The sequence below is a fragment of the Mesorhizobium sp. M1338 genome, assembly GCF_040318045.1.
In the GTDB taxonomy this organism is placed as follows: domain Bacteria; phylum Pseudomonadota; class Alphaproteobacteria; order Rhizobiales; family Rhizobiaceae; genus Mesorhizobium.
Genome location: NZ_JAMYLL010000007.1, coordinates 111,771 through 166,762, shown reverse-complemented (window position 1 = coordinate 166,762; position 54,992 = coordinate 111,771). Strand labels below are relative to the sequence as shown.

Genomic DNA, 54,992 nt, shown 5'->3' with positions numbered 1-54,992 from the left:
GCAACGCGGCAGGCGATGCCGGCAAGCCGCCGGCACTGTGCCGGGCGCGCGAGTGGCGGGGGGCACCACCGCGAAGGCGGTGCCGTTCACCGCGATGTCGCATGACGGTCTTGTGCCGGCCGCCCCATTGGCCGTAAACGGCATGGGCTGAGAAACGGGACGAAGACAAACCGATGCCGAAGACCGAAGCCGACCTGATGGCCTTTCTTGCCGAACTCGGGATTGCCGCCTCGACGAAGCGTCATCCGCCGCTCTATACGGTCGCCGATTCGCAGGCGCTGCGCGGCGAAATCGCCGGCGGGCACACGAAAAACCTGTTCCTGAAGGACAAGAAGGACAATTTCTTCCTGGTCACCGTCGGCGAGGACGCGGTTGTCGATCTGAAGCAGATCCATCAGGTGATCGGCGCCGCCAGCCGCGTTTCTTTCGGAAAGCCGGAGATGCTGATGGAGCTGCTCGGCGTCACGCCGGGCGCCGTCACGGTCTTTGGCGTCATCAACGATACGGCAAACAGGGTCAAGCTCGTGCTCGACAAGGATTTGATGGAGCATGCGGTGATCAACGGGCATCCGCTGACCAATGAGGCGACGACATCGATCGCAGCGAGCGACCTGATCAAATTCGTCGAGGCAACCGGGCACGATGCTGCTATCTTGAAAGTCTCCGCGTGATCGCCACATGGTGGCTTGAACCGATGGTCTGAAGCGTGTGGCGTCTAGCTGCCGGCCGGCCGCGCCATGGAAGGGTAAAGAGATGAGCGACAACAATCCGTTTGGCGGCCCCTTCGGGGGCAATGGCGGCCAGTACACCACATCGGTGCAGTATGGTGGGACCGCCCCCGCGCCGGCGAAAGTCGCGCTTGGCGATGCGCCCGCTGCTCCCGGCGCCCCGGGTGCCAATGTCATCAAGGACACGACGACCGCCGCCTTTGCCGCCGACGTCATCCAGGAATCGCGCCGCCAGCCGGTGCTGGTCGATTTCTGGGCGCCCTGGTGCGGGCCCTGTAAGCAACTTACGCCGCAGCTGGAAAAGGCGGTCAAGGCCGCCGGCGGCAGGGTCAAGCTGGTCAAAATGAACATCGACGACCATCCCTCGATCGCCGGCCAGCTCGGCATCCAGTCGATTCCCGCGGTCATCGCCTTCAAGGACGGCCAGCCGGTCGACGGCTTCATGGGCGCCATCCCCGAGAGCCAGATCGCCGAATTCATCACCAAGGTCGGCGGCAAGGGCGATGGCGCGCCGCCGGTGGCCGAGGCGCTGGCCGCCGCTGCGCAAGCGCGCGAGGCCGGCGACATGCAGGGTGCCGCCGACATCTATGATGCCATCCTGGCGCAGGCGCCGGAGACGATCGAGGCGATCGGCGGCCTGGGCGAGCTGCTGTTCGAGGCTGGTGACGTGCAAGGCGCCGAGGCACTTTTGGCAACAGCGCCGGAAGCCAAGAAGGATGCGCCGCCGCTGGCCGCCCTGCGCGCCAAGATGGCGGTCGCCGCGCAAGCGGCCGCGCTTGGCAATCCGGCCGAGCTCGAGCGGCGCCTTGCCGAGAACCCCAACGACCATCAGGCGCGTTTCGATCTGGCCATGATCCAGAACGCCAATGGTGATCGCACCGCGGCGGCCGACAATCTGCTGGCCATCATCAAGGCCGACCGCGCATGGAACGAGGACGGCGCCAGGACGCAATTGCTGCAGCTGTTCGAGGCCTGGGGCATGACCGACGAGGCGACGCTCGCGGCGCGGCGCAAATTGTCGGCGCTGCTGTTTTCCTGAGCCGGTTACCGGTTGTTTTGCCGCACGGGCTTGGCGTCGGCGATGACTGCGCCAGATTAATGCATGTCGCCCAAAAGTAGTCCCGGCTTTGGGAGAACGACATGCATGAAACAAAGAGATGGAGCGGTTGGGCGTTTCCGTGAAACGGTGAGCTGCTCTGGGATAAAGAATTGACGCGCTTCTTGGTGGCGCGATCGGAGGAATGAGGTGCAAGCGGGAAACGCGCATTACCGGCTCGCCAAGCATTTGCCGTCGACGATCCCGATCTTCCCGCTCGAGGGTGCGCTTTTGCTGCCGGGAGGCCGCATGCCGCTCAACATCTTCGAGCCGCGCTACCTGCAGATGGTGGACGAGGCCATCACCGGTTCGCGGCTCATCGGCGTCATCCAGCCCAGTCTCGACGGCGCCTTGCGCGACGACGGCGAGCCGGAGCTCTGCAATGTCGGCTGCGCCGGGCGCATCATCGCCTTTTCCGAGACCGGTGACGGCCGCTATCTCATTTCGCTGCAGGGCGTGTGCCGGTTCCGCATTGCAAGCGAATTGACGGTCAAGACGCCGTTTCGACAGGCCAAGCTGGCGCCCTTCCTCGCCGATCTCGATGAGGATCAGGCGGCCAACGAGATCGACCGGCCATCGCTGCTCAAGGCTTTCCGCGCCTATCTGCAGGCCAACGACCTGGAGGCCGACTGGGAAAGCGTCAGCCGGGCCGAAAATGCCATGCTGGTCAACGCGCTGTCGATGATGGCGCCCTACGGACCGGCCGAGAAACAGGCGCTGCTCGAAGCAGCCGACCTGAAAACCCGGGCCGAGACGCTGATCGCCATCACCGAAATGGCGCTGGCGCGCGAGAATGAGGATTTTGGTTCGAGCCTGCAGTAAGGTGTGCCGAAGGACGCAGTGCAGCGGGTTAATTGTCAATGGTGGTGCTGCCCCTCATCTGCCTGCCGGCATCTTCTCCCCGTGAAGAACGGGGAGAAGGGACTTGGCCGCAACGCTGGCGATCCCCTCTCCCAGTTCTTCACTGGGAAAGGGTAGGGTGAGGGCAGCGCCAACGTTCGGATAATCCGAGGCTAAAGAGGACGGACCGAATGGCGGACGGACGTGACGGGAAGAAGGTCAATGTCGACCCCAAGCTGCTGGAGCTGCTGGCCTGCCCGCTGACCAAGGGGCCGCTGACCTGGGATCCGGAGCGCGGTGAGCTGGTCTCGCGGGTTGCCAAGCTCGCCTATCCGGTGCGCGACGGCATCCCGATCATGCTGCCCTCGGAAGCGCGGACGCTCTCCGTGGAGGATGTGCTGGCCCCGCCGCCGCCTCGCTTGGGCGGACCGGGTTGAGGCAGAGGGCCTCTCCCTTCGTCATCCCAGGGCGGAGCAGCCGCGCAGCGGCGTCGCGAAGACCCTGGGATCCATGCCGTGACGCACATGACACGCGAAGGCGGACCAAAATCGAGTGCTTCTTCCCTCGAAGTTCAACGCGACTCGCGGCACGGCGAGGTGGCGGCTACGCGGCATGAGTACCATTCTGGACCGTGGCATTCTTTGGCCGATGTCGCGGCATGGATCCTCGGGTCTCCGCGACGTCGCTTCGCTCCTGCTCCGCCCGTGGATGACGAAGGTAAGGATGAGCGCGGCGGTAAGGAGCTGCCTACTGAAAATTCCGCCCCTTCGGCATGACCTGTTCCGCCTCTTCCGACAGCGTCGCGATGTCCTGCCGGATCGGCGCGTTGCCTATGGCGGGGCGGCCGGAGCGATCCGGACCCCTGGCCGCGCGCTCCGGAGAACCGACAACCGCCGGTCCAGCTTCGCTGACCTTCTCCAGAAGCACGGTCAGCCAGGGCGTCAGGTCCTCGACCTTTTCCGCGACGATGTGGACCACACCCGATTCCGACTGCAATTTCCCGGTGACCCGAACGAACCGCGCGCCCATCACGATCGGCCGGTAACGGTCAAAGGTTCTTTGCCAGAAAATGATGTTGGCGACGGCCTTGTCGTCTTCCAGCGTCAGGAAGATCGCGTTGCCCTTGCCGGGGCGCTGCCGCACCAGCACAAGCCCGGCGACGGAGACCCGCCGGCCGTCGCGCACGTTGGGAAGGTTCGCATTGGGCGTGATGCCGGCGCGGTCGAGGCGCTCGCGCAGGAAGGCGACCGGATGCGCCTTCAGCGACAGGCCGAGCGAGCGGTAGTCGTGGATGACATGCTCGCCGAGCGGCATTGTCGGCAGCTTCGTCTCGGGCTCCAGTTCGCGCAGGCGGAGCGCCGGCTGGTCGAACAGCGGCAGCCTTTCGGCGGCGCTCTTGCCGTCGAGCGCGCGCACCGCCCACAAGGCCTCACGACGATCGAGGCCAAGCGAACGGAAGGCGTCGGCCTGCGCCAGCCTCTCGATCTCGCCGACATCCAAGCCGGAGCGCAGCCAGATATCCCTCACGGACTCGTAGCCTGAACCGCGCCGCTCGACGAAAGCGTCCATGCGCTCCTTGGAAAGGCCTTTGATCTGCCGGAAGCCGAGCCGCAGCGCATGATCCGTCTCGATGACGCCGCGCATCTCGGCATGGCGCGCGAGGATGCGGGCCGGATCGAAAGGCGCCTTCTCCAGCGTGCAGTCCCAGACCGAGAAATTGACGTCGACGTCGCGGATGTCGACGCCATGGTCGCGCGCGTCGCGCACGAGCTGGGCCGGCTGGTAAAACCCCATAGGCTGCGAATTCAGGATCGCTGCGCAGAACACGTCGGGATAGAAGGTCTTGAACCAGCAGGAGGCATAGACCAGCAGCGCGAAGGAGGCGGCGTGGCTTTCGGGAAAGCCGTATTCGCCAAAGCCTTCGATCTGCTTGAAGCAGCGTTCGGCGAAGTCCTTGGTGTATCCCTTGCCAACCATGCCGTCGATCATGCGCCGGCGGTAATTGCCGATGGTGCCGGTGCGCTTGAAGGTGGCCATGGCGCGGCGCAGTTCATCGGCCTCGCCCGGTTTGAAACCGCCCGCGACGATGGCGATCTTCATCGCCTGTTCCTGGAACAGCGGCACGCCAAGCGTCTTGCCGAGGATCGCCTCCAGTTCCGGTTTTTGATATTCGGGTTTTTCCTTGCCCTGCCGGCGGCGCAGATAGGGATGGACCATGTCGCCCTGGATCGGGCCCGGCCGGACGATCGCCACCTCGATGACGAGATCATAAAAATTGTCCGGCTTGAGACGCGGCAGCATCGACATCTGGGCGCGCGATTCGATCTGGAAGACGCCGAGCGTGTCGGCGCGGCAGATCATCTTGTAGACCTGCCTATCCTCCGGCGGCAGGGTGGCCAGCACATAGGGCTGCCCATACGGGTCCCTCGCCTTCGGATAATGCTCAGTGAGCAAGGTGAAGGCGCGTTTCAGGCAGGTCAGCATGCCGAGCGCCAGCACGTCCACTTTGAGGATCTTCACCGCGTCGAGATCGTCCTTGTCCCATTCGACCATCTTGCGCTCGTCCATCGCCGTCTTGACGATGGGCACGATCTCGTCCAGCCGGTCCCTGGTGATGACGAAGCCGCCGACATGCTGCGACAGGTGGCGGGGAAACCCCATGATCTCGTTGGCGCGTTCCAATACATGCCGCGACACTGGATCGGCACGATCGAGGCCGCCGGCGCGGGCCTCTTTCTCGCCAAGCTCCGAGGTGGACCAGCCCCAGATCGAGCCTGACAAAGACCCTCGGACATCTTCCGAAAGCCCCATTGCCTTCGACACTTCGCGCAACGCCGAGCGGCCGCGATAGCTGATCACGGCGGCGGCCAGTGCGGTGCGCTTGGTGCTGTATTTCGTGTAGATGTACTGCATGACGATCTCGCGCTTCTCATGCTCGAAATCGACGTCGATATCCGGTGGCTCGTTCCTCTCCTCGGAAATGAAGCGCTCGAAAAGCGTGTCGATCCTGTCCGGGCCGACTTCGGTGATGCCGATGCAGAAGCAGACGATCGAATTGGCGGCCGAACCGCGCCCCTGGCAGAGAATGTCCTGGCTGCGGGCGAACTTGACGATGTCATGGACGGTCAGGAAATAACGGGCGTAGTTGAGGCGCTCGATCAGAGCCAGCTCCTCCGCGATGCGCTTGGTCACGGAGGCAGGCACACCTGCAGGATAACGCTCGGCAGCCCCCTCCCGCGCCAGCCTTTCCAGTTCGGCCTGCGGCCCGAGACCCGATTCCGTCGGCTCGTCGGGGTAGTTGTACTGGAGGTCGCTCAGCGAAAACGTCAGCTCCTGCGCAAAGCGCAAGGTCTCGGCCAGCGCCTGCGGATGCCTGCGGAACAGGCGCGCCATCTCCATTGGCGGCTTCAGGTGGCGTTCGGCATTGGCGGCCAGTTGCAATCCGACCTCGGCGACGGGCGTGTTGAGGCGGATCGCGGTCAGCACGTCCTGCAGCGGGCGCCGTTCGGCGGTGTGGTAGAGAACGCCGTTGGTCGCCATCAACGGGATGCCGGCGCTCTCGGCAAACGCAGCCGCCTGCTCGATCCGGAAACGGTCATTGCCGGCATAGTCGGGCGAAACGCCAAGCCGCAGGTTCCGACCGAAACGATGCTTGAGGTCTCGAAGCAAGGCGAGACTGTCTTGCGGCCCCGCCGACAGATCGGGCAGGACCGCCAGCGACATCAGATCCCCCCATTCGAGGAGGTCGCCGCGCTGGAGAAGGGTGGCGCCCTTTTCACTTTCGTCGCGCAGGTTGGCCTGAGTCAGCATGCGGCACAGGTGCCCCCAGCCCTTGCGGTCCTGCGGATAGGCGAGAATATCCGGCGTGCCGTCGCCGAAAACCAGCCTGCAGCCGGGATGGTAGGAAAGCTTTTCCACCTTGGCCTGCTGCCAGGCTCGCACCACGCCAGCCACCGTGTTGCGGTCGGCAAGCCCGATCGCGGAAAAGCCCAAAAGCTTGGCGGCGACCACCAGCTCCTCCGGCTTGGAGGCGCCGCGCAGGAAGGAGAAATTCGACTGGATGCCGAACTCGGCATAGGGGATGACGGTCAGCGCGTTCATGCGAAGACCCCATGCAGGAACCAGCGCGGCGGGACCTGCGAGGCGCCGCCGTAGAGACCTTGCCGGTAGAGCCAGTAGCGGCGGCCGTCGGCATCCTCGATGCGGAAATAGTCGCGCGTCGATGCCAACTCGTCGCTGGGCGCCTCGCGCCACCATTCCGCCGCGATGCGTTCCGGCCCCTCGGCCCGCGTCACCCGGTAGAGCGCGCGCCGCCAGCGGAAGTTCAGCGGCGGTCCCTCGGGCATTTCGGTGGCCGGCACATCGATGGGTTCGGGCGAGCGGAACAGCCGGATCGGCCGTTCCGGCGGGAAGATGGTTTTTGGCGCCTGCAGCCTGTCCGGCCTTTTCGGCGGCGTGGTCCGGCGCGGCGCTTCGGTGAAGGGGATGGTGGCGACGGCACGCTCCGGCAGATGGCTTTCGACGACGACCGGTTGCAGCACCGCGCCATCACCAAGCCGGGCGCGGATGCGGTCGGCGAACAGCGCGATGTCGGCGCCGTCGTCGATCACCTCGCCGGCAAGGTCGGCCTGCTGCATGTCGAAAGCGGCTGATGTCAGCACCGAAAGCCGCACCAGATCGAAGCCATAGCCGGCATCGATATCCTGTTCGAGCGCGGCCAGCCGCTCATGGAACAATTTCTGGATCAGCATGGGCTCGCGCAGCGGCCGCGAGGTGCCGAGAGCGATGCGGCTGACGGCGCCGTCGACGCGAAAGAGCAGCAGCGCCAGCGTCCTGGCGCCCTCGCCGCGGCGCTCGAGGTCGATCTTCAAGGTCGTCGCCAGCATGCCCACCAGCCGTTCGATGTCCTCGGTCAGGGTGACGGGCTCGGCGAGATGGCGTTCGACCGAAAGCGGCGCGACGGGAAGGCGCGGCGACACCGCCTCGTCGAGACGGCCAAGCGCCTGGTCGAGGCGCAGGAGCAGCAAGGCGCCGAAGCGGCGGGCGAGCGGCGCGCGCGGTGCCGCCATGACGGCGCCCGCCGTGCGCAGGCCGACGCTTTCCAGGCTGGCGCGGGTCGCCGGCTCGATGCGCAGTGCGGCCAGCGGCAGGGGTGCCAGCAGCGCTTCCTCCTCGCCGCCATCGACGATGCGGTCGCCGGCAAACCGTGCCGCCGCCCAGGCCGCCCCCGGTGTCGCGGCAAGCCCGGCGCGGACGTCGAAACCCTGATGGAAGAAACGCGACAGGATGTCGTCCAGCATGGCGCGCTCGCCGCCGAACAAATGGGTGCAGCCGGTGACGTCGAGGAACAGGCCGTCCGCCCCGTCCAGCGCCACCAGTGGGGTGTAACGGTCGCACCAGTCGGCAAGGCCTTCGAGCAGGCGGCGGTCGGCCTCCGGATCGGCCTCGACGATGTCGATCGACGGATGCATGGCGCGCGCATCGGCAATGCCCATGTCGCGCTTCAGGTGCAGCGCCTCAGCCCGCTCGTCGAGGGCCGAGATGCGCTGCGCGTTGCGGTCGCGATGGCTGATCACGAGCGGTGGGTGAGATGGCGGCAGGTGATCCGACGGCCGGGAACGCCAGGACCGCCCCAGACGCTGCCGCAGGATCCTTTCCACTGCCAGATAGGGAAACCACAGAGACAGGATTCTTTGCCCGGCCTCTCTCTTCGCCCCTTCTCTCTTCGCCCGCTCTTTCGTCGAATGCGCGTTCATCGGGGTTCCACTCCAGTGTGAATTGTCCAGGCAAGGCCGTGCGGCTCTTGCCGATGGTGAGGGTGAAGGCCGGGTGGCCGATCGAGCCGGCGAGCGGCCCGGCGATGGTGTCGCGTGGTGCTGCCGGCGCCGAAGCGACGATGAGGCGGACGGGGGCCGCCGTCGGCTCGGGCTCCGCCGCCTGCCGCAGCAGGAACACCGGGCGGCCGGCACCTTGCGCCTTTGCATGCAGCCGGCGCGTCGCGGTCAGGTCCAGCCGCCGCGGATTGCCGCGGATTTCAAGAATGACAGCCGCGAGCGCCGTCATTCGGGCTGCTTCCTCGGCGACCCAGAGCGCATCGACAAGTTTTGGCGCCTCGGAAAACAGCAATTGTTCCGGCTCGATGCCGAACGAGGCATGAAGCCCCCTGGCATAGGGAAAGCCGGCTTCGCGGAAGATTTCCGTGGTGCCGATCCACAGCACCGGCAACCCTGGCGTCCGCTTAAGGATCAGGCTGGTGAGCGAAAGGGCGAAGCCGGCGACGGCCCCGGCATCGCGGGTTTGTGTGCCATGGATTTCGCTCAAGGCTGCCTTCGGCAGGCCGCCGCTCAGGGCGGCATCGAGACGCTCGACGCCGGTGGGAAGGTACGCATCCGGCAAAGCCGCGGCAATGCCGCGCCGGACGATAGTGCGGTCGGTATTGGACGTGACATCCGTGCTGACGTCAGCATCAAGGGGCGCGCCAACCGGCGCCCGCAGGCGCTCGGGCAGCGTTCCCTCGATTTTCGCGATCTGGCGGCGCAGGGCAAAAACAGTCTCCCGCGCCACGGCGGTCATCGCCATGACGGTCAGCTTCCACTCACAATTGTTCCTGTTATGTTCCCTAGGATTCCAGAGGGGGCCGGAAGAGTCAAGCGGAGTCATGGGGAATTTATTCCTCTCCACCTGATGATGCAGGCACATCGGCCCGTTCATTTGCCGATTCCGGTGCGAAAGCCTATATGCCCGGGATCAAAGGACAAAGCATGGCCCGCATCTACAAGACCCGCACCTGGCACGACGAACTCTCGCCCTCGATGGAGGAAATGGAGTTCCTGGCGCTGGAGGCGTATGCCCATCTGCCGGAGGATTTTCGCAAGCTGACCGGCGAGATCGTCATCCAGATCGCCGAGTTCCCGACCGACGAGATCATGGACGATCTATCGCTGGAGACGCCCTTCGACCTGCTCGGGCTGTTCGAGGGACGCGGCATCGCCGAGCGCTGGAATCCGCAGACCGGCGAAGGCCCGAACCGCATCACGCTCTACCGCCGCGCCATCCTCGACTACTGGTCCGAGAACGAGGAAACGCTGGGCGACATCGTCACCCACGTGCTGATCCACGAGATCGGCCACCATTTCGGACTGTCCGATGACGACATGGAGAAGATCGAAGAGGCGGCGGAGTAATTGATTCCTACGCCGCGTGAACTGTCCATTCCTCTCGAGTCGGATCAGAACCCAGCGGCGGCAAAGGCCTCTAAGATCTCGATTCAGGCAGGTTGGTCATCCGGCTGATGAAAAGATGCAGCGCCTTGCGCACGGCGAGCGATGGCGCCTCGGACGGATGCCACAGCGGAAAATGACCATCAACCGCCATTCGTGCCAACCCATAGACAAATGCACGAGCGGCAAGAACCAGATGATCGAAGTCCGTGTTCGCAGCCAACCGACCCTGTTGTTGCGCCTGGGTCAGCAGGTCGATCATCTTCCGGCGAATGGCTTCATTCTGACCCCGAAGACTGTCCGACCCGTCGAAATCAATCAGCGTTCGGGAACTGATGATCTGGAAATGCGTGGGATTGGCAATCGCCCATTCCAGATAGCCTTGTCCGATTGCTTCGAAGGCCACGACGGGATCCGCGCTGTCGACTTCTGAAAGTGCATTGGCGACGGCCTCTGTCAGCCGGCTCATGGCCTGTTCGGCGACCGCGGTCAGCAGCGCTGTTTTCGACTGAAAATGCCGGAAGGGCGCGCCGGGGGAAACGCCGGCCCGCTTTGCGGCTTCGCGCACGCTCACATTGTCGGGGCCGCCTTCCTCGACAAGTTGAATTGCAGCATCGATCAGCGTGTCTCGCAAATTGCCATGGTGGTAGCTGGCGCGGCGAGGCGTCTTGGCTTCTGCCATCTCGTTCCCTTCGTTCGGTAGAACTGCTTCACGCGTCCGTAGCATGATTCCGCAATTTATGTAATCACCGTTTACAACTCCGGCAAGAGAATGTAAGCAGCGATTACAGATGGGATCGGAACAGGCCCGCGGTCTTCGCGGCCGCCGTTTTCCCAGATGAGGAGACGACCATGCTCGCCACAACCGCCGAACCCCGCCGTCCGCAATCGCTCATTTCGCTTCAGAGGCCAACCGAAGGACCTCGGCACGAAGAGAATTCCACGACTGTCCGGTCGAGCGCGGCTGTGCCCAGCGCTACGCTCTATCGGCTTGCTTCCGTCGCCGGGGTGGGAAGCGCGCTTATTCTTCTGGTCAACGCGGCTAAACGCAGCTCGCTCATCGCGACCACCGATCTGACGCAACTTCTGGCGCCAGTCGCCGAGATCTTGGCGCTTGGTCTTGTCGTAGGCCTGTTTCTTGCATTTGGCCGGCGCGCGGGCCTGTTCGGCACGGTCGCTTTTGTCGTCAACTTCGTGGCATTGGCAAGTTTGGTCGGCGTGGAAGTGGTGATCAATCTCGTATTTTCGAAACTTCCGCCGACAACCATCATCGACCTGCGCGCCGGGCCTCTCGGGCTGGCTCTGGTCGTCAGTTCAGTTCTTTTTCTGCTTGGGACGCTCGCGTTTGTAATCTCCCTTGTCGTTGCAAGAGGCGTGCCGCGCATTCCACTCGCTCTCTATTTCATTGGCGCGGTGCCTATCGCGCTCCGTGCGTTCGTGCCGGAGTTGGCTCTTGACCTGGGCTTGGTGACGCTTGCGGCGGCGATCGCCTGGCTGGCCGGGTGGCTGTGGATGCGAGCGCCGACTACCAGTCGCTGAGCTTGGTGTCCGGTCCGTATTCCTGTCCATCGATATCCTTCACGACGGCCTGGCCGCAGCGCATCGTCTTGGCCTTCTTATCGTAAGCATAGGTCGGCGAGCCGAACAGGTGCCAGCCCTTGTTCAGCGCCGCCGTCACCTTGTGGCAGAAGCTGGCGTCGTCCGGGCCGGTCAGAAAGCGGTAGAGTTTCATAGGGTGATTCCTGTCGTGAGTAGCCCGCAAGCATAGGGCTGATATCATGCGTCGATGGCGGCTGCCTTCGCCAGCAGTTTTTCGGCCTGCGCCAGGTGCAGCCGCTCGACCATCCTTCCGTTCAGCGCAATCACCCCTTTGCCGGCATTTTCGGAAAGCTCGAAGGCCTCTTTCACCGAGCGCGCCTCGGCCACCGCCCCGGGCGACGGTGCAAAGGCCCGATTGGCGGCTTCGATCTGGGCCGGGTGGATAAGCGATTTGCCGTCGAACCCCATGGCCGCGGCTTCCGTGCACTCACGGGCGAAAGCGTCGAGGTCGCGGAAATCGTTGGAGACGCCGTCGAGCATGTCGATGCCGCCGGCGCGCGCGGCAAGCAGCATCTGCATCAGCCAGGGCACGAGATAGCGCCGGTCAGGTGTGACCAGCACGCCGGTCTCCTTGACCAGATCATTCGTTCCGGCAACGAAACAGTCAAGCCGCGAGGCCGGATCGCGGCCAAGCTCGGCAATGGCGCCGATGTTGAGCATGGCCTTGGGCGTCTCGATCATCGCCCATAGTTTCACCGCATCGGGGGCAAAATTGTCGTCGAGCACGTCGCCGACTTCCAGAATGTCGCGCGGCGTGTCGACCTTGGGCAGCAGGAGGCCGTCAGGCTCGCATTTGGCCATGGCAAGCAGATCGTCGGCGCCCCATTCGCTGGACAGCGCGTTGACGCGCACGATCATCTCGCAGCGGCGGCCAATATCGTTGACAACCGGACGTTTGGCCAAAATGCCCGCCAGTTTTTCGCGGGCGGCGATCTTGTCGGCCGGTGCGACGGCGTCTTCGAGGTCGATGATGATTGCGTCGCTGGAAAGCTGCGCGATCTTGGCTAGCGCCTTGTCGTTGGAGGCCGGGATGTAGAGTACGGAGCGGCGCGGGCGGTAGGTTTCCATGGGTGATCTATGCCGCGTGCGGTTGGTCGAGGCAAGCGCCGGAGCAATGGATCAGGTGAAGTTTGCGCGGGGTCAGCCAATCGTCAAGATCAGCGCTGCCCCTCATCTGCCTGCCGGTGTCCAGCCGATAGATGGGTAACAGTTTGAACCGGATACATAGGTAACAGTTTTCCCCCTTATGATTGGTTCGTCGGCGCGCCAAGCGGTTTGGTTGGCGCGGCGCGGCGACGAACCAGTTTCGTGTGCTTGTGGTCGATGAAGCCGAGCGGATGGGCATAGAAGCGCATCGCCCATTCGCCGTTCTCGGTCTCTTCGATGGCAACCGGCTCGCCTGCCAGCGTGGCCGAGACGTAGATTTCGGCGCCCTGCCATTTGACGGCGCCGTTCTGGCGCACGCTGCGCACCGCCGCCTCGGCCGGATAATCCGGCTCGGGGGTCGTCTTGGGCATGGGACGGGTCGAGGGACGGTAATGCTGTGCTGGGGTGTCCATGCCAAGCGCCTCGTGCGGGCGCTCCTCATTGTAGCTGCGCCGGAAGGCCTCGAACGCCTGGGCTTGAGCCGCCCTGTCGGCCTCCGGTGCCTTGGCCATCGGCAGCATGGTCAGGTGGAAACGCTCATGGCGCCCGTTCTGCTGCGGCTTGCCCGGCTGGATGCGCTCAAGGGCGATGCCGAGCTTGATGAAGCGCGCCGCAAGCGGCGTCAGCCCGGTGACGCCGGTCGACGCAAATGGTGAGCCATTGTCGCTTCTGAAGCGATCCGGCAGGCCGTTCTCCTCAAACAACCGCTCAAACACCGGCCAAGCCTCCTCATCCGCCGTCGAACTCGTTGCCTCGAGCCCCAACAGGTAGCGGCTCGACACATCCATCACCGTCAGCGGTTCGCAGCGCCACTGGTCGCGGGTCCGAAACCAGCCCTTGTGGTCCCCGGTCCACACCGCGTTCGGCTCCGAAGCTTCCGGCCATGGGCCATTGCCTGCCGCCTTCCAGCGTTTGCGCCTGCGCCCCACAAGTCCATGCCGCTTCAGTATCTCACCAGCCGTCGAGACCGCTGGCCAGCCGCCGCAGGGCTCCGCACGCTTGAGCCTGGCAATGATCTTCTTGGGCCCCCACAGCGGATGCGCCTCTTTCATAGCCACGATCCGCTCCACCACATCCGCGGCCGTCGCCCGGCCGTGATTGAGCGGCGCACGCGGCAGATCATGCAGGCCCACCGGCCCAAGCTCCCGGTAGCGTTCAAGCCATTTGTAGCCGGTCTTGCGAGAGATCTCGAAGGCCGCACACAATTGCGTCATCGTCTCCTCGCCAGAAAGGCATTCCACCACAAACCGAAGCCGTTCATCCATGAGTACAGTCTCTCGCCAAACCATCGCCGGTCCTCCCGGCGAGGAAGAAAACTGTCACCCATCTAATCAGTCCATTCTGTTACCTATCTATCCGGTTCGGACAACTCCCTCAACTCCCCGTATAGTGGCGGGGAGAAGGACGCTCTCACCGTCGATTTCGCCAATAGCCAACCTTGCGGAAAAGGCGCCAGCGCTGCGGCCAGCCCCCCTCACCCCGTTTACGGGGAGAGGATGCCGGCAGGCAGGTGAGGGGCGGCGCCAACGTTTGGAAAGGATGTGCGCAGCGCACCAGCCCTGAAGCGCAGGCCCTGCACGAAAACTGCACACGCTTGCGGAAAACCTCCTCGGATCCGCCCTGCCGTTTCCCTGCCGGCCTGCGAGACAGGCGGCATGCACAAGCGAGCAAAACCCCGTCTGCCCTACCGGCTGCGCAACGAGGGCTGGTGGCTGGTCGATCAGCCGCGCGCGACGGCGATCCTCATTCCCTTCGCCCGCAAGAGCCCGTCGGCAATCCGGCTGGGAGCCATCAGGAAAGCCAGGTCATGACATCGTTGTTCGCTGCCGCGCCGAGCTATTGCAGACGCTTCGGTATCGCCATCCTGCTGGTCGCGGCAGCGACGAAGGCTGGCATCGTACCCTCCAGCAGAACTGGCGGGCCTGGAGCTTTCGCGACTGGCGGCTGCTCGGGTATCTCGACAGCAAGGGGCCGTTCGTGGTTCCTCACCGTATCGAACCTTACCTGCCGGGCCGCTGATCGATGCCGCATCACATCCTCGTCGCCGACGATGATCCGCATATCCGCGAGGTGATCTGCTTTGCGCTGGAAAAGGCCGGCATGCGGACGCAGGCGGTGGCCGACGGTGCCGCCGCTTTGCAGGCGATCGGACGGCGAGCACCTGATCTGATCGTGCTCGACATCGGCATGCCTGAGATGGACGGGCTGGAGGTCTGCCGGCGGCTGCGGCACACATCCGATGTGCCGGTGCTGTTCCTGTCGGCGCGTGACGAGGAGATCGACCGCATCCTCGGCCTCGAAATGGGCGGCGACGACTATGTGACAAAACCGTTCAGCCTGCGCGAACTGGTCGCTCGCGTCAACGTCATCCTGCGGCGCGCCCGCCCGGCGTCGCCCCAACCGGCCGACGACAGGCAGTTCGCGCAGGGCAAACTGGCCCTGGTGCCTGCCAGCCATGCCGCCAGCTTCGACGGTAAGCCGCTTGCCCTGACAGGGATAGAGTTCTCGATCCTGAAAGGGTTTCTGGCGCGGCCGACGCATGTGCTCGACCGCGACGCGGTGATGGCCAGTGCCTATGCAGGCAACATCCATGTCGCCGGCCGCACCGTCGACAGCCATATCCGCAACATCCGCGCCAAGCTGGCGGCGGTGGGTTGCCTGGATGTCATCGAGACCGTGCATGGCGTCGGCTTCCGGCTCGGCCGATGCGGCTGACGACTTCGCGAAAATGGATCGGCCGCAAATGGCGGCCTCGCCTCGCCACGGTCGTCGTCGCCATCCTGATCATGGTGATGGCCTTGCCGCTGGTCGGCCTGTTCTTCTTCCGGCTCTACGAGAACCAGCTGATCCGCCAGACCGAGGCGGAGCTGATCGCGCAAGGGGCGGCCATCGCCGCCATCTATGCGCGGGAAGTGCGCGACGCCGGCATTGCATCGGACAAACTCGGCGCATCGATGCCGCGGGCGGGTGGGAGTTCAAGCCGAAGTGCCGATCTGGACCCGCTGTACAGGCCGATCGAGCCGCGGCTCGATCTGGCCTCCGACTATGTACTTCCCACCCGGCCGGCGGCCGTGGCTGCAATCGCCGATCCCGCCTTCGCGGCGATCGGGGTACGCCTGTCCGGCGTTCTCGACGCCACGCAGAAAACCACGCTGGCCGGCTTCCGGCTGCTCGACCCCCGAGGCGTCGTCATTGCCGGACGCGGCGAGGTCGGGCAGTCGCTTGGCGCGGTCGAGGAGGTGCGCGAGGCACTCAGCGGCCGCCACGCAAGCGCGCTGCGGCTGCGCATCCCCGACCAGCCGGCGCCGCCGCTCTATTCGGTCAGCCGGGGCACCAAGGTGCGTGTCTTCGTCGCCTTGCCAGTGGCCGTCGATGGCAGGGTCGCCGGCGTCGTCTATGTGTCGCGGACGCCCAACAACATCATAAAACATCTCTATGGCGAGCGCGGCAAGGTGACGTTGGCGGCCATCGCCATTCTCGGCGGCACGCTGCTCATCGGCCTGGTTTTCCTGCGCACCGTCAGCCGGCCGATCTACGCGCTGATCGACCGCACCGAGCGCATTGCAGCCGGTGACCGCGAGGCGATCCAGCCGCTCGACCACCACGGCACATACGAGATGGCGGAGCTGTCCGCAGCCTTCCTCGATATGGCCGAAAAGCTGCAGGCGCGCTCGGACTCCATCCAGACTTTTGCCACCCATGTCTCGCATGAGCTCAAATCGCCGCTGACGGCGATCCAGGGCGCGGCCGAGCTGCTGCGCGATTCAGGCAGCGCGATGGACGATACGGAGCGGCGGCGTTTCTCAAACAACATCGTCACCGACGCGGGGCGGCTGAATCTGCTGGTGCGGCGCCTGCTTGACCTGGCGCGCGCCGAAAACCTTGCGCCGAGCGGCGAAAGCACCTCGATTGGCGCGGCACTGGCGCTGCTTCCCGTCGACAACAGGCTGGCGGTTCGCGTCGAGGCCGGCGGCGATCTGGCTTTGCGCATATCGGCGGAGAACGCGGCAATCGTGCTTGCCAATCTCATAGACAATTCCGCCAGGCACGGCGCGACGCAGGTTTCGGTCACGGCAGCGGGCGCCGGTGGCAAGGCAACCATTCAGGTCGATGACGACGGTGCCGGCATTTCGCCGAGCAACCGGGCGCGCATTTTCGAGCCATTCTTCACCACGCGGCGCTCTACCGGCGGCACCGGCATGGGCCTCGGCATCGTGCTGGCCCTCCTGAAAGCGCATGATGGTATGATCGCGCTGGTTGACTCCGAGCGCGGCACGCGCTTCGAGATCATCTTGCCGGTCGCGTGAGGACGCGGGCAGAGGATCGGAGAAAAACGTGCGCTACGACATCGTCATCATCGGCGGGGCCATCGTCGGATCCTCGGTCGCCTATTATCTGCGCGAGGAAGGGTTTTCCGGCTCGATCGCCTTGATCGAGCGCGATCCGCGGTTCGCCCACGCGGCAACGACGCTGTCCATGGCCTCGATCCGCCAGCAATTCTCGATCCCCGAAAACATCCGCCTGTCGCAGTTCACGCTAAAGCTGTTCCGGCGGCTGAAGGAAGAGTTCGGCGCGGACGCCGATATCGGCTTTCGCGAAGGCGGCTATCTCATCCTGGCCGGCGAGGACGGCTTGCCGATCCTCAAGAGCAATCACGAGGCGCAGATGGCCGAGGGCGCCGACATCGTTCTCGAGGACGCGGAGCAGCTGGTGCGCCGCTTCCCGTGGCTGTCGGCCGAGGGCATCACCGCCGGCGCCTATGGCCGGACTGGCGAGGGCTGGTTCGACGCGCACGCGATGCTGATGCTGTTCCGCAAGGCGCTGCGCGAGAAGAAGATCGATTTCATCACCGCTGATGTCACCGGTATTGCGCGCGACGGCAACCGCGTTACCAGCGTCAGCCTCGACAATGGCCAGACGCTGGAGGCCGGCATCGTCGTCAACGCCGCCGGGCCGAACGCCGGCAAGGTCGCTGCGATGGCCGGGCTGGCGCTGCCGGTCGAGCCGCGCAAGCGCAACGTCTTCGTTTTCGAGGCGCGCGAGAAATATGCCGACATGCCGCTGTTGGTCGATCCCTCCGGCATCTATGTGCGCCCGGAAGGCTCGGTCTATCTCACCGGCGGGGCCGAACCGGAAGAGGGCGACGGCCCGGCCGCCCCCGGGGATTTCGAGGTCGATTGGCCGCTGTTCGAAGAGGTGATCTGGCCCGTGCTGGCGACCCGCATTCCAGCCTTCGAAGCGATCAAGCCGACGCGGGCCTGGGCCGGCCACTACGACTACAACACACTCGATCAGAACGCGGTGATCGGCCCGCATCCCGAGGTCGGCAATTTCCTGTTCGCCAACGGATTCTCCGGCCACGGCCTGCAGCAGGCGCCGGCGGTCGGCAAGGCGCTGGCCGAGCTGATCGTGCATGGGGGTTATCGCACGGTGGATTGTTCCGCGTTCGGCTATGACCGGATTGCGGAAGGGCGGGCGTTCCGGGAATTGAATGTGATTTGAGCGAGGTTGCGGAACGGAACCTGTTCCGAAGCGATCCTTCCCATCTCAAGCTGTTGCAAGTCAGGTGATCCCTTGCGGCCGAAAACCGGAGCCAATTTCGGGTGACATCCATCGTGGCTTGCGCCACCGCGCACAAACAGTTGCCTTTTATTTGCCGCCGGCTTTGTGTAAACCGGCGTCAGCAAATTCCCCCGCAACGAAAATACGGGCAAAAGCCATGGAAAAATTCACCAAGCTCACCGGCGTCGCCGCTCCGATGCCGATCGTCAATGTCGACACCGACATGATCATCCCGAAGGATTATCTGAAGACGATCAAGCGCACCGGGCTCGGCACCGGCCTGTTCGCCGAAATGCGCTACAACGACGACGGTTCGGAAAATCCGGATTTCGTGCTCAACAAACCGGCCTATCGCAAGGCGCAGATCCTGGTCGCCGGCGACAATTTCGGCTGTGGCTCAAGCAGAGAGCACGCGCCGTGGGCGCTGCTCGACTTCGGCATCCGTTGCGTCATCTCGACCTCGTTCGCCGACATTTTCTATAACAACTGCTTCAAGAACGGCATCCTGCCGATCACCGTCAGCCCAGAGGATCTCGAGAAGCTGATGGACGACGCGTCGCGCGGCTCCAACGCCACGGTGTCGGTCGATCTCGAAGCCAAGGAAATCCGTGGACCGGATGGCGGCGTGGTCACGTTCGACCTCGACGACTTCAAGCGGCACTGCCTGCTCAACGGGCTCGACGACATCGGCCTGACCATGGAGAAGGCCGGCGCCATCGCTTCGTTCGAGAAGAAGAACGCCGAACAGCGCCCGTGGGCCTGAGCGGCACGCTCCGGGCGGATAGGCCCCGGCCGCTTTCAAGCCGGGTTCGTTGCGACTGAGTGGAGGGACGGTCATGACTCGTTCGCTTCTTGCCGGCACCTGCGGGCTGGCGTTTCTTCTGCTGACTGCCGTGGGCCACGCCCAGACACAGACGCCCGCCGCGTCGGCGGCCGAAAAGCCTGCCACGGATCAGGGGACAGACGCCGCCGACGCTTCGGATGACGACAAACAGGCGCCTGTGCCATTCGAGGGCGGCCAGCTGACCATCACCCAACCGGAGCAGGACGGTGAGAAGGTGCTTGCCTTCGACGGCAAGCAGCTGGCCACCAACTATGACGTCTTCTTCGACAGAATAGTCGAGGTCGGCGGCGTCAAGGTGGCGCTGTTCGATGTCGGCGATGGCGGCAATCAATGCGGGCCGGCGACAGTGATCGTCTGGAAGCCGGAAGGCGGCACCATCCAGAGCACCACCGTCGAACAGGACCAGTGCGGTGCGCCGCCATCGGCGGTGTCCGACAACGCCATCTATTTCGTGCCCTATCTGTTGCCGGGGGATCAGAAGCCGGCCTTGCAGTGGTCGCCGACGGACGGGCTGACGATTTCGGGCAATCTGAGCTATATGCCGGAACCCGGCACGGACTGGAAGGACATCGATCCGGAAAAGTACCAGAACATCATCGATGCCTTCCACAACGAGGCTGTCTACAAGGAAGCCGAAAAGCTGCTGGGCAAGGACATGCCCGACATGGCGACCAGCCTGCTGGTCGGCGGCGGCACGGAAAAGACAGCGTCGGGCGCCTTCTACGCCAGCGGCTGCGTGCCGCATGACTGCGGCGGCAATGACGGTTTCATGGCGGTCGACCCGGCCAAGCACAAACTCTATTTCGCCCGCCGCGGCGACAATGGCGAGCCGAACGCCTGGCCGCCGGTGGCGACATGGCCGGCCGATGTGAAAGAGGCGCTGGACAAGGCGCAGGGGTCGGCGAATTAGGTATTTTGCGCGACGGCGGCCGCACCGTCGTCGTGTTGCGGAAAGGAATTGTCCGCCGCGATCCTTCACACCCCCCTCTGCCCTGCCGGGCATCTCCCCCGCAAGGGGGGAGATTGGCAGCTTCGGCGCTCTGCCATCTCTGCAACGTTGGTAATTGGCGAAAGCATTCATGATATGCGATCTCCCTCCTTGCGGGGGAGATGGCCGGCAGGGCAGAGGGGGGTGCTGCCCCGCCGGCATCGAGGTTTGCACCGCCGATCCCTCTGCGTTGGCCCATGGCCGGACCGGCATCTTGCCTGCAGAATGGCCGCCACAATTCTGTGAGGACACCCATGCGAAAACTGATCTCCACCGGCTCGCCGTTCGAAAAAACCGCCGGTTATTCACGCGCGGTGGTGCAGGGCGATTGGTGTTTCGTGTCCGGAACGACCGGCTACGACTATGCGACGATGACGATGCCGGATACGGTCGAAGCACAGACGCGCAATTGCCTGGCGACGATCGGCAAGGCGCTTCATGACGGCGGCTTCGAAATGGCCGACGTGGTGCGGGCGCATTACTACATCACCGACCAGGCCTTCGTGGATATGGTCTTCCCGATCCTCGGCGAGACGTTCGGCGACATCAGGCCGGCGGCGACGATGATCGTCTGCCAGCTCAACAGACCGGAAATGAAGATCGAGATCGAAGTGACGGCGCTGCGGCGCACGGCATGAAAGGCGGGCGGATGAAAGTCCGGCGTATCGTCGCCAACATCGAGACACCTGATATCGCCGCGGCGAAGCGCTTCTACCAGGACGTGCTCGGCCTCGATGTGCTCATGGATCTTGGCTGGATCGCCACCTACGGTTCCGATGAAAAGATGCAGGTGCAGGTCAGCTTCATGGCGCAAGGCGGCTCCGGCACGCCGGTGCCGGATCTCTCGATCGAGGTCGACGATGTCGATGCGGCGCTCAATGCCATGAAGACCGCCGGCTTCGTCATCGAATACGGACCGGCCGACGAGCCCTGGGGCGTGCGGCGCTTCTATGTGCGCGATCCGTTCGGCCGGCTGGTCAACATTCTCTCGCATCGGTAGCCGGGCCACAGGACTCCCCGACGCTGGCGGGACAGCACCCCCCTCTGTCCTGCCGGACATCTCCCCCGCAAGGGGGGAGATTGGCAGTTTCGTCGTCCTACCCATTTCCACGCCAACGATTGGCGAAGGCCGAAGTAACATTCGATCTCCCCCCTTGCGGGGGAGATGCCCGGCAGGGCAGAGGGGGGTGTGAAGGATCTCGGCGCTCGTCCCCTTGCGCACGGGCCGCCTGGCGTTTAGCAAGGCCGCGGTTCAAATTCTTTCTGGGACGGTTCTCCATGGCAACGAAGCATCTTTTCCTGCTCCCCGGCGACGGCATCGGTCCGGAGGCCATGGCCGAGGTCAAGAAACTGATCGCTGTCATGAACGACAAGCTCGGCAGCGATTTTTCCACTGACGAGGGCCTGGTCGGCGGCTGCGCCTATGATGCGCATGGCGCGGCGATCTCCGACGCCGATATGGCAAAGGCAATAGCGGCCGACGCGGTGCTGTTCGGCGCCGTCGGCGGTCCGAAATGGGACGCGGTGCCTTACGAGGTGCGCCCCGAAGCCGGCCTGCTGCGCCTGCGCAAGGACATGGAGCTGTTCGCCAATCTGCGCCCGGCCATCTGCTATCCAGCACTTGCGGCGTCCTCCTCGCTCAAGCAGGAGGTGGTCGAAGGTCTCGACATCTTGATCGTGCGCGAGCTGACCGGCGGCGTCTATTTCGGCGAGCCGAAGCAGATCATCGATCTCGGCAATGGCCAGAAGCGCGGCATCGACACGCAGGTTTACGACACGTTCGAGATCGAGCGCATTTCGGGCGTCGCCTTCGAACTCGCACGCACCCGCAAGAACCACGTCACCTCGATGGAAAAGCGCAATGTGATGAAGTCGGGCGTGCTGTGGAACGAAGTCGTCACCCAGACCCACAAGGCGCGCTATTCAGACGTCAAGCTCGACCACATGCTGGCCGATGCCGGCGGCATGCAGCTGGTGCGCTGGCCGAAGCAGTTCGACGTCATCGTCACCGACAATCTGTTCGGCGACATGCTGTCCGACATCGCCGCCATGCTGACCGGCTCGATCGGCATGCTGCCGTCGGCCTCGCTCGGCGCGCCTGATGTGAAGACCAAGAAGCGCAAGGCGCTGTACGAGCCGGTGCACGGCTCGGCGCCCGACATTGCCGGCAAGGGCATTGCCAACCCGATCGCCATGATCGCCTCCTTCGCCATGTGCCTGCGCTATTCCTTCGGCATGGTTGATGAGGCCGACCGTGTCGAAGGCGCGATCGCCGCCGTGCTCGACGCAGGCCTGCGCACCAAGGATATTTTCTCTCCCGGCATGACCGAGGTCGGCACCGTTGAGATGGGCGACGCGATCATCGCCAGGTTCCTGGGCTGATCCTATGGCGGTCGACGTCCGCTGGGCGACGATCGAGGACGCCGCGGCACTCGCGGCCATACTGTGCGAGATGGCGGAGCATTACCGGCAGCCGCCTCTCGATGCCGACCGGGCCCTATCTGCTGCACGCAAATGGCTTGGTGAGGAAAGCCCGGCCTATCCGCATTTCGCGCTCGCCTTCGTCGACGGCGGGGTCAGCGGCTTGGCGTCGGTGGCGATCGCACATCCAGGTATCGATCTTGAGCGGCTGCTGTTCCTCAAGGACCTGTTCGTGCGCGACAACATCCGCAACGCCGGCGTCGGCCGAGCGCTGATCGGCTTTCTCGCAGATCATTGCCTCAGCCACGGTATTGGCCGTATCGACCTGACCACCGAAGATTGGAACGAGGGCGCGTTGCGTTTTTACGAGCGGCTCGGCGCCCAACGCCACGGCCAGAAGGTATTTCTCAGGCTTTCGAACGACGACTTGAAGGCGATCGCCCCTAGACCCTGACGCCTGCCGGCACCTGGCCCCAGGGGTTTTCGCCCACCTGGGACTCGATCAGCCCGAAGACCAACAAGACCGCTTCGCCGATAACTGGGATGAAGCAGATCAAGACAAGCCAGCCACTCAGGCCGATGTCGTGAAGACGCCGCACGGTAAGCGCGATCCACGGCAGGCCGAATGCCAGGAGGAAGACAATGGCGGGTAGGAATCCGATCGACGTCCTGCCCGCATTGATGCCGAAGCCGTTGATGGCCAGATTGACGAGTATCCCGAAGCCAGGCAGCGTCACCAGCACAAGATTAAAGCATAGCCAAAAGGCCCAGAATTCCTTGCGGCGGGCGCGTCCGTTGAAATTGAAATAGTTCAGGCTCACCGTGTTCCGGAAGTATGCCCACAGTCCCGTGGAACGAGTGGACCGGTTTTCGTCGGTACGGCCGAGCTGGCCGCCGGGGGGTGACGAGATCGTGGTCGAACTCACGGCCACGTAACGATCTGAATCAGGGGGCGGCCCTCGTCAGCGGCACCCTCGTCGAATTCCAGCCGGATGACGGCACGGCGCGCAATAACGGACGAAGAACGCTTGCCGTCGACTCCATTGATGTAGCCGTAGTCCTGATCCTTCGTAGTGAAGCACCGCGCCCTGCATGCCCTACCCCCATCCATGCCGCGATGAGAATACTATCCAGGGTTGCGGTAGACTGCAATATGCACGCCAGATTAAACTCGGACGCCCGTGGGCACCGGCCCCCACTGGTTTTCCCGTGCCTGCGTCGGGATCAGCGCGAAGACCAGGATGATCAGGCTGCCGATGGTCGGGATGAGCACCACCAGGTAAAGCCAGCCCGAAAGCCCGATGTCATGGATGCGGCGGACGGTCATGCCGAGGCTGGGCAGGAGGGTCACCAGCACGAAGGTGCCGCAAAGGCCAACGGTTACAGCCGCCGACACGCTGCTGTCGAAATTGCCCATTTCGTTGTCGGCGAAAAGGCCGATACCGCCGATGATCAGCAGCGAGACCACCCAGAACAGGAAATAGCCCCAATATTCCTTGCGGCGGGCCCGGCCGGCGAAATTGAAATAGTTCTGCGTCACGCCGCGCCAGAAATAGCCCCAGAGATCGGTGGGCTCGGCTGGCTCTGATGAGCGGCCGAAATGCCGCGCCTGGAAAGCGGAAGCTGCCGGTGCGTTGCCGGCTTGAGTCGATGCGGTGTTGATTCCGGCCTTCGGGGTCGGGGCCTCGGTGACGGTCTGGGCGCCAATCGAAAAGACGTCGCGCGCCTGGCCGCCACCTGGCTGGAACTCGACGACCGTGCCCTTGGGCATGGCGGTTTGCCGGCGCAGGCTCTCGCGGGTGAAGGTATAGCGGTTGCCATCGGCTCCGGTGATGAAGCCAAAAGCCTGCTCCTCGTCATAATGAAGCACTTCGCCGCGCATAGGCCACCCCTCTCGCCACGTCCCGGCCAAGGTGTGGCACACTGCCGAGCCGATGGGCAAGACCGGGCAACATGGCTACCGTCTAGGCGGCAAATGAAGCATAAGACATCAAGTGCAACCGCCTTCGCCAAAGGCAGACCCAAAAGCAGATAATGACAGTCGAGCGTTCCGATGCCAGCGTCGTGACTGAGGACAAAGAGGTCACAAGGCCTCCGAGACTGGCCATCGATGCCACCGGCCTGATGTTCTGGCCGCCCGGCGAGGGTCTGGCAGGCATCCCACGGGTGGAAAGCTTTCTCATCAACGCGGCCCTGGCCGATCCCGACCCTCGCGTGGAGGTGGTGGCGTTCAGGTCGGGCCGGTTTCGGCCTCTGGCGCCTTTCGAACAGGAGCATGTCGCGACGGGCGAGATCTCGCCTTGGCGCGTCAAAAAATGGCCGGGAAGACGCATAGCGCTATCGGAAGCTTTCGAGGCGGTGAGGCAATATCCGTGGGGCAAGCGCGATACCGACCGTCACCTTGCCAGGACGGTGACCAACGGCAGGAAGGGAATTGGGTTCCAAGCGACAAGGCTGCTGATCTTCGCCTATCGCCTGTACCGGCGGGTCGGGTTGGGCTTGCGACTGGAGGCTGAGCCCCTTGCCGCGCGGGGCGGAGCCGGGTCCGGTGCTCATCAGCCATCACATCCTGACCTCGGAAGACCGATCCGCCGTCTCGGGTGGCGCCGGCGACGTTGCTTTCCTTTGCCACGATCTCATCCCGGCATTGCGCCCGGACCTGCTCGGTGCGGGCACGCGCGAGACCCGCTTCGGATCCTATCTCGAGCACCTCGTCCGCTCCGGCGCGCCGGCGTTTTGCGCCTCCGACGAAGTCGGTGCCACGCTGACCGATCATATGCGCAAAGCCGGAATCGCCGCGCCGGTCGTGTATCGTTTTCCAATGCCCTCCATCCTGCACGAGACGGCATCGCGCGCCGGCAAGACTTCGCGCATCGAAGTCGCCGAGCCGTTCGTGCTCTATTGCTCGACCATCGAAGTCCGCAAGAACCACATCCTGCTGGCGCGGATCTGGCAGCAGGCGCTTGACGAAGGCGTCAAGCTGCCGAGGCTCGTCTGCGCCGGGCGCTGGGGCTGGATGATCGAGCCGCTGCGCGCTTTTCTCAAGGCCCATCCCAAGCTGCTCGAGCAAGTCACGTTCACCGGGCTGATCAGCGATGAGGAGCTCATCCGATACTATCGCAGCGCCTCTTTCGGCGTCTTTCCTTCGCATATCGAAGGCTGGGGCTATGGAGCCTCCGAATGCCTCGACTTCGGCATTCCTGTCATCGTCTCGACGGCGCCGTCGCTGATCGAGGCGAGCGGCGGCCTGATGCCGGCAATCGATTCGCAGGACCAGCAAGGCTGGTATGCGGCGATCCGCAAGATGGCGGAGGACCATGCGTGGCGTTCCTCGCTGGTGGGGCGCATCGCCCAAAACCATCGGCCAACACCGGCGACGGCAAGCTGGGCCGCCATCAAGGCAGGCCTGCAGGCCAGCGCGTCCCGCCGATCAAGGTTTTAGGAAGGCCGCTTCTTCGCCTTCTTGTGCTTTGGCGCGCCTGTGTTGTCGAATTTCGGCTTGCCCGGGTTTTTCGCCCACGGCTTTGCCTCATGCGCGGTCGCCGGACGCTGATCGGCTGAGGCCGGTGCGCGTTTCTCGAATTTCCGCTTCGGCGCGGTTGGGTCGAACGTTCCTTTGCCGCGATGTGGTTTCTTGTCGGGGCTCGGAGCCTGGTAGCCCGCGCGCGACAGGTCGGGCTGGCCGTCCAACCGCTTCACCAGAACGTTGCCTTGCAATTTGCGGTCGGGACCGATCGCGGCCAGGAAGCGGTCGGCCCAGTCGGCGGCGATCTGCACGAAGGTCTCTTCCGGTTGCATCTTGATGGCGCCGATCTCGCGCTTGCTAATGCTGCCGGTGCGGCACAGCATCGGGATCAGCCAGCGCGGTTCGGCATTCTGCCGGCGCCCGATCGACAGCGAGAACCAGACGCTGGCGCCGAAATCGTCGCGGCGGCTGGGTGCCTCGTCGCGGCCTGCGAAACCTTCGCCCGCCGGTCTTTCACGCGATGGCGTGAACGGCGCGATTTCCATGAGATCCTCGGGCGCCGAGCGGCTGGCGCGGCACTGGCGCACGAAGGCGGCGGCCACCTGTTCGGCGCCATGTTTGGCGAGCAGCGCGTCGATGAAGCCGCGCTCGTCCTCCTTCACCGGTTCGTCGAAGACCGGATCGGCAATGATGCGTTCGTCGTCGCGCCGTATCACGTCGTCGGCCGAGGGGGGGCTCGCCCACGTCGCCTTGAGGCCGGCGTTCTGCAACAGCCGTTCGGTGCGCTTGCGGGCGCTGTTGGGCACGATCAGCGCGCTGACGCCCTTGCGCCCGGCGCGGCCGGTGCGGCCGCTGCGGTGCAGCAGCGTTTCCGGGTTGGTCGGCAGGTCGGCGTGGATGACCAGTTCGAGGTTGGGCAGGTCGATGCCGCGCGCCGCCACATCGGTGGCGATGCAGACCTTTGCGCGGCCGTCGCGCATGGCCTGCAACGCGTGGCTGCGTTCGTTCTGGCTGAGCTCGCCGGACAGTGCGACAACAGAGAAGTTGCGGTTGTTGAAGCGCGCGGTCAGATGATTGACGGCGGCACGTGTGTTGCAGAACACCAGCGCGTTCTTCGCCTCATAGAAACGCAGCACGTTGATGATGGCGTTTTCCCGGTCGGGCTGGGCGACGCTCAGCGCCCGGTATTCGATGTCGAGATGCTGCTTTTCCTCGCCGGCGGCCGAAATGCGCACGGCATCGCGCTGGTACCCTTGCGCGAGCGTGGCGATGGAACGCGGCACGGTGGCCGAGAACATCAGCGTGCGGCGCTCGGCGGGTGCGGCGTCGAGGATGAATTCGAGGTCCTCGCGAAAGCCGAGGTCGAGCATCTCGTCGGCCTCGTCGAGCACCACCGCCTTGAGCGCCGACATGTCGAGCGAGCGCCGCGTGATGTGGTCGCGCAGCCGGCCGGGCGTGCCGACGACGATATGGGCGCCGCGCTCCAGCACACGCCGCTCCGAGCGCATGTCCATGCCGCCGACGCAGGACGCCACCGTGGCGCCGGTCAGCTCGTAGAGCCATTCCAGCTCGCGCGTCACCTGCAGCGCCAGTTCGCGCGTCGGCGCCACGGCCAGCGCCAGCGGTGCCGCGGCGTGGCCAAAGCGCTCCGCGCCGTCAAGCAAGGTCGGCGCCAAGGCAAGGCCGAAGGCTACCGTCTTGCCGGAGCCGGTCTGTGCCGACACCAGCGCATCGGCTTGGCCGAGTTCGGGGGCAACAACCGCCTTTTGTACCGGCGTCAGCTCGGAATAGCCGCGTTTTTCCAGCGCCCTGGCAAGCGCTGGGACAAGTGCTTCGAAGTTGGACATCTTACTCTTTCGGAATTTAGGGTCTGCGCTCATCATGGAGCACATGCCGGGGCCGACCTCGCGCCAGCCAAAACAATCTTGCTCGTTCGTACTTCGCGCAGCCGCCATTGTACAGGGTGCGCGGGAAACCGAGGTCGCTCGGCAATTGACTCTTGACGCAAACCGCGTAAAAGCCGGCACCGAACAGGATAGTTTCGATGCGCGGCCTTTTGATGGCGGTTCTTGCATTCGACCTCCCTGGCCGCAATGCACACCATTGGGCCGGGCGCGTCGGCGCGTCTCCCCGTTCCAGCAAAACTATGGCCAAAACCACCAAAACGGTGTGATTCCCTTGGCCTAACCACCCTCTCCCGGGTCCGGCCCGGGGGACGGAACCCGCACCGGCCGGCGGGTTTCTCCAAAAACCAAGCGGAGAGGGACAGGAGATTTCTAATGAGTTTCAAGGTAGCGATCGTCGGCGCCACGGGCAATGTGGGCCGGGAAATGCTCAACATACTGGAAGAGCGCGGCTTTCCGGTAAGCGAAGTCGTGGCGCTGGCCTCGCGGCGCAGCCAAGGCACCGAAGTGTCGTTCGGCGACCGCACGCTGAAGGTCAAGTCGCTCGACCAGCATGATTTTTCCGACACCGACATCTGCATCATGTCGGCCGGCGGCAACGTCTCCAAGGAATGGTCGCCGAAGATCGGCAAGCAGGGCTGCGTCGTCATCGATAATTCGTCGGCCTTCCGCTACGACCAGGACGTGCCGCTGATCGTGCCGGAAGTGAACCCGGATGCGATCTCGCTGTTCACGCGCAAGAACATCATCGCCAACCCGAACTGCTCGACGGCGCAGCTCGTCGTGGCGCTGAAGCCGCTGCACGATTTCGCCACCATCAAGCGCGTCGTCGTCGCCACCTATCAGTCGGTGTCGGGGGCCGGAAAGGAAGGCATGGACGAGCTGTTCACGCAGACGCGCGCCGTGTTCGTCGCCGATGGCGTCGAGGTCAAGAAGTTCACCAAGCGCATCGCCTTCAACGTCATCCCGCATATCGATGTCTTCCTCGACGACGGTTCCACCAAGGAAGAGTGGAAGATGGTCGCCGAGACCAAGAAGATGCTCGACCCCAAGATCAAGCTGACGGCGACCTGCGTGCGCGTGCCGGTGTTCATCGGCCATTCGGAAGCGGTCAACATCGAGTTCGAAAAGCCGATCACCGCCGACGAGGCGCGCGATATCCTGCGCGAGGCGCCGGGTTGCCAGGTCTTGGACAAGCGCGAGGACGGCGGCTACATCACGCCGCTGGAATCGGCCGGCGAGGACGCCACCTTCATCTCGCGCATCCGCGAGGATTCGACCATCGACAACGGTCTGTCGATGTGGATCGTCTCCGACAATTTGCGCAAGGGCGCGGCGCTGAACGCGGTGCAGATCGCCGAGCTGCTGGTCGAGCGTGGCCTGATCCAGCCGAAGAAGAAGGCGGCTTAATCTCGTTCACGGGCTCGGCCTTCGGCCGATTCGCTTTCGCTCACGGGCCGTATCGCCGCTGCCGCGGCTGGCCCTCCGCGAGGGCGCCGGAAAGCCGGCGGCCCGCGGTCGCGGGCTCGGCCTTCGGCCGTTAGCCCCCTTCTCCCGTTCACGGGGAGAAGGTCCCGGCAGGGGGATGAGGGGCAGCACCGCCCTTTATTGAGAAGCGTTTTATGAACGATCCCGTCAAGGTCTTCCTGCGTCCGGCCACTGGATCGGACGCCGCCGCCATCGCCCGGCTCATGCGGGCAGCGCTTGGCTCATTCGACTGGATGCCGGTCATCCATACACCGACCGAAGACCTCGCCTTCATCCGCGACGTCGTCCTGCCACGGCAGCAAGTGACGGTCGCCAAAGCTGGCAAGGCCACTGTCGGCTTCATTGCCGTCAGCGGCGAATGGGTGGAGCAGCTTTATCTCGATCCCGCCTGGACGGGGCATGGCATCGGCAGCCGATTGCTAATGGACGCGACCGCTGCGTTGGCGGTCGTGAAACTGCATTGCTTCCAAGCCAACACCGGCGCCCGACGCTTCTACGAGCGCCATGGTTTTCGCGCGGAGTCCTTCGGCGACGGCACCGGCAACGAAGAAGGCTTGCCGGACATTCTGTATGTCTGCAGGTACTGATCAAACATGCGTATGCTCTAATTTGGATCGAGCAAGGCATCGAGATGATCGCTCTCCGATGACATACGGCCGCTTGCGATTGCCTCAACATCCTCGCGCTGTAAATCCTTGGTCGCGAATGATTGCCTGGCTAGTTCCCGTAACAGCTCCATCGCCTCCTCCGCCCGCTCGGCCGGGACGAACAGATGGTCGTGGTAGAAGGCCGAGACCGGATTTACGCCCATGCCGGCCGCGGCGAGCCGCGTGGTGATGGCGGCGAGGAAGCCGACCGCTTCCAGCGACGAATGAATGTTCAGCGTCACCATACGGCAGCGGAAGGAAGCGGTCAGGCCGGCTGTGCTGGCCGCCTCCTCGGCCACGATCAGCGTCACGCCCTCGCGCTCGCGGAACACCATCACCGGCTCGAGGCCTTCCGGCTGAGCGAGGTCAGGCGCCGGCCTAACGAAGACATAGGTGCCGGCGAGCAGTTCCGGCGTCATCGATGCCAGCAGTGTCTTCAGATCGGTTTCGCCGGTCATTCGTCTTCTCTCGTCCATAGAAAAGGGCCGCAGCCCGTGCTCCTCAATATCCGCGACCGGCGGGTGCCGATAGTCCGCGTGCTGCACAGGCGACATGGCTATGTCGCTGGCGGCCGGGCTTGCGGACCTGTTGCGTCGCACAATAAAGCAGCTGAGGACCAGCGCCGGTCCGCGAAAGGCCTTTGATGATCGTCCGCCCGCGTCCACGCCTTCTGCACCTGTTCTTCATCATGCGCGGCTCGGTGGTGCCGCGCATCCTGCCGCAGATCCTTGGCTTTGCGGCCTATGGCGCGCTGGTGGTGGTGATTACGCGGGCGCTGAAGCTCGACTTCGGCAATGCCGGCACCGCGCCATTCGCACTGCTCGGCGTGGCATTGTCGATCTATCTCGGTTTCCGCAACAACGCCGCCTACGACCGCTGGTGGGAGGCGCGCAAACTGTGGGGCCAGCTCGTCTTCGACATCCGCAACCTGGCACGCGCCTCCGCCGGGCTGGTCGACGACCGGACGGAATTGCGCGGCCTGCTGATGGAGGCGATCGCCTTCTGCCACTTTCTGCGCGGTCTGCTCAGGCGCGTCGACGCGGCGCCGCAGGCCCGCGCTTTCATCGGTGACGAAACCGAGATCGTCGCCAAGGCAGCCAACGCACCGGACGCAATGGTGCGTGGCATGGGCCGCCGCATCGCCGCGCTGCGCAAGGCCGGCGCGATCGATGCGATCGGCTACCGCATCCTCGACGAGCGCCTGTCGGAAATCGCCGCCGCGCAGGCCGGATGCGAGCGCATCATGGGAACACCCTTGCCGTTCGCCTATACGCTGCTTCTGCAGCGCACCGCCTATATCTTCTGCCTGCTCTTGCCCTTCGGGCTGGTCTCCGCCGCCGGCTGGGCGACGCCGCTGTTCACGGCGCTGATCGCCTACACCTTCTTCGGCCTCGATGCGCTTTCGGAAGAACTCGAGGATCCGTTCGGCACCGAGGCCAACGACCTCGCCCTCGACGGCCTGTGCCGCGTCTGCGAGATCTCGGTGTTCGAGGCGCTGGGCGAGACCCCGCCGAAAATGCTAACGGCCGAGAAGTTCTATTTTTCGTAGGTGCCCGGCATGGACGGCACTCCCCTCGGAGATTGGCCGAGACGCCCCTCTCTCGTCATCCTAGGATCTGCGCCGCGTCGCTGTCTGCGCGACCCACGAGTGCGCGCGCTGATCCCGTTCAGCCGATAGACCGATGTCCCGCACGACGTCCACAGCCTGGGCCGGGCGCAATCCGAGCACCGCCCCTGCTGGAAGCCTGAATCCCCTTGCCGGCAATCTCTTTGGGATCAAATCGCCCAGTTGCGAGTTAGATATTGGCTTGGCGGCGGAGGCGGCTCCTAGCTGGAGAGGAACGACAATGAAGAAAACGATGCTTTTGATGGCCCTGCTGGTGCCGCTCGCCGCTTGTTCACAAACGGAAAAGGGCGCGGCTGTCGGCGGATTGGGTGGCGCTGCCGTCGGCGCCGCGGTCGCTGGCGATCCGGTTGAAGGCGCCGTCGTCGGTGGCGCTGTCGGCGCCGTGGCCGGTGCGTTGATCGGCCGGGCGAGCGAACCTGGCGAATGCCGCTACCGTGATCGTTATGGCCGCGTCTACGTCGACCGCTGCCCGAGCGGCTATTGATAGGGCCGCGTTCGAAAGTGAAGTCGATATAGCAAAACGGCGGGCCTTGGGCCCGCCGTTTTCCTGGATGCGATAGGGCAATATCTATTCGGCGGTAGCGGCTTCCGCCTCGGCCGGAGCCGCCGCGGCGGTCGCTGCCGCGGCAGCGGCGTCTTCCTGCGCCTTCTTAAAGAGCGAAGCGCGTTCCTGCGCCTTCTTGCCCGGCTCGGCCTTCTTCGGGTTGGAGCGGGCGTCGCGCTTGACCAGGCCGGCTTCGTCGAGGAAGCGCAGCACGCGGTCGGTCGGCTGGGCGCCATGCGCCAGCCAATGCTTGACGCGGTCGGCGTCGACCTTGACGCGTTCGCCGTCCTTGGGCAGCAGCGGGTTCCACGAGCCGATCGACTCGATGAACCGCCCGTCACGCGGCGAACGGGCGTCGGCGATGACGACGTGGTAGTAAGGACGCTTCTTCGAGCCCGCGCGGGCCAGTCGGATCTTCAAGGGCATTTCTTTTCTCCTAAAAACTCTAAGTTCGTTGATCGGGTTTCAGTTGGTTTTCATCACGCCGTTGGAAGCGGGGTCTTTGTCCCGCCGCTGCTCGAAGCGGCGATCTGTTCGTGGTGGCGGATCACTTCGCGGACGACGAAGTTGAGGAATTTTTCCGCGAAATCCGGGTCGAGATGGGCATCGTTCGCCAGCTGGCGAAGCCGGGCGATCTGCTGCTGCTCGCGCGCTGGGTCGGCCGGCGGCAGGCCATGCGTCGCCTTCAGCACGCCAACCGCCTTGGTGCAGCGGAAGCGCTCGGCCAGCATGTGGATGAGGGCCGCGTCGATGTTGTCGATCGAGGCGCGATAGTCGGCCAGGATCGTGCGTGCGTCGGCCATGTCCTTTTCTTCGTTCATGGCGTCCTCACTTCTTCTTGCCAAGGCCAGGCAGCCCGCCGCCCATTCCGGGCAGACCGGGAAGTTTCATGCCGCCGGGCAGCCCAGGCAGGCCACCGCCACCGGGAAGACCCTTCATGCCGCCAAGGCCGGATGCCTGCGCTTGCTTCTGCAAGGCTTCGAGCTGCTTGGGATCCATCTTCGACAGGTCCGGCATGCCGCCGCCCATCATGCCACCCATACCGCCCGGCATGCCGCCGAGGCCCATCTTGTTGGCGAGGCCGCCCATCATGCCGCGCATCAGGCCGCCGCCTTTGCCCTTGCCGCCCATCGCCTTCATCATGTCGGCCATGCCGCGGTGCATCTTCAGCAGCTTGTTGATTTCGGCCGCGTCGGTGCCGGAACCGGCGGCGATGCGCTTCTTGCGCGAATGCTTGAGCAGATCGGGGTTGGCGCGCTCGGCCTTGGTCATCGACGAGATGATGGCGAGCTGGCGGCCGAACATCTTATCGTCGAGACCGGCGGCCGCCATCTGGTCCTTCATCTTGCCCATGCCGGGCATCATGCCCATGATGCCGCCCATGCCGCCCATCTTCGACATCTGCTGAAGCTGGCTGGCGAGGTCGTTCAGGTCGAACTTGCCCGACTGCATCTTCTTGGCCATCGCCGCCGCCTGCTCGGCGTCGATGTTTTCAGCGGCCTTCTCGACGAGCGAGACAATGTCGCCCATGCCCAGGATGCGGTCGGCGATGCGCTTGGGGTGGAATTCCTCCAGCCCGTCCATCTTTTCGCCGGTGCCGATCAGCTTGATCGGCTTGCCGGTGACGGCGCGCATCGAAAGTGCTGCGCCGCCGCGGCCGTCGCCGTCCATGCGGGTCAGCACGAGACCGGTGATGCCGACGCGCTCGTCGAAGCTCTTGGCCAGATTGACGGCGTCCTGGCCGGTCAGCGAGTCGGCGACCAGCAAGATTTCGTGTGGGCTCGACACCTTCTTGATGTCGGCCATCTCGACCATCAGCGGCTCGTCGATATGGGTGCGGCCGGCGGTGTCGAGGATGACGACGTCGTGGCCGCCGAGCTTGGCCGCCTGCACGGCACGGCGCGCGATGTCGACCGGCGACTGACCGTCGATGATCGGCAGCGTGGCGACCTTGACCTGTTCGCCGAGCTGGCGCAGCTGCTCCTGCGCGGCGGGGCGCCGCGTGTCGAGCGAGGCCATCAGGACCTTCTTGTTCTGACGCTCGGAAAGGCGCTTGGCGATCTTGGCCGAAGTGGTCGTCTTGCCGGAACCCTGCAGGCCGACCATCATGATGACGACCGGGGCCGGGGCATTGAGATCGATGGCGACGCCCTCGGCGCCGAGCATCTCGACCAGCTCATCATGGACGATCTTGACGACCATCTGGCCGGGCTTGATCGACTTGACCACGGCGGCGCCGACGGCCTTCTCGCGCACCTTGTCGGTGAACGAGCGCACCACTTCCAGCGCTACGTCTGCCTCGAGCAGCGCACGGCGCACCTCGCGCAGCGCCGCCGAGACATCCGCCTCGGACAGGGCACCGCGGCCGGTGAGGCCGTTCAGGATCGAACCAAGACGTTCCTGTAGCGATTCAAACATTCTTTTTCCTTTTCCCAGGCAAGCGGTGCCCGAGAGGTAATGCGTTCGCGCCAAGTGTCCAAGGCTCGTGGCGAGCAAAAGCCAAAACCAAAAAGCACCCGGGGGCGCTCAGCGCTGCCGGGTGTTGGCCTCCAGGATCGATTTAAAGCACTTCACCTCGAAGAGGTTTCGGCGTCCTGGTCGGCTTGCTCGGAGGGATACTCGTCGCGGAATTCGGGGCGTGTAGACAGGAAATCGGCGCCAGAGTCAAGACAAGCGCGGTTTCGCGTTGTCCCCTGGGCTGCAATCAGGCCGAGTTTGCCTCATCCGGAACCTCGGCGGCAACCCCGAGCGGCGAGCGCGGATGTAAAAGCAGCACGATCGTCAGCAGGCTGCAGGCGATGCCGATGAAGGCGATGAGCACCGCATCAGCTGTCGTCCAGCCTGGCCCTTCGAGCGGCCTGGCATTGAACAGGGCGAAGGAATTGTAGCTCTCCTGATGCGAGATCAGCAGGAAGCCGGTCAGATTGTTGCCGAGATGAGCACCGAGGGCGGCGCCGAGATTGCCGGTGGCAAAGACGACAACCGTCAGCAGCAGCGCGAAAGCGGCGATCGAGGCGAGCACGCAGGCGTTGATCGCGGCGGATGCGCCGGGGCTCCAATGCAGCGCGGTGAACAGCAGCGCCGGCAGCAGCGCCCAGATGAACGGGCTCCTGAACCGGTTGGCGAGACCGCGCAGCAGATAGCCGCGGAACAGCACCTCTTCCGACGATGTCTGCAGCCAGGTGAGCGCGCCGATCGGGATTGCAAACAGCAGCCAGGACGACAGGCTGATTGGACCGCGCGCGATCTCGGGCTGCAAGAGATAGAGCAGGATCTCGGAGACAAGCGAGGTGATCAGCACCGCGATCAGCCCCTTGAGGAAGCCCGATCGCGACACGCGGCGGCTGACGCCGAGCAGCGCCGACAGCTTCTCGCCGTGGACCCAGCGCATGGCGATCCACAGGCCGATCCAGATGCCGGCAAAAGACGCAAGCGCGGTGAGGATGCCGAGCGGCGAGGCAAGGAACCCATGCACGCCGGATGGTGTCGCCGCACCGTCCTGCCAGGCAAAGAATGCATAGATGCCGCCGATCAGCACGGCCACCGTCGTTGCGGCCCAGAACAGGATGACGATCGCGGTTCCCAGGAACAGGCGCGGCAAGGTCGTCCGGGCGTTGGGCGAGCGCCGATAGCGTTCGAAGGCGGCCGAGTCTATCGTCACGCTGGTTCCCTGCCGAATTGATTGCCTGTTGATCTATAGCATTTCACCATTTCACGAAAACGGCGAACCGATCTAACTCTTTGTTTTGACGCAATTCCGGACGGAAAACCGCGTCACACTTTTCCTGGAATTGCTCTAGCCGAGGGCCGAGAAAATCGGAATCCATTTCGCACGGGAGCATTCGCGTCTCGGAGATCGCACGCGTCCATCGATGGCCCGCGTGGCGGCATTGCTCTGCCTGGCAGTCAGGCGACCGCTGAGGTTGCGGCCGCCTTATGCAATTCTCCGTCAGCGTACCACGTACATGATGCGCCGCGTCTGCGGGTCGATCAGCGCCCGCTGGCCGTTCACATAGACATAGCGGTAGTCGTAGTTCGGGATTTCGCGCAGCTCGACGGTGTCCGGCAAGATCGCGCCGGTCACCACCTCGCCGTCGAGATAGACTGGATCGAGGCGATGCGTGTCGACATAGGTCCGGACTTCGGCGGGAGGCGGGGGAAATTCATCGACGACCGGATCGCTGGCGATGATCGCGCCGGTATAGTCAGTCGAATAGTCGCCGATGTCGTCCGGCGGCGAGACGACAGCAACGCTGGAACGCCGTTGCGTCAGCACCACCCGGCTGCCGCCGAAATCAGCCGTCACATAGTCGGAATAGATCCAGCCCTGGCCGCCGGCCTCGGCGATGGTGCACCATTTGCTGTTTTCGACGCAGCCATTGAGTGTCGCCGACTGGCCGGCGGCAAGCACGCCGATGACAGGATATTGCGGGCCGGGCCCGGCGCGCACGTTGAGGTCGGTGACGGCGGAGACGGCGGTGTCGGCAAGCGCGGCGCCCGACATCGCGGTCAGCAGTCCCGCGACCGCGGGGAACAAAAGGGATTTCATGGGTTCTCTCCGTTTTCAAGTCCCTCGCCAGCGAAAACGGGTCAGTGGCTCATGCGTTCCCCCTAAAACGCCTGCGCCAACTCACGATTTGTTCCCTTTTCTTTCGGCAAACCGGTCAGAAGTTCGTGAACGAAGGCCAATTTCCGCGCCGTGACGTCCGAAATGACGAAGGGATAGAGGTCGGGCAGGCCCATGCAGCGGTTGATCGAATTGGAGGCTTCAGACAGCACCAGCCAGCGGGCAAGGATCTTTTCGAAAGGCTCGGGTGCGGTCGCCGGCTCCGAAGGGGCTGCCTGCGGCTCGCCGCCAGTGTCGCCCCGCGGCAAGTCGTTGGCCTCCACCGTCTCCAGCCGACCGAGCGGGAAGTTCAGCGCGTGCACCATCTCCAGAGTGTCGGTGATGTGCAGATGGTGGGCCCAGGTCTCGGCCCAATCCTCCCATGGATGCGAGGTGGCATAGGCCGAGATATGGCCTTGCTGCCAGTCGGGCGCGGCACCATTGGCATAATAGGACTTCAACGCCTGTTCGTAGTCGGGGCGCTCATCGCCAAACAGCGCACGGAAAGCTTCCAGTCTCCGCGGATCGTCGCGGATCAGGCGGTCCCAATAATAATGGCCGAACTCGTGGCGGAAATGGCCAAGCAAGGTGCGATAGTTCTCGCCCATCTCGACGCGCCGCTTCTCGCGCTCGGCTGAATCCGCCTCGGCGACGTTGAGCGTGATCAGGCCATTGTCGTGGCCGGTCAGGATGCGCTCGCCACCGGGCCCGCCGCCGATCGGATCGGCGAGGAAGTCGAAGGCCAGCCCGATCTCATCGGCGGGGTTCAGCTTGGGCGCAACCGGCAGCCCGAAGGCCAGCAGCGAATAGATGGCGCGCTTCTTCGCCGCCTCGACGCGAATCCAGCGGCGGCGGTTGCCGTCGACGGAAAGATCCGGAATCAGCTGGTTCAGCACGCAGGCGCGGCAAAACCTCCGTCCGGGCTCGGCCATCCAGTTGCAGGCGCATTCGTCGGCATTGGTGCACTGGAAGACGCCGTCGAGGTCCGACAGCGCAAAACGGGCGTGCCCGGGATCGTAGAGCACGAGGCTCCCGCAGTTCAGGCACTGGGCGTTCTCGAAATAGAGGCGGTGGCCGCAATGCGGACAGTCGAAGAGTTTCATGTCGGTCTCTAACCTTCAGAGCCAGCATATCAGGGCGGCAGGTGCCCAACGCGAACCGCCCACCGGCGTTCCCATATATCGAGGCTATTTCGCCGCAAGATGCGCACCGCCAGCAGGGCCGGTGGCTGTGGCAATACCCGCCGGACCGGCGCCGATGATCACGACATCGACGTCTTCCATTGGGCCCCTTGCCACAATAATCACTTGATCGTAGGCAAATTCCACGGCATTCGCCAGCAATGCAGCGGCGACAGTGACAAGTGCGTGTTTCGCTGGCAAGTTCGCAATTGGGACGTGATTCAGGCAACCAGGAGAACAACATGGCATTTCTTGCCAAGGGAAAGATGTTTGCAGCGACCATAGTGGTGGCGGTGCTTGCGCTGGCAACGGGCGCGCAGGCGGGGGCCAGCTGCGGCAAGACCGGCGCCGGCTTCGAGGCTTGGAAGCCGGAGTTCGCCGCGCAGGCCAAGTCCGAAGGTGTGGGCGCCAGGGGTCTGGCCGCCCTGGCTGGCGCGACCTACGCAACAAGGACGATCTCGGTCGACCGCGGCATCCACAAGGCCTTCAGCGGCTCGGTGGACGATTTCATGAAGCGCCGTGGCGGGTCCGCGATCATTTCCAAGGGCCGCGCGCTGAAGAAGGCGAATGCGGCACTGTTTTCCAAGATCGAGGCGAACTACGGCGTGTCGCCGGGTGTGTTGCTCGCCATCTGGGGCATGGAAACCGGCTTCGGTGCCTCCATGGGCAACCAGAATACGGTCTCCGCCATTCTGACGCTTGCCTATGATTGCCGCCGCCCTGAATTCTTTTATCCGCATGCCATTGCAGCCCTGAAGCTGGTTGATCGCGGGGCGTTGACAGCCTCGTCGGTCGGCGCTGCCCATGGCGAGATTGGCCACACGCAGTTCCTGCCCGGAAATGTCTTGAAGTATGGCGTCGGCGGCGGAAACCTGCGCGACAAGGCCACCGCATTGGCTTCCACCGCCAACTTCCTCAAAGGTCATGGCTGGCGTGCCGGCGCGAGCGCGAGTGCGAATTTGGGCGCGATCGCCGGCTGGAATTCCGCGAGCGTCTATCAGCAGGCCATCGCCCGCATCGCCACGGCGATCGACGGCGACTGAGAGCTGGAATCTTCGACAGGAGGCCCGGCTATGCGCCGGGCCAACTGAGGCAATCGCTTCAGTTTGAATTGGCGGGGCGTCGCCGGCGCCGACAACAGGTCCCGGCGAAGACGCTGGTTTGTTTTGAGGCGGACAGACTGAAGATCAGCTCTTGCGACTGCGCGCGGCAAGCGTCCTCAGCCGTAGCGCGTTGAGGCGGATGAAGCCGGCGGCGTCCTTCTGGTCGTAGGCGCCGCGGTCGTCCTCGAAGGTGACCAGCGCGTCGGAATAGAGCGTCTTCCTGGACTTGCGGCCGGTGACCATGACGTTGCCCTTGTAGAGCTTGAGGCGCACCGTGCCTTCGACGTCTTCCTGGCTCTTGTCGATCATCGCCTGCAGCATCAGCCGCTCGGGCGCGAACCAGAAGCCGTTGTAGATCAGCTCGGCGTAGCGCGGCATGAACTCGTCCTTGAGGTGGGCGGCACCCCGGTCGAGCGTTATCGATTCGATGGCGCGATGCGCTGCGATCAGGATGGTGCCGCCGGGCGTCTCGTAGACGCCGCGCGATTTCATGCCGACGAAACGGTTCTCGACCAGGTCGAGCCGGCCGATGCCGTTGTCGCGGCCGAGATCGTTGAGTGCCGCCAGCATGATCGCCGGCGACAGTTTCTTGCCGTCGAGCGCGATCGGGTCGCCCTTGAGGAATTCGATCTCGATCTCGGTGACCTTGTCCGGCGCGTCCATCGGCGAAACGGTGCGCTGGTGGACGAATTCCGGCGGCTCGGTCCACGGGTCTTCCAGCACCTTGCCCTCGGAAGAGGAGTGCAGCAGGTTGGCGTCGACCGAGAATGGCGCGTCGCCCTTCTTGTCCTTCGGCACCGGGATCTGGTGCTGTTCGGCGAAATTGATCAGATCGGTGCGCGACTTGAACGACCAGTCGCGCCACGGCGCGATGACCTTGATGTCGGGGTTCAGGGCGTACGCCGAGAGTTCGAAGCGAACCTGGTCGTTGCCCTTGCCGGTGGCGCCGTGCGCGATCGCGTCGGCGCCGGTCTCCCTGGCGATCTCGACCAGATGCTTGGAGATCAGCGGCCGCGCGATCGAGGTGCCGAGCAGATAGGTGCCTTCATAGACGGCATTGGCGCGGAACATCGGGAAGACGAAGTCGGCGACGAATTCCTCGCGCACGTCGACAACGCGGATATCCTTGATGCCCATCATCTCGGCCTTGCGGCGTGCCGGCTCGAGTTCGCCGCCCTGGCCGAGATCGGCGGTGAAGGTCACGACCTCGGCGCCGAGTTCGGTCTGCAGCCATTTCAGGATGATGGAGGTGTCGAGGCCGCCGGAATAGGCGAGCACGACCTTCTTGACGTCTTTGGTCTTGGACATTTGGCGGTTCCGCAACTGAGTTCTTGGCGGGCGAGGTATCACGCCGTTTCCGGGCTGCGCAAGAGATGAACGCCGTGGATCATGGCCGGGCGGCGGCCGGACAGGCGATTCAGGCGAGTTGGATCAGCGTTTCAACCACCCAGCCGCTGGCAACCACGGGCCGTATCCTCTAAAGCCTGCGTGTCCGAGCCAAGGGGCCGTCCATGTCCTTCATTCCAGACACCGCCACGCTGATCCAGTTCGCCATCGCCACCGTCATCCTGGCGATCACGCCGGGGCCGGACATGACCTTGTTCGTCTCGCGCACGCTGAGCCAGGGCCGCGCCACCGGCTTTGCCTCGATGGCCGGGGCACTGTGCGGTACGCTGATCCACACCACGCTGGTGGTGGTCGGCGTCTCGGCGCTGATCGTCGCCTCGCCGATGGCCTTCTTCGTTCTGAAGATCTTCGGCGCCGGTTATCTCGTCTTCCTGGCCTGGCAGGCGGTCACCAGGGGCTCGGCCTTTTCGCCAGAGAAGAAGACGGGTCCCGAGATTTCGCTGTTGCGCAGCTGGGCGGCGGGGCTTGGCGTCAATCTGCTCAACCCGAAGATCATCCTGTTCTTCATGACCTTCCTGCCGCAGTTCGTTTCCGCGCATGACCCGAACGCACCGGGAAAGCTGTTTTTCCTGGGCACGATGTTCATCGTGCTGGCGATCCCGGTGACCGTGCCGATGGTGCTGGCGGCGGAAAAGTTCTCGGCGGCGATGAAAGCCAGCCCGCGCGTCACGCGGGTGGTCGATTATCTCTTCGCCGGCGTTTTTTCGGCCTTTGCGCTCAAGATCCTGACGGCCCAGGCGAAGTAGGGGCGTTCTCGTCCCTCCACCAGCTGCCGGCCCAGCGCCCGGCGCTGAGCCAGTAGAAGATGCCGCCGACCATGCCGCCGCCAATCACCGCCATGATGGCGCTGGTATCGGCAAGCGCGAAGGCATCGCCGGAATGGTCGACGAGGCCGAGGAAGACGGCCGCAACCACGGCGCCCGCCAGCGCATAGAACAGCCAGTCGCGCCGGCCTAGGATTTCGGCGACCAGGATGACGACGCAAGCCGGCATCAGCGCGAAATAGGCGACGAACAGGGCGACGAAGGGAATTGAGAAATACAGCGAAGCCGTCGCCGTCGGCTGTGCGTGCTCCGGCGTGTAGCCCAGCGATGCCAGGAACAGGACGTTGAGGAACGCGCTCGCCGCCAGCGAGGCGACGGCGTAGCCGAACAGGATAACGGCGAAGCGGACGAGATAGCCGACAAGACGGGTCATCCCAAATCTTGGCCCAAATCTTGGCCCAAATCTCGGCCCAAATCCCAGCGCATGCCGGACTTGCGTCCAGCCAGAAGCCAGTAGACCGAACCGGCGGCAATGCCGGCCGTGGCCAGGAAACCGAGAAAGCCCGGATTGAAAACAAAGCTGCCGGCCGAGCGCGGCATGGATACGCCAAAGGCGATGGACGTGATCGCGCCCGTGGCGGCAAAATAGAACCATCCCCGAAGCGAAAATCGTTCGGCGACAAAGAGCGCGGGGCCGACGATCAACAATGCACCGATCATCACGGTCAGCACGGCGAGCGGGAAGGAGCCCAGCCAGTCGAAGGCGAAGATGATGGACCAGTTGCCGTCTTCTATACCTTCCAGAAGAGCGATCAGCAGTACGGGGACCAGGATCGAGGTCAGCACAGCGGCGAAATAGCCGACCGCCATCATGGCGAGGCGCTTCAGCCAGGCGAGGCGGCGGCTCACGCCTCGCCGTGCCCCGCGATCATCATGGCCTCCAGGGCCAGCCGGTCGACCTTGCGCATGCGCTCGGAGTCGGACTTGAGCTGGCCGCAGGCGGCGAGGATGTCGCGGCCGCGCGGCGTGCGGATCGGCGAGGCATAGCCGGCATTGTTGATGTAGTCGGCGAATTTCTCGATCGTCTCCCAGTCCGAGCACTGGTAGTTGGTGCCCGGCCACGGGTTGAACGGGATCAGGTTGATCTTGGCCGGAATGCCCTTGAGCAGCTTGATCAGGCCCTTGGCGTCCTCGATGGAATCGTTGACGTCCTTCAGCATCACATATTCGAAGGTGATGCGCTTGGCGTTCGACAGGCCGGGGTAGGCGCGGCAGGCGGCGATCAGGTCCTTCAGCGGATACTTCTTGTTGATCGGCACCAGGAGGTCGCGCAGATCGTCATTGGTGGCGTGCAGCGAGATCGCCAGCATGACGCCGATCTCCTCGCCGGTGCGGAAAATTTCCGGCACGACGCCGGAGGTCGAGAGCGTGATGCGCCGCTTGGACAGCGACAGGCCATCGCCGTCGGAGGCGATCAGCAGGGCCTTCTTCACCGCTTCGAAATTGTAGAGCGGCTCGCCCATGCCCATCATCACGACGTTGGAGACTTTACGGCCCTCGGCGGGCACGATGGCGCCGTCGGGCGTGTCGCGGTCGGGAAAATCGCCGAGCCGGTCGCGGGCGGTGAGCAACTGGGCGAGGATTTCCTCGGCGGTCAGATTGCGCACCAGCTTCTGCGTGCCGGTGTGGCAGAACGAGCAGGTCAGCGTGCAGCCGACCTGCGAGGAGATGCAGAGCGTGCCGCGGCCTTCCTCGGGAATATAGACGGTCTCGATCTCGACCGGCCGGCCGGCACCGCGCGGCGGAAAGCGGAACAGCCATTTGCGCGTGCCGTCCGAAGAAATCTGTTCCTCGACGATCTCGGGCCTGGCGATGGTGAAGTGCTTGTCCAGTTCGGCGCGCAAATCCTTGGAGATGTTGAACATGCCGGCAAAGTCGGAGACACCGCGCACATACATCCAGTGCCAGAGCTGCTGGGCCCTCATCTTGGCTTGGCGCTCCGGCACGGTGCCCGAAGCGACGAGAGCCTCGCCGAGCTCAGCGCGCGTCAGGCCGATCAGCGACAGCTTTTCGGGCGGCGCTGTACGGGCACGCAACGCGTCACGGGCGCCTTCGGTGGTGAGGTCGAATGAAAGGGTCATGGTTGCACTGATATAAGCGGTTTGCGGCCGATTTCACGCATCGTGCCGGACATGAAGCGCGGCGCATAGCACAGGTTGGAGGCAGAGTCATGCGGTGGGAATGCAAACCATGGATGCCGGCCGACGGTCCGCCATTCCGATCTGGCAACCTTGTCCTGTCCCTCCCACTGCACGGGGAGCGATCACATCATCGTGTTTGCGTAACGATTCCCATCGCGCCGTCGAAATCCGAAGGGGGCAACTATGCCTCTACAAAATGGGAGTACGCAGAATGAACTCTATCAAGCTAGCCCTCATTGCCGGCCTCGTCGGTGTTTCCGCCTCACAGGCATTTGCCGAAGACGCGATGGGCACAATGACCATGATGAAGGGTGGAGAAGTGATGGCGATCATGCCGGACGGGCATATGGGCACCATGATGCCGGATGCAAAGACGAGCGCCGAGATGATGAAGATGGCAAAGCCAATCAAGCACTGCATGATGATGATGACTGACGCCAAGGGCAAAGCCTTCATGATCGATACGTCGACCAAGAAAGCTCAGGCCGAATGTGAAAAAATGGCCATGTAAGACTGAACCCGTCAAGATCGAGATCCGCCGGCACACGCCGGCGGGTCATTCCGATACGGGTCCAACTCCCCCGCCGGGCCTTTTGATCCCCGTTACCATCATTTGACCGGTGCGGTCCGGCGGCGAAGGGCCACGCTGGAATCAAACGCCAATGCCCGGCCTCCGGGAGGCGAACTTCGCTATTGCGCCATAGACTATCGGGGTGGGCGCCAGCCTATTTGCACTTGGCGATCGATGTCAGCGCCGCCGAAATGCCCTTCAGCGAGAAGACATAGGAGGTCGGGTTGCCGCGGCCGGACTTCGCCGTCACCTTCATGTCGGTGCCGGTCTTCATGGCGGCGATCAGCACCGGTTCCTCGGCGGCATTCTCGACCCAGGCCGACTTGCCGCGCGTGAACATCGAGAACGACTTCTTGTCGATGGTGACGGTGGCCTTGGAGCCTTCCTGGAAATTGTAGCCGGCGATGAATTGCGGCTCGTAGGACACTTGCTGGCCGGGCCGCTGGCTGACGAAGAAGAACATGTCGCCATGGTCGAGCGTCGGCGGCTGCTTGTCGGTCGGCACGGTCAGGACATAGCAGACCTTGCCGCCCGATGCCTGGTAGCTGTAGGTGCCCCAGGCATTGTGCTGGCCGATCTTGGTCGCCGACTGCGCCAATGCCGGCGCTGCCGTGGCGACCAGGACCAGGCTCGAAACTATAGCAATCAATCCGCGCATCGTTTTTCCCGTATTCCAAAGGTGCGGCGGCAGGCCGGCTCGGCGTCCTGCCCGTCGCTTCATTTTGATTTAATCTGGGTTACCAAACGGTGAATTTCCTTTGAGAAAGGAACCCCACCCCGAGGAAACCGCCGCCATTTCGCGCGCCGCCGCCTTGCGAGCGGGTGGCGCGACGTCCCTTTGGTGACTTGGAGGCCACGAAAGCGGCAAGAGTTTGACTTTTCAAAACCAGCCCCCGCAGCCATCCTGGCTTCCGAAACACGTGACGAATTTCCCTCCAAGCGGTAGGATGCCTGCGTTCGCTTCCAAGGCGCTCGGCCGGGCGCCTCATTGGTGGCGTATGGGAGATTTCGGTTATGGCCATTTCCGAGACGGTCCTGATCCTGGCGGGCGGCACTGTCGTCTTGTTGATCGTGTTCGGCATTCGTGTTGCCATGCGGGCGATGGCCGGCGGCGCTGCGGCGGTGCCGCGATCGGATGGCGGGGAGGCTGCAGGCGGATCGGGCGCGCCCGACGTGGCTGGGGTCATCGCGCTGCCGCCTTTGATCTTTCTCGGCTTCCTGGCGGCGGCAGCGGTCCTCGAGGCCGTCGTTCCACTCCCGACTCTGGCTGTGCAGTCGCCCGTCCGCTATCTGGGCGGAGCCGTGCTCGCGGCGTGCGGCTTCGGTATCATCTTCATGGCGGCGGGGCGCTTTCACGCCGCTGGCACCAATATTCCACCGACCCTGCCGACGACGGCGCTGGTCGTCGACGGCATCTACCGGCGAACCAGGAATCCGTTTTATCTGGGAACGACCCTCGTCTACTTGGGCCTAGGCGTCGCGGCGGGAAGTTTTTGGGCCATCGCGCTGATCGTCCCGCTGCTGTGGGTGATCAATACCGGCGTCATTGCGCGGGAAGAGCACTATCTGGAGCGGAAATTCGGCGATGCGTATGGTGCCTACAAGGCGCGGGTGCGGCGGTGGATTTGATCGGCCGCAACCGCCCGAGTCTCGGGCCACTCTTTGCCCCGCGCCGGCTCAGCCCTTGTCGGCGATGGCGTCCTTGGCGGCCTGCCGGTGCGCCGGGGTGATGTGGGCACTGACGGCGGTGATCGCGGCGGTGAGCACGGCGATGTCGTCGGTGAAGCCAAGCCCGAGGACGAAGTCGGGGATGACATCCACCGGCAGCACGAAATAGCCGAGCGCGGCCAGCAGAATGCCCTTGGCGCGCAGCGGCGTGTTCTTGTCCATGGCGCAGTAATAGGAGGCCACGACCTCTTCCATGAAGGGGATCTGCCGCGCGGCCTTCTTGACCGTCCGCCAGAATTTCTCGCGCACTTCGTTCTCGTCGCCGAGCTTGCCGCCGAAGCCGAAGAAATCAAAACCGGATTGTCGCGCCATCAATGTCTCCTTGCAGGGCCCATGCGCAAGCCAGCGCATGCCCGCGAGCGAAAATGTGGTGAAACCCGACCCCGGCTGCAAGATGCCGGCGCCGATTTGGGTTTGCCGCCGTATCGTGGACGTCGCAAACGCCCTGGGCGATAGCGGGCGTCAGCCGCCGGCAAAGCGGTTCATCTTCTTGGCCAGATCGATATCGAGCGCGGTCACACCGCCGGCATCGTGGGTGTTCAGCGTCACGTCGACGGTCTTGTAGACATTCGACCAGTCGGGATGATGGTCCATCTTCTCGGCGGCGAGCGCGACGCGGGTCATGAAGGCGAAAGCCTCGGAGAAATTCGCGAAGGTGAATGTGCGGTTGATGGAGGCACCATCCGCAGCCGGTGCCCAGCCTTCGAGCCCGACCAACGCCGCGGCGATTGCGTCCTTGCCCAGTTTTTCTCTCGTCATGTCAGCTTCCCGTGCTATTTCGACTGAGAGACTGTTTGGAACCCTGGCGAGTTTCGAAACCGTCTCTGGAGTCCCTCACCATAGCGTCGGATCGATGAGCGCGAAGCCCATAAATTCCATTCTTTTCGTCTGCCTTGGCAACATCTGCCGGTCGCCACTGGCGGAAGGCGTCTTTCGTGCCGTGCTGGCGCAGCGTGGGTTGGGCAGGAATATGCTCCTCGATTCAGCCGCCACCAGCGGCTGGGAAGTCGGCTCGGCGCCCGATCCACGCTCGATCGCGGTTGCGGAGCGTCACGGCATCGACATTTCCCGACAGAGAGCGCGCAAAGTCACGCCGGAGGATTTCTCCCGCTTCGACCTGATCCTCGGCATGGACCGGTCGAATGTCGCCGACCTGAAAGCGCTGGCGCCGGCGGCCATGCGCGACCGGGTGCGGCTGTTTCTGGAATTTGCCCACGGCAAGGCAGGTGACGTGCCGGATCCCTACTATGACGGCGCGGGAGCCTTCGCTTCGGTCTACCGCATGATCCGCGAGGCGTCGGAGGCGCTGGCGACAAGGCTGGAAGCGCGGGCGTCGGTGCCCGACAGCGGCCAGGCTTCCTCGACGATGTAGGGGCCGCCACCGACCGAATCGCGCGACGACATCAGCACGAAACGGCCGATGCGGAACGGCAGCGTCGAGAAATTGCCGCGCGCCGACAGATATTGGGCGACGTCCAGCGGGGTCGAATTGCGCAGCCTTGCAAGTGTGACATGCGGCATGAACTTGCGCGGGTCGGCGGGGATGCCGAGTCGCTGGCAGATGCGGTCGATCTCTCCCTGAAGGGCGGCAAGATCGGGCGAGGCGGAAGCGCCCGCCCACACTGCGTGCGGTTTCTTCTGGCCGAAAGCACCGACACCGGACAGGGCCAGCGAAAAGGAAGGTCGGTGGACACGGTCGAGCGCGTTGGCGATCTCGTCGGCGACATGGCCTGGGACATCGCCGATGAAACGCAGCGTCAGATGGTAGTTCTCGACGTCGATCCAGCGGGCGCCGGGCAGGCCGCCCCGCAGCAGGGACAGCGAAAGGGCGGCGTCACGCGGTATTTCGAGGGCGGTGAAAAGACGCGGCATGAAAAGCCTCCCTTCCTCGAATCGAACTGTACCCCTAGCGAATCATCGATAGTCAAACGGGGCAAGAGGTTTGTTGGTCACAGTCCTTGCTAAAAAGTTTCCCCAACGGAAACAGCTCCAGTTCCGGCTTACGAACCGCCCGGCACCGCCGCGATGGCCTTCTCGACGGTGGGCAGGATGCGTTCGACAATCTGGTCGACGCCTTGCGGGCTCGGATGCAGGCCGTCTTCGAGCTGCATGCCGGACCGGCCAGCGACGCCGTCGAGAAAGAACGGATAGAGCGCAACGTCGTATTTGGCGGCCAGGTCCGGAAATATGGCGTCGAAAGCGTTCTGGTAGTCGGCGCCGAGATTGGGGGCGGCGCGCATGCCGGCCAGAAGCACGGCGATCTTGCGCTGTTTCAGCCTGCCCAGCATCTCGTCCAGGTTCTTTTTGGTGATGTCGGGCGAAACGCCGCGCAGCATGTCGTTGGCGCCGAGTTCGAGGATGACCAGTTGCGTGCCGTCCGGCACCGACCAGTCGAGCCGCGCCAGGCCGCCGCTCGTCGTGTCGCCGGAGACGCCGGCATTGGCGACGGTCACATCATGGCCCTTGGCGGCAAGCGCTGCCTGCAGCCTGTCGGTAAAGCCCTGGTCCGGCCCGAGGCCGAAACCCGCCGTCAGACTGTCACCGAAACCCACGATCTTGAACGGCTCGGCACGCGCCGACGAAATGGCGCCGCAAATGGCGAGGAAAACGATCAAGCCTGCGGCAATACTGCGTTTGAAAGACATGCGGCAGGCCCCATATGAGCAAGGAATTCTTCGGGCGACGGCTTCCGGCAAGCAGAGCCTTCATCCTCCATATAGGACGCTTTCATTTTGACAGAAGCCGTCATTGCGCTGAAAGATGTATCGCTGACCCTTGGCGAGGGGGCTTCATTGGTCCATGTGCTGAAGGACGTCAGCCTCGATGTGGCGGCCGGCGAAGCGACCGGCATCATCGGGCCCTCGGGCTCCGGCAAGTCGACATTGCTGATGGTTCTGGCAGGCCTGGAAAGGGTCGATTCGGGTACGGTCCGAATCGCCGGCGAGTTGCTCAACGGCAAAAGCGAGGACCAGATTGCTTCGTTTCGTGGCCGAAACATTGGTATCGTGTTCCAATCCTTCCATCTCATTCCCAACATGACGGCGCTCGAAAATGTCGCGGTGCCGCTGGAGCTGGCCGGCCATGCCGATCCGTTTTCGGTTGCGGCGCGCGAGCTGGCGGCGGTTGGCCTCAATGACCGCGTCACTCATTATCCCGGCGAATTGTCGGGCGGCGAGCAACAGCGCGTGGCGATCGCCCGCGCACTGGCACCGTCACCGCGCATTCTGATCGCCGACGAGCCGACCGGCAACCTAGACCAGGCGACGGGGCGGCAAGTCGCCGATCTATTGTTTGCCAAGGCTGCCGAACGCGGCATGACGCTGGTGCTGGTCACCCATGACCCGGCCCTTGCGGCGCGTTGTTCACGCCAGGTTTCGATGCGGTCGGGCCGGATCGAGGTGCCGGCGCCCGTCAAGGTGACGGCCTGATGCCGTTGTCGCGGACGATGAGGCTCGCGGTTCGCTTCTCGCTGCGCGAGATGCGCGGCGGTCTGTCCGGCTTCCTGATCTTCCTCGCCTGCATCGCTCTCGGCGTTGCGGCGATCGGCGGCGTCAACTCGGTGGCGCGTTCCATCAACGCCGGTGTCGCCAATCAGGGCCAGACGCTGCTGGGCGGCGATCTCCGCTTCCAGGTCAACCAGCGCGATGCCAGCCAGGCCGAACGCGGTTTCCTTGACGGGCTGGGCGCCGTTTCGCGCACCGCCAGCATGCGCTCGATGGCGCGTCTCGCCGACGGATCCGACCAGGCGCTGGTCGAGGCCAAGGCGGTCGACGATGCCTATCCGCTCTACGGCGCGCTGGACACCGAGCCGGTACTGTCGAAGCAGGAGCTGTTCGGCGAAGAGTTCGGCGTTTTCGGCGCCGCGGCTCCCGATTTGCTGTTCGAGCGGCTGCATCTCAGGATCGGCGACAGGCTGAAGCTCGGCACCGCCACCTTCGAACTGCGCGCCAGGCTGGTCACCGAACCAGATGCCGTGTCCGAGGGATTCGGCTTCGCGCCAAGGCTGATGATCTCGACCGAAGGGCTGGCGGCCACCGGACTGATCCAGCCGGGCAGCCTGATCGAGAATGCCTACAGGATCCGCTTGCCCGCCGACGCCGACGAGGCGCGGCTGAAGGCCATCCAGGATCAGGCGGCCAAGGATTTTCCCGAAGCCGGCTGGTCGATCCGCACGCGCAGCAATGCGGCCCCGGCGCTGTCGTCCAACATCGAGCGCTTCTCGCAGTTCCTGACCCTGGTCGGGCTGACGGCGCTGGTGGTCGGCGGCGTCGGCGTTGCCAATGCTGTTCGCGCCTATCTCGACGGCAAGCGCGGCGTCATCGCCACCTTCAAGAGCCTGGGCGCTTCGGGCGGCTTCGTCTTTACCGTCTATCTGGTGCAGATCCTGATCATTGCCGCGCTCGGCATCGTGCTCGGACTGGTGCTGGGCGCGCTGATGCCGTTCGTGGCGAGCGCTGCCCTTCATCAGGTCATCCCGGTACCGGCGGAAGGCGGCTTCTATCCCGGCGCGCTCGGCATGGCGGCGCTGTTCGGCCTGCTGGTGACGCTGGCCTTCGCGCTGCTGCCGCTCGGCCGCGCCCGCGACGTGCCGGCCACCGCGCTGTTTCGCGAGATGGGACTGGAGGGGCGCGGCTTTCCGCGCGCGGTCTATGTCGCGGCGGCCATCGGAATCGCACTGCTGCTGGCGGTGCTGGCAATTCTATCCTCGGGCGACCAGCGCATCGCCTCGATCTTCGTCGGCGCCACCATCTTCGCCTTCCTGGTGCTGCGCCTTGTCGGCGCGCTGGTGCAATGGGCGGCCAGGAAGAGCCCGCGCGTGCGCTTCGTGGCGCTGCGGCTCGCCATCGGCAACATCCACCGGCCAGGCGCCTTAACGCCGTCGGTTGTGCTGTCGCTGGGACTTGGGCTGACGCTGCTGGTGACGCTGGCGCTGATCGACGGCAATCTCAGGCGGCAGATCTCCGGGAGCCTGCCGGAACAGGCGCCGAACTTCTTCTTCGTCGACATCCAGAGCAGCGATGTCGATTCCTTCTCCGTGCTGATAGGCAAGGAGGCACCTCGGGGAACGCTGGCCAAGGTGCCGATGCTGCGCGGCCGGGTGATGGCGCTGAACGACGTCGATGTCGGCAAGGTGAAGGTGCCGGCGCAAGGCGCCTGGGTGCTGAAGGGCGATCGCGGCCTGACCTACGACGCCAGGCAGCCGGAAAACGCGACGCTGACCGAGGGCAGCTGGTGGCCGGACAACTATAGCGGCGAGCCGCTGGTTTCGTTCTCGGCCGTGGAAGGCAAGGAGATCGGGCTGAAGCTCGGCGACACCATCACCGTCAATGTGCTCGGGCGCAATGTCACGGCCAGGATCGCCAATTTCCGCCAGGTCGAATGGGAGACGATGGGCATCAATTTCGTCATGGTGTTCTCGCCCAACACATTCGCCGGCGCCCCGCATGGCTGGATGGCGACGCTGACCGAAAAGAATGCCTCGACGGCCGACGACGCTCGCATCCTCAACGCCGTCACCCGCGCCTTTCCGGCGGTGACGACGGTGCGGGTCAAGGACGCGCTCGAAATCGTCAACCGGCTGGTCGGGCAGCTCGGCACGGCGATCCGCGCGGCGGCCGGCGTGGCGCTGATCGCTTCGGTGCTTGTGCTGGCCGGTGCGCTTGCCGCAGGCAACCGGGCGCGCATCCATGACGCGGTGGTGCTGAAGACGCTGGGCGCGACACGCAGGACGCTGATATCGGCCTTCTCGCTCGAATACATGCTGATCGGATTGGCCACCGCGATCTTCGCCCTGGCCGCGGGCGGTGCCGCTGCCTGGTTCGTCGTTGCCCGCATCATGACGTTGCCGTCGCATTTCATGCCCGAGGTGGCGTTGGCGACCATTCTGTTTTCGCTGGTGATCACGGTCGGCATTGGCCTCGCAGGCACCTGGCGGGTGCTCGGCCACAAGGCCGCACCGGTGCTGCGCAACCTGTGATCTCGGGTCCGGAGCGGCCATCCCGGATTAAATCTTGGTAAGAATGCCGTCCGGAAAGCCGAGAAATCGGCACTTCGTTGTCTCACGAATCGTTACATCCGGTTATGGTCTTGTTCTTGACGCGAATAACCATCATATTTCGCCACAGGCATGCTGGAGCCCTGCCAGCGGCGCCTGGGTTTGGATGGACCTGACACCGGACGGGGCAGAAGCAAATAGAGGACTACAATGGCTGATCCCATTCGCAACTACCAGACGCGCGCCGTGCCCGGCGTCGGCGTCGGTGCTGACATCGACCAGGGCCTGCGCGCTTACATGGTCAAGGTCTACAATCTGATGGGGCTTGGCCTCCTCATCACCGGTCTTGCCGCTGTCGGCACGATCATGCTGGCTACCACCACCGATCCGGCTTCGGCTGTCGCGACGCTGCCGAGCGGCGAGATGCTGACCTCCTTCGGCTATGCGATCTTCGGCTCGCCGCTGAAATGGGTAGTGATCTTCGCCCCGCTCGCCGCGGTGATGTTCCTGTCGTTCCGTGTTCAGTCGATGAGCGTTTCGGCGGCGCAGACTACCTTCTGGGTCTATGCCGGCCTTGTCGGCCTGTCGCTGTCGTCGATCTTCCTGGTCTACACCACGGCTAGCATCTCGCAGACCTTCTTCGCCACCGCCGCGGGCTTCGGCGCGCTGTCGCTCTATGGCTACACGACCAAGCGCGACCTAACCGCGATGGGCTCGTTCCTGATCATGGGCGTGTTCGGTCTGATCATCGCAATGGTGATCAACATCTTCCTGCAGTCGTCGGCGCTTTCCTTCGCCGTTTCGGCGATCGGCGTGCTGATCTTCGCCGGCCTGACCGCTTATGACACGCAGAAGATCAAGGAGATGTATTTCGAGGGCGACGCTTCGGATGTCGCCGGTCGCAAGGCGATCATGGGCGCGCTGAGGCTCTATCTCGACTTCATCAACCTGTTCATGTTCCTGCTGCAGTTCATGGGCGACCGCCGCTAATCAGTAGCGCTGGACCATCGAGTTCCAGAAGGGCGGCCCAACGGCCGCCCTTTTCTTTTGTGCTGGCCTTTGCTGTTATCGAAGCAGACAAAGGGTTTGCATAAAGAATGAGCAATATCACGATTCGGCCCGCGACAGCGGCCGACCTCGACCGGATCACGGAAATCTATGCCGACGCGGTGGCGCAAGGCACGGCGAGCTATGAGCTGGAGGCGCCCAGCCGCGCCGAGATGGGCGTCCGATTCGACAGTTTGATGGCCGGCGGCTTTCCCTATCTGGTGGCGCAGAAGGACGGCGCCGTGCTCGGCTATGCCTATGCCGGTGCCTTCCGGCCACGCCCGGCCTATCGCTTCATCGTCGAGGATTCGGTCTATATCGCGCCCGAGGCCAAGGGCCAGGGCGTCGGGCTCAAGCTGATGCAAAGCCTGATCGAGGCGGTGGAAGCAGCGGGCTTTCGCCAGATCATCGCGGTGATCGGCGATGGCCATGCCGACAGCGCCTCGGTGCGGCTGCACGAGAAACTCGGCTTTCGCCATTCGGGACGCCTTGAAGGCTCCGGCTACAAGCACGGGCGGTGGCTGGACACGGTCTTCATGCAGCTGTCGCTGAATGGCGGAGCATCGGCGCCGCCTGACCCCGAATCGCTGCCGGAGCAGAAGTTCCGCGAGGGCCTTGGAGGGAAATGAACTGAGGAATTGAAGAATTGATGAACTGAAGAATAAAAGAAACAGCGGCTATATATAGTGCTGCGGGCCTTTTCTCCCACTCATCAGTTCTCCAGTTCTCCAGTTCTTCAATTCCCCTTCTTCAATTCCCCGCTCAGGCCTCGACCAGCCTCAGCTTGCTGTCGAATATCCCAAGCACGCGGCCGAGTTCCTGGCCGCGCTTCAAGATGCGGCCACCGGCGGCAATGACGGCAAAGGCGCCCTGCTTGCGGGCCAGCTTCGGATCCTTGACGATCTGGAACAGCGGCACTTCGCTGGTGCGGCGGAACACGGAAAACACAGCGCGGTCGGTGAGATGATCGATGGCGTAGTCACGCCATTCGTTGGCGGCGACCATGCGTCCGTAGAGCCTGAGAATCTGGTCCAGCTCACGCCGGTCGAACCGCACCGGCTGATCGAGGCGCTCGCGTCGCGCCTCGTGCAGCGGGATCAATATTGCGGATGCGTCCCCATCCCCCATCCCGCCGCTGTCATCGGTCATGCCTCGATCCTTCAAAATGAATCTTTGCCACCCAAAGTTGGCGTGTTCGCGGCTGAATTGCAAGACCCGGCGAAGCAGGGCGGTGCCGCGCTGTTTTCGCAACGTCCAGTCACTTTTATGAAACGCCTTGTTGGAATTGGTGATGCTTCGCCACATTTCTGCCTTTTTTTATCCGCGCTCATGCCCCAATGTCCGACGAATTTACCGGCGTTGCCTGAGACGGTTCGGTCCGGCACCGGCTCGTAAACCCCAAGCCCCCCGCCCACGGGTCTGCGTCGGATCGAACCAACCTCGGCTCTTCCTCGGAAGAACCGGGTGCGACGATCCCAAAACCTAAATGACCGACGTCAGAAGCAAGCTGACGTCGGTTTTTTCATGTCTGGGCACTTTGGGGCCCACAAGGGGAGAAGGAAGGTGGCCTCTATGGCTTGTGAATGAACGCAGCGCCAAGAATGGGACCGGGCATGCCGTCCTTGCCGACGGACTGCAGCAGCACGGCACAGCCGCCCTTCTTGGCGATCTCGCTCATCGGCAGTTCGTAGCGCTGTGCCTTGCCGTGCCACATGCCGGCAGTCTGGATGCCGGTGACCGCATTCCAGTAGGTCATCATGCGGCCGGTGTTCTCGCCCTTGCCGATCTTGATCGTCCGCGGCGGGTCGAAATAGACGATGACGACGTGGGCATCGCTGGGGCCGCTGCCGGCATCGCCGGCGTCGATCATGACGCGGTCGCTGGTGCGGCTGACCTTGATGGCGACGCGCATGCCTTCGCCACTCTTGGCCATGCGGGCGAGCGCGCCATCGACCTCGACGCGGCTGGCGCCGTTGACGTGGACGCGGCCGTTGATGACGGCCTGCGGTGTATAGACGGAGCGGCTGCCGAAGGCGCGCATATAGTCATATTGCCGCTCGGTGTTCTCCTTGCGGCTCAGCGTGTCTTGCCAGCCGAGATAGTCCCAGTAGTCGACATGATAGGCGAGCGCGACGATGTCTTCCTTGGCAACGAACTCGGCGAACAACGCATCGGCGGGGGGGCAGGAACTGCAGCCCTGACTGGTGAACAATTCGACCACGCCCAATGGTTTGTCGATCTGAGGCTTGTCAGCTTCGCCGGCATGCCC

The 54,992-nt window shown here is 64.0% G+C and carries 58 protein-coding genes and 1 pseudogene (1 of these 59 only partly in view); 30 read left to right on the top strand and 29 right to left on the bottom strand.

Going from position 1 to position 54,992, the window contains the following annotated elements; genetic code table 11:
- The first annotated feature begins 173 nt into the window (after positions 1-173).
- The 4 genes from NKH19_RS10010 (at position 174) to NKH19_RS09995 (ending at position 3,101) form a co-directional block, all read left to right on the top strand.
- Complete coding sequence (locus tag NKH19_RS10010; RefSeq protein WP_352866495.1) at positions 174-671, top strand: prolyl-tRNA synthetase associated domain-containing protein; 498 nt, start codon at positions 174-176, stop codon at positions 669-671.
- A gap of 82 nt (positions 672-753) precedes the next feature.
- Positions 754-1,767, top strand: coding sequence for a thioredoxin (gene trxA, locus NKH19_RS10005; RefSeq protein WP_352982104.1), 1,014 nt, complete (start codon positions 754-756; stop codon positions 1,765-1,767).
- Between the two features lie 207 nt (positions 1,768-1,974).
- Positions 1,975-2,646, top strand: a complete 672-nt coding sequence (locus NKH19_RS10000) for an LON peptidase substrate-binding domain-containing protein (RefSeq protein ID WP_352866490.1) — start codon at positions 1,975-1,977, stop codon at positions 2,644-2,646.
- A 209-nt stretch (positions 2,647-2,855) separates the two neighbouring features.
- Positions 2,856-3,101, top strand: a complete 246-nt coding sequence (locus NKH19_RS09995; RefSeq protein WP_352866488.1) for a Trm112 family protein — start codon at positions 2,856-2,858, stop codon at positions 3,099-3,101.
- Between the two features lie 310 nt (positions 3,102-3,411).
- Here NKH19_RS09995 and NKH19_RS09990 read toward each other — a convergent pair whose 3' ends face one another.
- Genes NKH19_RS09990 through NKH19_RS09980 form a run of 3 tightly spaced genes read right to left on the bottom strand, consistent with a single transcriptional unit; the run spans position 3,412 to position 9,243 of the window.
- Positions 3,412-6,765: an error-prone DNA polymerase gene (locus tag NKH19_RS09990; protein WP_352866487.1), complete on the bottom strand. Its 3,354-nt coding sequence runs from the start codon at positions 6,763-6,765 to the stop codon at positions 3,412-3,414.
- Positions 6,762-8,240, bottom strand: coding sequence for a DUF6504 family protein (locus NKH19_RS09985; RefSeq protein ID WP_352866484.1), 1,479 nt, complete (start codon positions 8,238-8,240; stop codon positions 6,762-6,764). Before NKH19_RS09985 ends, NKH19_RS09990 begins: the two co-directional genes overlap by 4 nt.
- Positions 8,182-9,243, bottom strand: coding sequence for an ImuA family protein (locus tag NKH19_RS09980; protein ID WP_352866482.1), 1,062 nt, complete (start codon positions 9,241-9,243; stop codon positions 8,182-8,184). Before NKH19_RS09980 ends, NKH19_RS09985 begins: the two co-directional genes overlap by 59 nt.
- A gap of 182 nt (positions 9,244-9,425) precedes the next feature.
- On the opposite strand from NKH19_RS09980, the gene NKH19_RS09975 reads away from it, so the two are divergent.
- Positions 9,426-9,848, top strand: coding sequence for a metallopeptidase family protein (locus NKH19_RS09975; RefSeq protein ID WP_111544069.1), 423 nt, complete (start codon positions 9,426-9,428; stop codon positions 9,846-9,848).
- 70 nt (positions 9,849-9,918) lie between these two features.
- On the opposite strand, the gene NKH19_RS09970 is transcribed toward NKH19_RS09975, so the two are convergent.
- On the bottom strand, positions 9,919-10,566 hold the full coding sequence (locus NKH19_RS09970) for a TetR/AcrR family transcriptional regulator (RefSeq protein WP_352866480.1): 648 nt from the start codon (positions 10,564-10,566) through the stop codon (positions 9,919-9,921).
- A gap of 170 nt (positions 10,567-10,736) precedes the next feature.
- On the opposite strand from NKH19_RS09970, the gene NKH19_RS09965 reads away from it, so the two are divergent.
- Entirely contained in the window at positions 10,737-11,423 is a 687-nt protein-coding gene (locus tag NKH19_RS09965; RefSeq protein WP_352866478.1) for a hypothetical protein, read from the top strand.
- Here NKH19_RS09965 and NKH19_RS09960 read toward each other — a convergent pair.
- From NKH19_RS09960 to NKH19_RS09950, 3 genes are all read right to left on the bottom strand, one after another.
- Entirely contained in the window at positions 11,410-11,616 is a 207-nt protein-coding gene (locus NKH19_RS09960; protein ID WP_027032001.1) for a DUF1737 domain-containing protein, read from the bottom strand. The genes NKH19_RS09965 and NKH19_RS09960 overlap by 14 nt on opposite strands.
- A gap of 44 nt (positions 11,617-11,660) precedes the next feature.
- On the bottom strand, positions 11,661-12,551 hold the full coding sequence (locus NKH19_RS09955; RefSeq protein WP_352866475.1) for an HpcH/HpaI aldolase/citrate lyase family protein: 891 nt from the start codon (positions 12,549-12,551) through the stop codon (positions 11,661-11,663).
- Positions 12,552-12,727: 176 nt separating this feature from the next.
- Entirely contained in the window at positions 12,728-13,918 is a 1,191-nt protein-coding gene (locus NKH19_RS09950; protein ID WP_352866472.1) for an integrase core domain-containing protein, read from the bottom strand.
- Between the two features lie 366 nt (positions 13,919-14,284).
- Here NKH19_RS09950 and NKH19_RS09945 point away from each other — a divergent pair, with 366 nt between their 5' ends.
- The 10 genes from NKH19_RS09945 (at position 14,285) to NKH19_RS09900 (ending at position 22,898) form a co-directional block, all read left to right on the top strand.
- A complete protein-coding gene (locus NKH19_RS09945; protein WP_352982103.1) occupies positions 14,285-14,440 on the top strand; it encodes a hypothetical protein in 156 nt (51 codons plus the stop codon).
- A gap of 211 nt (positions 14,441-14,651) precedes the next feature.
- Entirely contained in the window at positions 14,652-15,344 is a 693-nt protein-coding gene (locus tag NKH19_RS09940; protein ID WP_352866468.1) for a response regulator transcription factor, read from the top strand.
- The gene (locus NKH19_RS09935; RefSeq protein WP_352866466.1) at positions 15,335-16,936 is read left to right on the top strand and encodes a sensor histidine kinase; all 1,602 of its coding nucleotides are present in this window, start codon (positions 15,335-15,337) and stop codon (positions 16,934-16,936) included. The genes NKH19_RS09940 and NKH19_RS09935 overlap by 10 nt, the downstream gene beginning before the upstream one ends.
- Before the next feature lie 28 nt (positions 16,937-16,964).
- Positions 16,965-18,131, top strand: a complete 1,167-nt coding sequence (locus NKH19_RS09930; protein ID WP_352866463.1) for an NAD(P)/FAD-dependent oxidoreductase — start codon at positions 16,965-16,967, stop codon at positions 18,129-18,131.
- A gap of 217 nt (positions 18,132-18,348) precedes the next feature.
- Complete coding sequence (leuD, locus tag NKH19_RS09925; protein ID WP_352662390.1) at positions 18,349-18,954, top strand: 3-isopropylmalate dehydratase small subunit; 606 nt, start codon at positions 18,349-18,351, stop codon at positions 18,952-18,954.
- A gap of 73 nt (positions 18,955-19,027) precedes the next feature.
- Positions 19,028-19,945: an Ivy family c-type lysozyme inhibitor gene (locus NKH19_RS09920; protein ID WP_352866462.1), complete on the top strand. Its 918-nt coding sequence runs from the start codon at positions 19,028-19,030 to the stop codon at positions 19,943-19,945.
- Positions 19,946-20,277: 332 nt separating this feature from the next.
- Positions 20,278-20,661: a RidA family protein gene (locus NKH19_RS09915; protein WP_352866459.1), complete on the top strand. Its 384-nt coding sequence runs from the start codon at positions 20,278-20,280 to the stop codon at positions 20,659-20,661.
- 11 nt (positions 20,662-20,672) lie between these two features.
- Positions 20,673-21,023: a VOC family protein gene (locus tag NKH19_RS09910; protein WP_352866457.1), complete on the top strand. Its 351-nt coding sequence runs from the start codon at positions 20,673-20,675 to the stop codon at positions 21,021-21,023.
- A gap of 278 nt (positions 21,024-21,301) precedes the next feature.
- Positions 21,302-22,405, top strand: a complete 1,104-nt coding sequence (gene leuB, locus NKH19_RS09905; protein ID WP_352982102.1) for a 3-isopropylmalate dehydrogenase — start codon at positions 21,302-21,304, stop codon at positions 22,403-22,405.
- 4 nt (positions 22,406-22,409) lie between these two features.
- On the top strand, positions 22,410-22,898 hold the full coding sequence (locus NKH19_RS09900; protein ID WP_352866454.1) for a GNAT family N-acetyltransferase: 489 nt from the start codon (positions 22,410-22,412) through the stop codon (positions 22,896-22,898).
- Here the strand turns inward: NKH19_RS09900 and NKH19_RS09895 are convergent.
- Together NKH19_RS09895 and NKH19_RS09890 are read right to left on the bottom strand one after the other, a co-directional pair.
- Positions 22,888-23,376: a DUF805 domain-containing protein gene (locus NKH19_RS09895; RefSeq protein ID WP_352866451.1), complete on the bottom strand. Its 489-nt coding sequence runs from the start codon at positions 23,374-23,376 to the stop codon at positions 22,888-22,890. The two genes, NKH19_RS09900 and NKH19_RS09895, sit on opposite strands and share 11 nt — an antisense overlap.
- Positions 23,377-23,609: 233 nt before the next feature.
- Positions 23,610-24,326 carry a DUF805 domain-containing protein gene (locus NKH19_RS09890; RefSeq protein ID WP_352883045.1) on the bottom strand — a complete coding sequence of 239 codons (717 nt, stop codon included), beginning with the start codon at positions 24,324-24,326 and terminating at the stop codon, positions 23,610-23,612.
- Positions 24,327-24,965: 639 nt separating this feature from the next.
- Between NKH19_RS09890 and NKH19_RS09885 the strand changes: the two genes are divergently transcribed.
- Positions 24,966-25,886 carry a glycosyltransferase gene (locus tag NKH19_RS09885; protein ID WP_352866448.1) on the top strand — a complete coding sequence of 307 codons (921 nt, stop codon included), beginning with the start codon at positions 24,966-24,968 and terminating at the stop codon, positions 25,884-25,886.
- Here the strand turns inward: NKH19_RS09885 and NKH19_RS09880 are convergent.
- Positions 25,883-27,757 carry a DEAD/DEAH box helicase gene (locus NKH19_RS09880; protein ID WP_352866447.1) on the bottom strand — a complete coding sequence of 625 codons (1,875 nt, stop codon included), beginning with the start codon at positions 27,755-27,757 and terminating at the stop codon, positions 25,883-25,885. The genes NKH19_RS09885 and NKH19_RS09880 overlap by 4 nt on opposite strands.
- Positions 27,758-28,189: 432 nt before the next feature.
- On the opposite strand from NKH19_RS09880, the gene NKH19_RS09875 reads away from it, so the two are divergent.
- Together NKH19_RS09875 and NKH19_RS09870 are read left to right on the top strand one after the other, a co-directional pair.
- On the top strand, positions 28,190-29,224 hold the full coding sequence (locus tag NKH19_RS09875) for an aspartate-semialdehyde dehydrogenase (protein WP_352866444.1): 1,035 nt from the start codon (positions 28,190-28,192) through the stop codon (positions 29,222-29,224).
- Between the two features lie 212 nt (positions 29,225-29,436).
- Positions 29,437-29,889 carry a GNAT family N-acetyltransferase gene (locus tag NKH19_RS09870; protein ID WP_352866441.1) on the top strand — a complete coding sequence of 151 codons (453 nt, stop codon included), beginning with the start codon at positions 29,437-29,439 and terminating at the stop codon, positions 29,887-29,889.
- A gap of 119 nt (positions 29,890-30,008) precedes the next feature.
- Here NKH19_RS09870 and NKH19_RS09865 read toward each other — a convergent pair.
- Positions 30,009-30,407, bottom strand: a pseudogene (locus NKH19_RS09865) (ACT domain-containing protein); the annotation flags it as partial.
- A gap of 185 nt (positions 30,408-30,592) precedes the next feature.
- Between NKH19_RS09865 and NKH19_RS09860 the strand changes: the two are divergent.
- Positions 30,593-31,498, top strand: a complete 906-nt coding sequence (locus NKH19_RS09860; RefSeq protein WP_352866438.1) for a bestrophin family protein — start codon at positions 30,593-30,595, stop codon at positions 31,496-31,498.
- A gap of 298 nt (positions 31,499-31,796) precedes the next feature.
- Positions 31,797-32,060 (top strand): YMGG-like glycine zipper-containing protein, encoded by a 264-nt coding sequence (locus NKH19_RS09855; RefSeq protein ID WP_352866435.1) that lies wholly within the window; start codon positions 31,797-31,799, stop codon positions 32,058-32,060.
- A gap of 84 nt (positions 32,061-32,144) precedes the next feature.
- On the opposite strand, the gene rpsP is transcribed toward NKH19_RS09855, so the two are convergent.
- From rpsP to NKH19_RS09820, 7 genes are all read right to left on the bottom strand, one after another.
- The gene (gene rpsP / locus NKH19_RS09850) at positions 32,145-32,546 is read right to left on the bottom strand and encodes a 30S ribosomal protein S16 (RefSeq protein ID WP_352866432.1); all 402 of its coding nucleotides are present in this window, start codon (positions 32,544-32,546) and stop codon (positions 32,145-32,147) included.
- A 53-nt stretch (positions 32,547-32,599) separates the two neighbouring features.
- Positions 32,600-32,941 carry a chorismate mutase gene (locus NKH19_RS09845; protein WP_352866429.1) on the bottom strand — a complete coding sequence of 114 codons (342 nt, stop codon included), beginning with the start codon at positions 32,939-32,941 and terminating at the stop codon, positions 32,600-32,602.
- A 7-nt stretch (positions 32,942-32,948) separates the two neighbouring features.
- On the bottom strand, positions 32,949-34,538 hold the full coding sequence (gene ffh, locus NKH19_RS09840; RefSeq protein ID WP_352866427.1) for a signal recognition particle protein: 1,590 nt from the start codon (positions 34,536-34,538) through the stop codon (positions 32,949-32,951).
- Between the two features lie 286 nt (positions 34,539-34,824).
- On the bottom strand, positions 34,825-35,781 hold the full coding sequence (locus NKH19_RS09835; protein WP_352866424.1) for a CPBP family intramembrane glutamic endopeptidase: 957 nt from the start codon (positions 35,779-35,781) through the stop codon (positions 34,825-34,827).
- A gap of 288 nt (positions 35,782-36,069) precedes the next feature.
- The gene (locus NKH19_RS09830) at positions 36,070-36,669 is read right to left on the bottom strand and encodes a DUF1236 domain-containing protein (RefSeq protein WP_352866422.1); all 600 of its coding nucleotides are present in this window, start codon (positions 36,667-36,669) and stop codon (positions 36,070-36,072) included.
- 62 nt (positions 36,670-36,731) lie between these two features.
- Entirely contained in the window at positions 36,732-37,829 is a 1,098-nt protein-coding gene (locus NKH19_RS09825) for a zinc-binding metallopeptidase family protein (RefSeq protein ID WP_352866419.1), read from the bottom strand.
- Between the two features lie 84 nt (positions 37,830-37,913).
- Positions 37,914-38,054, bottom strand: a complete 141-nt coding sequence (locus NKH19_RS09820; RefSeq protein ID WP_352866416.1) for a hypothetical protein — start codon at positions 38,052-38,054, stop codon at positions 37,914-37,916.
- 95 nt (positions 38,055-38,149) lie between these two features.
- Between NKH19_RS09820 and NKH19_RS09815 the strand changes: the two genes are divergently transcribed.
- Positions 38,150-38,950 (top strand): lytic murein transglycosylase, encoded by an 801-nt coding sequence (locus tag NKH19_RS09815; RefSeq protein ID WP_352866414.1) that lies wholly within the window; start codon positions 38,150-38,152, stop codon positions 38,948-38,950.
- Positions 38,951-39,094: 144 nt separating this feature from the next.
- Here the strand turns inward: NKH19_RS09815 and NKH19_RS09810 are convergent, their stop codons facing one another.
- Positions 39,095-40,318, bottom strand: coding sequence for an argininosuccinate synthase (locus tag NKH19_RS09810; RefSeq protein ID WP_352866412.1), 1,224 nt, complete (start codon positions 40,316-40,318; stop codon positions 39,095-39,097).
- Positions 40,319-40,521: 203 nt separating this feature from the next.
- On the opposite strand from NKH19_RS09810, the gene NKH19_RS09805 reads away from it, so the two are divergent.
- Positions 40,522-41,163 (top strand): LysE family translocator, encoded by a 642-nt coding sequence (locus tag NKH19_RS09805; protein WP_023758943.1) that lies wholly within the window; start codon positions 40,522-40,524, stop codon positions 41,161-41,163.
- Here the strand turns inward: NKH19_RS09805 and NKH19_RS09800 are convergent.
- Genes NKH19_RS09800 through rlmN form a run of 3 tightly spaced genes read right to left on the bottom strand, consistent with a single transcriptional unit; the run spans position 41,135 to position 43,322 of the window.
- Positions 41,135-41,614 (bottom strand): hypothetical protein, encoded by a 480-nt coding sequence (locus tag NKH19_RS09800; protein WP_352866409.1) that lies wholly within the window; start codon positions 41,612-41,614, stop codon positions 41,135-41,137. The genes NKH19_RS09805 and NKH19_RS09800 overlap by 29 nt on opposite strands.
- Positions 41,611-42,090 carry a hypothetical protein gene (locus tag NKH19_RS09795; RefSeq protein WP_352866407.1) on the bottom strand — a complete coding sequence of 160 codons (480 nt, stop codon included), beginning with the start codon at positions 42,088-42,090 and terminating at the stop codon, positions 41,611-41,613. Before NKH19_RS09795 ends, NKH19_RS09800 begins: the two co-directional genes overlap by 4 nt.
- A complete protein-coding gene (gene rlmN, locus NKH19_RS09790) occupies positions 42,087-43,322 on the bottom strand; it encodes a dual-specificity RNA methyltransferase RlmN (RefSeq protein ID WP_352866404.1) in 1,236 nt (411 codons plus the stop codon). The genes NKH19_RS09795 and rlmN overlap by 4 nt, the downstream gene beginning before the upstream one ends.
- Before the next feature lie 271 nt (positions 43,323-43,593).
- Here rlmN and NKH19_RS09785 point away from each other — a divergent pair, with 271 nt between their 5' ends.
- Positions 43,594-43,893: a hypothetical protein gene (locus NKH19_RS09785; RefSeq protein ID WP_352866402.1), complete on the top strand. Its 300-nt coding sequence runs from the start codon at positions 43,594-43,596 to the stop codon at positions 43,891-43,893.
- Between the two features lie 214 nt (positions 43,894-44,107).
- Here NKH19_RS09785 and NKH19_RS09780 read toward each other — a convergent pair whose 3' ends face one another.
- Positions 44,108-44,611, bottom strand: coding sequence for an invasion associated locus B family protein (locus NKH19_RS09780; RefSeq protein ID WP_352866399.1), 504 nt, complete (start codon positions 44,609-44,611; stop codon positions 44,108-44,110).
- Between the two features lie 356 nt (positions 44,612-44,967).
- Between NKH19_RS09780 and NKH19_RS09775 the strand changes: the two genes are divergently transcribed.
- Entirely contained in the window at positions 44,968-45,582 is a 615-nt protein-coding gene (locus tag NKH19_RS09775) for a methyltransferase family protein (RefSeq protein ID WP_352866397.1), read from the top strand.
- A 48-nt stretch (positions 45,583-45,630) separates the two neighbouring features.
- Here the strand turns inward: NKH19_RS09775 and NKH19_RS09770 are convergent, their stop codons facing one another.
- Entirely contained in the window at positions 45,631-45,993 is a 363-nt protein-coding gene (locus NKH19_RS09770) for a YkvA family protein (protein ID WP_352866394.1), read from the bottom strand.
- A gap of 150 nt (positions 45,994-46,143) precedes the next feature.
- Complete coding sequence (locus tag NKH19_RS09765) at positions 46,144-46,440, bottom strand: 4a-hydroxytetrahydrobiopterin dehydratase (RefSeq protein ID WP_352866391.1); 297 nt, start codon at positions 46,438-46,440, stop codon at positions 46,144-46,146.
- Between the two features lie 94 nt (positions 46,441-46,534).
- Between NKH19_RS09765 and NKH19_RS09760 the strand changes: the two genes are divergently transcribed.
- The gene (locus tag NKH19_RS09760; RefSeq protein WP_352866389.1) at positions 46,535-47,053 is read left to right on the top strand and encodes a low molecular weight protein-tyrosine-phosphatase; all 519 of its coding nucleotides are present in this window, start codon (positions 46,535-46,537) and stop codon (positions 47,051-47,053) included.
- Here NKH19_RS09760 and thpR read toward each other — a convergent pair.
- Positions 46,957-47,553, bottom strand: a complete 597-nt coding sequence (gene thpR, locus NKH19_RS09755) for an RNA 2',3'-cyclic phosphodiesterase (protein WP_023811312.1) — start codon at positions 47,551-47,553, stop codon at positions 46,957-46,959. The two genes, NKH19_RS09760 and thpR, sit on opposite strands and share 97 nt — an antisense overlap.
- 128 nt (positions 47,554-47,681) lie before the next feature.
- Complete coding sequence (locus NKH19_RS09750) at positions 47,682-48,326, bottom strand: arylesterase (protein WP_352866386.1); 645 nt, start codon at positions 48,324-48,326, stop codon at positions 47,682-47,684.
- 87 nt (positions 48,327-48,413) lie between these two features.
- Between NKH19_RS09750 and NKH19_RS09745 the strand changes: the two genes are divergently transcribed.
- The 4 genes from NKH19_RS09745 to NKH19_RS09730 all read left to right on the top strand — a co-directional run bounded on the left by NKH19_RS09745 (position 48,414) and on the right by NKH19_RS09730 (position 53,352).
- Positions 48,414-49,109 carry an ABC transporter ATP-binding protein gene (locus NKH19_RS09745; RefSeq protein WP_352866383.1) on the top strand — a complete coding sequence of 232 codons (696 nt, stop codon included), beginning with the start codon at positions 48,414-48,416 and terminating at the stop codon, positions 49,107-49,109.
- Positions 49,109-51,658, top strand: a complete 2,550-nt coding sequence (locus NKH19_RS09740; protein WP_352866381.1) for an ABC transporter permease — start codon at positions 49,109-49,111, stop codon at positions 51,656-51,658. Before NKH19_RS09745 ends, NKH19_RS09740 begins: the two co-directional genes overlap by 1 nt.
- A gap of 228 nt (positions 51,659-51,886) precedes the next feature.
- A complete protein-coding gene (locus tag NKH19_RS09735; protein ID WP_352866378.1) occupies positions 51,887-52,666 on the top strand; it encodes a Bax inhibitor-1/YccA family protein in 780 nt (259 codons plus the stop codon).
- A gap of 107 nt (positions 52,667-52,773) precedes the next feature.
- Complete coding sequence (locus NKH19_RS09730) at positions 52,774-53,352, top strand: GNAT family N-acetyltransferase (RefSeq protein WP_352866375.1); 579 nt, start codon at positions 52,774-52,776, stop codon at positions 53,350-53,352.
- Positions 53,353-53,485: 133 nt separating this feature from the next.
- Here NKH19_RS09730 and NKH19_RS09725 read toward each other — a convergent pair whose 3' ends face one another.
- Together NKH19_RS09725 and NKH19_RS09720 are read right to left on the bottom strand one after the other, a co-directional pair.
- Positions 53,486-53,872, bottom strand: a complete 387-nt coding sequence (locus tag NKH19_RS09725) for a DUF2794 domain-containing protein (RefSeq protein ID WP_352866373.1) — start codon at positions 53,870-53,872, stop codon at positions 53,486-53,488.
- Positions 53,873-54,293: 421 nt separating this feature from the next.
- Positions 54,294-54,992, bottom strand: partial view of a DUF1223 domain-containing protein gene (locus NKH19_RS09720; RefSeq protein ID WP_352866370.1) — the 3' portion only. It continues 72 nt past the right edge of the window; the window shows 699 of its 771 coding nt (coding positions 73-771); the start codon falls outside the window, past its right edge; it ends in the stop codon at positions 54,294-54,296.

Bases quoted from the DNA above. Each gene is read 5' to 3' on its own strand.
- NKH19_RS09725 (WP_352866373.1), bottom strand. From the start codon at position 53,872: ATGACCGATGACAGCGGCGGGATGGGGGATGGGGACGCATCCGCAATA.
- leuB (WP_352982102.1), top strand. From the start codon at position 21,302: ATGGCAACGAAGCATCTTTTCCTGCTCCCCGGCGACGGCATCGGTCCG.
- NKH19_RS09855 (WP_352866435.1), top strand. From the start codon at position 31,797: ATGAAGAAAACGATGCTTTTGATGGCCCTGCTGGTGCCGCTCGCCGCT.
- leuD (WP_352662390.1), top strand. From the start codon at position 18,349: ATGGAAAAATTCACCAAGCTCACCGGCGTCGCCGCTCCGATGCCGATC.
- trxA (WP_352982104.1), top strand. From the start codon at position 754: ATGAGCGACAACAATCCGTTTGGCGGCCCCTTCGGGGGCAATGGCGGC.
- NKH19_RS09920 (WP_352866462.1), top strand. From the start codon at position 19,028: ATGACTCGTTCGCTTCTTGCCGGCACCTGCGGGCTGGCGTTTCTTCTG.
- NKH19_RS09770 (WP_352866394.1), bottom strand. From the start codon at position 45,993: ATGGCGCGACAATCCGGTTTTGATTTCTTCGGCTTCGGCGGCAAGCTC.
- ffh (WP_352866427.1), bottom strand. From the start codon at position 34,538: ATGTTTGAATCGCTACAGGAACGTCTTGGTTCGATCCTGAACGGCCTC.
- NKH19_RS09750 (WP_352866386.1), bottom strand. From the start codon at position 48,326: ATGTCTTTCAAACGCAGTATTGCCGCAGGCTTGATCGTTTTCCTCGCC.
- NKH19_RS09825 (WP_352866419.1), bottom strand. From the start codon at position 37,829: ATGAAACTCTTCGACTGTCCGCATTGCGGCCACCGCCTCTATTTCGAG.
- NKH19_RS09875 (WP_352866444.1), top strand. From the start codon at position 28,190: ATGAGTTTCAAGGTAGCGATCGTCGGCGCCACGGGCAATGTGGGCCGG.
- NKH19_RS09765 (WP_352866391.1), bottom strand. From the start codon at position 46,440: ATGACGAGAGAAAAACTGGGCAAGGACGCAATCGCCGCGGCGTTGGTC.
- NKH19_RS09800 (WP_352866409.1), bottom strand. From the start codon at position 41,614: ATGACCCGTCTTGTCGGCTATCTCGTCCGCTTCGCCGTTATCCTGTTC.
- NKH19_RS09910 (WP_352866457.1), top strand. From the start codon at position 20,673: ATGAAAGTCCGGCGTATCGTCGCCAACATCGAGACACCTGATATCGCC.
- NKH19_RS09900 (WP_352866454.1), top strand. From the start codon at position 22,410: ATGGCGGTCGACGTCCGCTGGGCGACGATCGAGGACGCCGCGGCACTC.
- NKH19_RS09970 (WP_352866480.1), bottom strand. From the start codon at position 10,566: ATGGCAGAAGCCAAGACGCCTCGCCGCGCCAGCTACCACCATGGCAAT.
- NKH19_RS09965 (WP_352866478.1), top strand. From the start codon at position 10,737: ATGCTCGCCACAACCGCCGAACCCCGCCGTCCGCAATCGCTCATTTCG.
- NKH19_RS09960 (WP_027032001.1), bottom strand. From the start codon at position 11,616: ATGAAACTCTACCGCTTTCTGACCGGCCCGGACGACGCCAGCTTCTGC.
- NKH19_RS09950 (WP_352866472.1), bottom strand. From the start codon at position 13,918: ATGGTTTGGCGAGAGACTGTACTCATGGATGAACGGCTTCGGTTTGTG.
- NKH19_RS09995 (WP_352866488.1), top strand. From the start codon at position 2,856: ATGGCGGACGGACGTGACGGGAAGAAGGTCAATGTCGACCCCAAGCTG.
- NKH19_RS09975 (WP_111544069.1), top strand. From the start codon at position 9,426: ATGGCCCGCATCTACAAGACCCGCACCTGGCACGACGAACTCTCGCCC.
- NKH19_RS09740 (WP_352866381.1), top strand. From the start codon at position 49,109: ATGCCGTTGTCGCGGACGATGAGGCTCGCGGTTCGCTTCTCGCTGCGC.
- NKH19_RS09935 (WP_352866466.1), top strand. From the start codon at position 15,335: ATGCGGCTGACGACTTCGCGAAAATGGATCGGCCGCAAATGGCGGCCT.
- NKH19_RS09955 (WP_352866475.1), bottom strand. From the start codon at position 12,551: ATGGAAACCTACCGCCCGCGCCGCTCCGTACTCTACATCCCGGCCTCC.
- NKH19_RS09775 (WP_352866397.1), top strand. From the start codon at position 44,968: ATGGCCATTTCCGAGACGGTCCTGATCCTGGCGGGCGGCACTGTCGTC.
- NKH19_RS09845 (WP_352866429.1), bottom strand. From the start codon at position 32,941: ATGAACGAAGAAAAGGACATGGCCGACGCACGCACGATCCTGGCCGAC.
- NKH19_RS09860 (WP_352866438.1), top strand. From the start codon at position 30,593: ATGATCGTCCGCCCGCGTCCACGCCTTCTGCACCTGTTCTTCATCATG.
- NKH19_RS09945 (WP_352982103.1), top strand. From the start codon at position 14,285: ATGCACAAGCGAGCAAAACCCCGTCTGCCCTACCGGCTGCGCAACGAG.
- NKH19_RS09760 (WP_352866389.1), top strand. From the start codon at position 46,535: ATGAGCGCGAAGCCCATAAATTCCATTCTTTTCGTCTGCCTTGGCAAC.
- NKH19_RS09785 (WP_352866402.1), top strand. From the start codon at position 43,594: ATGAACTCTATCAAGCTAGCCCTCATTGCCGGCCTCGTCGGTGTTTCC.
- rpsP (WP_352866432.1), bottom strand. From the start codon at position 32,546: ATGCCCTTGAAGATCCGACTGGCCCGCGCGGGCTCGAAGAAGCGTCCT.
- NKH19_RS09915 (WP_352866459.1), top strand. From the start codon at position 20,278: ATGCGAAAACTGATCTCCACCGGCTCGCCGTTCGAAAAAACCGCCGGT.
- NKH19_RS09880 (WP_352866447.1), bottom strand. From the start codon at position 27,757: ATGTCCAACTTCGAAGCACTTGTCCCAGCGCTTGCCAGGGCGCTGGAA.
- NKH19_RS10010 (WP_352866495.1), top strand. From the start codon at position 174: ATGCCGAAGACCGAAGCCGACCTGATGGCCTTTCTTGCCGAACTCGGG.
- rlmN (WP_352866404.1), bottom strand. From the start codon at position 43,322: ATGACCCTTTCATTCGACCTCACCACCGAAGGCGCCCGTGACGCGTTG.
- thpR (WP_023811312.1), bottom strand. From the start codon at position 47,553: ATGCCGCGTCTTTTCACCGCCCTCGAAATACCGCGTGACGCCGCCCTT.
- NKH19_RS09815 (WP_352866414.1), top strand. From the start codon at position 38,150: ATGGCATTTCTTGCCAAGGGAAAGATGTTTGCAGCGACCATAGTGGTG.
- NKH19_RS09890 (WP_352883045.1), bottom strand. From the start codon at position 24,326: ATGCGCGGCGAAGTGCTTCATTATGACGAGGAGCAGGCTTTTGGCTTC.
- NKH19_RS09940 (WP_352866468.1), top strand. From the start codon at position 14,652: ATGCCGCATCACATCCTCGTCGCCGACGATGATCCGCATATCCGCGAG.
- NKH19_RS09990 (WP_352866487.1), bottom strand. From the start codon at position 6,765: ATGAACGCGCTGACCGTCATCCCCTATGCCGAGTTCGGCATCCAGTCG.
- NKH19_RS09735 (WP_352866378.1), top strand. From the start codon at position 51,887: ATGGCTGATCCCATTCGCAACTACCAGACGCGCGCCGTGCCCGGCGTC.
- NKH19_RS09730 (WP_352866375.1), top strand. From the start codon at position 52,774: ATGAGCAATATCACGATTCGGCCCGCGACAGCGGCCGACCTCGACCGG.
- NKH19_RS09870 (WP_352866441.1), top strand. From the start codon at position 29,437: ATGAACGATCCCGTCAAGGTCTTCCTGCGTCCGGCCACTGGATCGGAC.
- NKH19_RS09810 (WP_352866412.1), bottom strand. From the start codon at position 40,318: ATGTCCAAGACCAAAGACGTCAAGAAGGTCGTGCTCGCCTATTCCGGC.
- NKH19_RS09780 (WP_352866399.1), bottom strand. From the start codon at position 44,611: ATGCGCGGATTGATTGCTATAGTTTCGAGCCTGGTCCTGGTCGCCACG.
- NKH19_RS09805 (WP_023758943.1), top strand. From the start codon at position 40,522: ATGTCCTTCATTCCAGACACCGCCACGCTGATCCAGTTCGCCATCGCC.
- NKH19_RS09980 (WP_352866482.1), bottom strand. From the start codon at position 9,243: ATGGCGATGACCGCCGTGGCGCGGGAGACTGTTTTTGCCCTGCGCCGC.
- NKH19_RS09830 (WP_352866422.1), bottom strand. From the start codon at position 36,669: ATGAAATCCCTTTTGTTCCCCGCGGTCGCGGGACTGCTGACCGCGATG.